Genomic DNA, 57,671 nt, shown 5'->3' with positions numbered 1-57,671 from the left:
TTACGAGTTGCAGGACGCAGGCGCCGATACCGTCGAAGCCAACGAGCGCCTGGGTTTCGGCGCAGACATGCGCGACTACGCGATCTGCCTGCCGATGCTGCAGCACCTGGGCATCACCTCGCTCAAGCTGATGACCAACAACCCACGCAAGGTCAAGGCGCTGGGCGACATGGGTATTCCCGTCGCCAACCGTGTGCCACTGCAATTGGGCCACAACCCGCACAACAGCAAGTACCTGGCCACCAAGGCCGGCAAGCTCGGGCACATGCTCGGCAAACTGCACCAGGGCGAGGTCGAGCGGCCTTGACCCGCGCCGCGGTCAAGCGCCGGTTGGCCCTGCTCTGGTGGCGGCAACTGGCACTGACCTTGGCTCCGCTGCTGGTGATCAACTTCATGTTCGGCATCAGCCGCCAACCTGGCGTGCTGGCCATGCCGCTGTTCGTCGCGGGCTTGGCCTCCTTGTTCGTTAGCCTGCCGCTTTTCGGTGGTTACAAGCGTGCGTTGTTTGCGACCGCCAAAGCGCTGAACACCGCTGACGAGCCGGCTGCCTGGCTGACCCTGGCCGAGCGCCGCCGTGCTGCATTGCTCGGCGCCGGGCTGCCGGCATGGATCGCCGCCCTAGCCGTCTTCGCCGGGTTGGAGGCGGTGCCGCTGGTATTGCTGGCGCTGGCCAGCATCGTAGTGCTTTACCTCTATCGTATTCCTCGGCAACTGGGCTGATGCAGCGCGTTCTGCTGGCGCTTGTGCTGTCGATGCTGCAGGTGGCGTCGCTTTCCGCCGCGGATCGTGTGGTCAGCCTGGCGCCATCACTGAGCGAAATTGTCGTCGAGTTGGGTGCCGTTGATCGTCTGGTCGGTGTGCTCGACGGGGGCGAGCGGCCTGTGGCGCTGGCGCATCTGCCTTCCGTCGGGCGCTATGGCCAGCTGGAAATGGAAACTCTCCTGGCGCTTCAGCCAGATCTGCTGCTGGTGTGGCCAGGTAGCGTCAGCGCCGCTCAGCGCGAACAACTCAAATCGTTCGGTATTCCTCTGCTGGTGCTCGAGCCTCGCTCGCTGGATGAGCTGGCGGGTCAGTTCGTGCAGATTGGGGAGCGCCTCGGGCGGGCAGAGCAGGGGAGGCGTCTGCACGAGCGCTTCGTTGCCGGGCTTGCCGCGCTGCGTGCTCGATACCACCGCGCGCAACCCCTGCCGGTGTTCTATCAGGTCTGGGATGCGCCGCTGTACACCATCGGCGGTCGGCAGATCATCAGTGATGCGCTGCAGATCTGTGGCGCGCGCAGTGTCTTTGCCGATGTGCAGCTTCCCGCCCCCCAGGTCAGCGTCGAGTCGGTGCTGTTGCGTGACCCTGCGGCGATCATCGCTGGCGACGCCCGCCAACTGCAGGCCTGGCGGCGTTGGCCGGAGCTTTTGGCGGTAAAGCGCGGGCAGTTGCTGGTGCTGCCGGACAACGGTCTGGAGCGGCCCAGTTTCCAGATGCTCGACGCGACGGCCAAGCTCTGCGACGTATTAGCGCCCGCACGGTGACAGCCGTCGCAACGGCACCACGGCACATGTGCGAAGGCGCTGGTAAAGCGCGCTGGCAACTGGCAGATTGGCTGCCTTACTGGTCGTTGCAGATGTTATGAAAGCCCCCGTCTCCCCTTGGTTTTCCCCCGCCAGCGCCTTGATCGTTGGCGCCGCGCTCCTGCTGGTCTTCCCACTGAAACTGCTGCCGAGTCTGTTGGCCGGGCTATTGGTGTTCGAGCTGGTCAATCGCCTGGCCCGCCCCATGCAGCGGCTGTTTGCTGGTCATCTTGGCCGTCTGTTGGCGGTCGGCCTGCTCAGCGTGCTGGTGATCGCCGTGCTTGGCCTGGTATTCGCTGGCGGCTTCTCGCTGGTGATGCATGAGCTGAACAACCCGGGCCGGTTGATGGGCAAGTTGCTCGGGGTGATCGATCGCGCGCGCGAGCAGTTACCGGAAGCGCTGGTGGCTTACTTGCCTGCCAACGTCGACGATATCCGCATCGCGCTGCACGATTGGTTACGTGGGCACATCAGCGAGCTGCAGTTACTCGGCAAAGGCGCGGTGCACATGTTCGTCACCATTCTGATCGGCATGATTCTCGGGGCGGTGATTGCCTTGCAGAGTGTGCCCGAGCCGGGCCAACTCAAGCCCCTGGCCGGCGCGTTACTGATCCGCGTGCAGCGCTTCGTCGAGGCGTTTCGTAATATCGTCTTCGCACAGATCAAGATCTCTCTGCTCAATACCACCTTTACCGGCATCTTCCTGATGGGCGTGTTGCCGCTCTTCGATGTGCACCTGCCGCTGACCAAGACGCTGATTCTGATCACCTTCGTGGCCGGCTTGCTGCCGGTGGTCGGCAACCTGATTTCCAACACGGCGATCTTCGTGGTTGGTCTGTCGATGTCGATCTGGGTGGCGCTTGGCGCGCTGGCTTACCTGATCGTCATCCATAAGGTCGAATACTTCCTCAACGCCCGCATCGTCGGCGGCCAGATCAAGGCGCGTGCCTGGGAGCTGCTGCTGGTCATGTTGGTATTCGAGGCGGCCTTCGGGATCGCCGGCCTGGTTGCTGCACCTGTGTATTACGCCTACCTGAAGAGCGAGCTCAAGGCTCAGGGTTGGGTCTGAGGGCCTGGATCCGTGCGCTCTGTGCCGACGGTGGGGCAGGATGGCGCCTGTGGGCAAAACCTGGGTATCGCTTCGCTCAACCCAGGCTACGGGCTGAGCGCCAGAGTTGGGTATAGGCGGGGTATCGCTAGCGGACCGTAGCGAGAGGGATGCCTCGGAAGCGGGGTGAATGGTTTGATGGGGCGATAAGGCGTGGCCCAGCCCAAAGAAGCCACTATGGCTCTCGCTTTTCGTAGCCTGGGTAGAGCGAAGCGAAACCCAGGAAGCGATCCCGGGTTCAATTACGATCTGCTGATTTTGCTCTCTACGCTGGCTGTCGCTGCTGCCCAAGCCGCGTGCGGATAGCGGCTTCGATCCCGGCTTCGTCCAGGCCGCATTCGGCCAGCATCTGCTCGGGACGCGCATGCTCGACATAGCTGTCGGGCAGGCCGAGGTGCAGCATCGGTTGGAGCGTGCCGCTACGGGCAAGGAATTCGCTGACGGCGCTGCCCGCGCCGCCCATCACGCTGTTTTCCTCGATGGTCACCAGCAGCTCGTGGCTGGCGGCCAGTTCGCTGACCAGTGCTTCGTCCAGCGGTTTGACGAAACGCATGTCAACCACGGTAGCGTTTAGCGTTTCGCCGACGCGCAGTGCCTCGGCCAGCTGCACGCCGAACACCAGCAGGGCAACGCCCTGACCCTGGCGACGGATCACGCCCTTGCCGATCGGCAGTGGCGTCAGCGCGCGGTCAATCGCGGCGTTCGGGCCGCTGCCACGTGGATAGCGCACCGCTGCTGGGCCTTTGAACTGGTAGCCGGTGGTGAGCATGTGGTGCAGCTCATTCTCGTCGCTCGGCGTCATGATCAGCATGCCGGGCACGCAACGCAGGTAGGAGAGGTCGAAGCTGCCCGCGTGCGTCGGGCCGTCTTCGCCGACCAGGCCGGCACGGTCGATGGCGAAGAGCACGTCAAGGTTCTGCACCGCAACGTCGTGGATCAACTGATCATAGGCGCGCTGCAGGAAGGTCGAATAGATCGCCACCACAGGCTTGGCCCCTTCGCAGGCCATACCAGCGGCGAGGGTCACTGCGTGCTGCTCGGCGATGGCCACGTCGAAATAGCGGTCCGCATACTGCTCGCTGAAGGCCACCAGGTCGGAGCCTTCCTTCATGGCCGGGGTGATGGCCATCAGGCGTTCATCGCTGGCCGCCATCTCGCACAGCCACTGACCGAATACGCTGGAGTACTTCGGCCCGGAGGGTTTCTTCACCTTGGCGGGCGCGTTGATCGGCTCCAGCTTGGTGATGGCGTGGTAGACGATCGGGTCGACTTCGGCTGGCGCGAAGCCCTTGCCCTTCTTGGTGACCACGTGAAGGAACTGCAGGCCTTCGAGGTCGCGCATATTGCGCAGCGTGGCCAGCAGGGTCGGCAGGTCATGGCCGTCGATAGGGCCGATGTAGTTCCAGCCCAGCTCTTCGAACATGGTGCCGGAGACCAGCATGCCCTTGGCGTGTTCTTCAGTCTTGCGGGCAATTTCCCAGGCGCCAGGCAGCTTGGAGAGCACCTTTTTGCTGCCTTCACGCACGTTGGCGTAGGTGCGGCTGGAGAGAATCTTCGCCAGGTAGTTGGACAGGCCGCCGACATTCTTGGAGATCGACATGTCGTTGTCGTTGAGCACCACGAGCATGTTGGCTTTGACATCTGCCGCGTGGTTCAGCGCTTCGAAGGCCATGCCGGCGGTCAGTGCGCCGTCGCCGATCACCGCCACCGATTTGCGTTTGCTGCCTTGGCGCTGGGCGGCGATGGCCATGCCCAGTGCGGCGCTGATCGAGGTGCTGGAGTGGCCGACGCCAAAGGTGTCGTATTCGCTTTCCGAGCGGCGTGGAAAGGCGGCGATGCCGTCCTTCTGGCGCAGCGTGCTCATGCGCTCGCGGCGGCCGGTGAGAATCTTGTGCGGATAGGCCTGGTGGCCCACGTCCCACACCAGTCGATCGTCCGGGGTATCGAACACGTAGTGCAGCGCAAGGGTCAGTTCGACCACCCCGAGGCCCGCGCCGAAGTGCCCGCCGGTCTGGCCGACCGTGTAGAGCAGGTACTGGCGCAATTCGTCCGCCAGGGTCTCCAGCTCGGCTTCGCCGAGGCGGCGCAGCTCATCCGGCGTGTTGGCGCGGTCGAGCAGCGGCGTCAGCGGGCGTTCGCGGGGAATCTCGTGGAAAGTCGTCGGCATCAGGCGAGTCGTTATAAGAATTCAAAGAATGGAGCAGTCTACCTGATGCAGCGATCCGTGCCCAAGATGGGGACGGCGCGGATCGCAGCAGGGGCGTGCCAGATCAGACAATCCAGGCGGTGTTTCAGTTGCGCCTTTCGACGATATAACGCGCCAGTTCGCGCAGCGGCTCGGCGGTATGGTCGAACGGGCGCAGCGCGTGCAGCGCCTGATCGCGTAATTCGAAAGCGTACTGGCGCGCCGCTTCCAGGCCTAACAGCGCCGGGTAGGTGGGCTTGTCGTTCGCCTGGTCTTTGCCCTGAGTCTTGCCCAGCGTCGCGGTGTCGCTCTCCACGTCGAGGATATCGTCCTGCACCTGAAAGGCCAGGCCGACGGCACGCGCGTAGGTACTCAACGCAGCCAGGCTGCGTTCGTCGGAACGCCCGCTGGCCAGGGCGCCGAGGCGCACGCTGGCTTCGATCAGCGCACCGGTCTTGTGGCGGTGCATGATTTCCAGCGCCGGTTGCTGCAACTGCTGACCGACCGAGCCGAGGTCGATGGCCTGGCCGCCGACCATGCCTGCCGGGCCTGCTGCGTCGGCCAGCGCACTGAACATGCTCAGGCGCACGTCTGCGTTTTGCGGGTTGCGTTGGTCACTGGCGAGTACGGCGAACGCGAGGCTTTGCAGGCCGTCGCCGGCGAGAATCGCGGTGGCTTCGTCGAACGCTTTATGAGTGGTTGGCTGACCACGGCGCAAGTCGTCATCGTCCATGGCCGGCAGGTCGTCGTGCACCAACGAGTAAGCGTGAATCAGCTCCACGGCGCAGGCCGCGCCATCGGCCTGCTGCGCCGCGCCACCAAGGGCTTCGCAGGCGGCGTAGGCGAGCAGCGGGCGAATACGCTTGCCACCGTTGAACACGCTGTAACGCATGGCCGCATACAAGCGTTCGAGCTCGGCGCGTGGTGCCGCGAACAAGGGCTCCAGAGCGGCATCCACCTGTTTCTGGCAGCGCGCCTGGTAGCTGGCGATCATAGCGGCTCGTCCGTTTCGAACGGCGCGGCTTCCAGCGCGCCATCGCGCTCTAGAAGAATCTGCACTTTCTGCTCGGCCTGGGTCAGCGAGGCCTGGCAGTCACGGGTCAGGCTGATGCCCTGCTCGAAGGCGCTCAGTGACTCCTCCAGCGACAGTTCGCCGTTCTCCAGACGCTCGACAATGGTTTGCAGCTCGGTGAGGGATTGCTCGAAATCGAGCGCGGCTTTCTTACGGGCCATGTCAGGAATTCTCAGGCTTGGTTCGCGGTCGCGGCGACACTAGCAGAGCCCTGGGTCGCGGGCAATCAACGGCGGCGTAGCTGATTTGTATGGATATACAGTATTCTGGTGGCTGCTCAGTCGACCGTGACGCTGCCTCATGCGCCTGTTTCTCTGCGAAAAGCCCTCTCAAGCCAAGGATATCGCCAGCGTGCTGGGTGCCACGCGGCGTGGCGACGGCTGCTGGCTGGGCAACGGCGTCACGGTTACCTGGTGCATTGGTCACCTGCTGGAAACCGCACCGCCGGATGCCTACGACGCGCGCTATAAACGCTGGGTGCTGGCGGACCTGCCCATCGTGCCGCAACAGTGGAAGATGCGCGTCAAGCCCAAGACCGCGGCGCAGTTCAAGGCGGTCAAGCGGCTGCTGGGCGAGGCGACGGAGCTGGTGATTGCCACTGACGCCGACCGCGAGGGCGAGATGATCGCCCGCGAATTGCTCGACCATTGCCGCTACCGTGGGGCGATCCAGCGCCTGTGGCTGTCAGCGCTGGACGATACGTCGATTCGCAAGGCGCTGGCCGCGCTCAAACCCGGTGCCAGCACCTACAACCTCTATCAATCGGCGCTCGGGCGCTCGCGGGCCGATTGGCTGATCGGCATGAACATGAGCCGTCTGTTTACCCTGCTGGGTCGCAAGTCCGGCTATCAGGGCGTGCTGCCGGTCGGCCGGGTGCAGACGCCCACCCTTCGCCTCGTGGTCGACCGTGATCGCAGCATCGCTGACTTCATACCGCTGCCGTTCTGGGCCATCGATGTGACGCTCGACGGCAACGGTACGCCGTTCACTACCCAGTGGCGTGCTCCGCAAGACGACTGTGACGAGCAAGGCCGCTGCCTGCGCCAGGAGATCGCGCAGCGCGCGGCTGACGAGATCCGAGCCGCCGAACACGCCCAGTTGCAGCAGCTGAAAACCGAGCGCATGCGCGAAGCGCCGCCACTGTTGTTCGACCTCGGCACCCTGCAGCAGGTGTGCTCGAAGAAGCTCGGTCTGGGCGCCCAGGAAACCCTAGACATCGCTCAGAAACTCTACGAAACCGACAAGCTGATTACCTACCCACGTAGTGATTGCGGCTACCTACCGCTGAGTCAGCACGGCGAAGCGCCGGCGATTCTTGCAGCGTTGGGGCAGGCCGATCCGGGCCTGCGTGATGTGCTCGGGCATACCCAGGCGCAGCGCCGCTCACGGGCCTGGAACGATGCCAAGGTCAGCGCGCACCACGGCATCATCCCGACCCTTGCTGCTGGCGGCCTGGCGCGGCTGAGCGGGCGACCGCGAGCCGTGTACGAACTGATCCGCGCACGCTATCTGGCGCAGTTTCTGCCCAACCACGAATACGACCGGACCCAGGCCGATTTCGACTGTGCCGGCCACACGCTTCGTGCGGTCGGCAAGCAGGTGGTCGAGCCCGGCTGGAAACGCGCGTTGCCGGAAGCCCTGGCGCCTGCCAAGGGCCGCGAGGCACCCGCATCGCAGGCCTTGCCGGCGTTGCAGCAAGGGCAGCGCTACCCGGTGCGCGAGGTCGTGCTCAAGGATCAATTCACCCAGCCGCCCAAACCGTTCACCGAAGGCGACCTTATCCAGGCCATGAAGAATGTGGCGCGGCTGGTTGAAGACCCGCGCCTCAAGCAGAAGCTCAAGGACACCACCGGCATCGGTACCGAAGCCACCCGCGCCGGCATCATCCAGGGGCTGCTCGACCGTGGTTACCTGACCAAGCAGGGCAAAGCGCTGGCGGCCACCTCGGCGGCTTTCGGACTAATCGATGCGGTGCCGCGTGCCATCGCCGACCCCGGTACCACGGCGATCTGGGAGCAGGCGCTGGACATGGTACAGAGCGGTGAAATGCCCCTCGAAGAGTTCGTCGCCAAGCAGTCGACCTGGATGGGCAAGCAGATCGAGCGTTGCCTCGGTTTGCAATTGAACATCAGCGGCCCGCCGCCAGCAGGGCGTCCAGCCTGGAAAGGCAAACGCAAAGCTGCCCCGCGCAAAGGTGCGCCTGCCAAGCGTGCGGGCGCGGGCGCCACAAAGGCCAGGCCGAAGTAAGCCGTTGCGACTTGCTTGACGCATACAGCGCAGGACGCTGCGCCAGGTCGTACTCGGTAGCTCGGTAGGGTGGATGACGCTCTTCTCATCCACCGTGCGGTTGTGGCTGGTGAGCGTGTGAAGCGTCGTTCATCCGACGGTTATCTGCGTCGCATGATGCAGAGGCGGTTTCCCGTCGAGCACTGCAGTGCTCGGTAGGGTGGATGACGCTCTCCTCATCCACCGTGCGGTTGTGGCTGGTGAGCGTGTGAAGCGTCGTTCATCCGACGGTTATCTGCGTCGCATGATGCAGAGGCGGTTTCCCGTCGAGCACTTGTAGTGCTCGGTAGGGTGGATGACGCTCTTTTCATCCACCGATGCGATAGCGGGTGGTAAACGGGCTGAGGCGCCATCTACACGACAGCTGTCGCCGTTCAGGCAGGGCCGCCCATGCACTGTTTGCGTTGGCAAAGTATTCCCAAATGTAAATTTTCCGTTACCATCCGGTCCGTTGTATTTAATGAACAGGTTTCATTCGCGTGCCTGGGCGCTGGGCTTACCCTTCCAATGGCCGGTTTTCCTAGAGCTTTAACCACTCTGGATAGCGGATAAAACGTATTGAAAGTAAGGGTTCAGCTCGCCTCGAGCTGGGCTGGTTGTGGAGTAAAACGAACATTCAAGCCGGTGTGCCGGGAATATTCGGTGACACCGCTGCGGTAATGGCTCAGCACATTCACACGAGTGGAGCGGGGTCGTCCTCTGAATCAACCGGATGGATTTCGGCAAGGATTGTTGCCCGAGACCGGCTCAGGCCGGATCCGGAAGCGCTCATATGGAAAGCGATCACGACAACGGCTGCTCATCGCAGGCCTGTTGCCGTGGTGTGTGGATATCCCGAGGGCGGCCTGGCTTCAACTGTTTCCAGCAAAATCAATAAGAGGTAGTCCTTCTATGGATGCGGTAACAGCCGACAAGGCAAAGCAGGAGCACGAGAGCAAGCTCAGTGCATCGTTGAAGCCAAGGCACCTCACCATGATGTCTATCGCCGGGGTGATCGGCGGCGCGTTGTTCGTCGGCTCCGGCAGCGTGATCCACAGCGCTGGCCCGGCTGCCGTCCTGGCCTACCTGGCGGGTGGCATCCTGGTGGTGCTGATCATGCGCATGCTCGGCGAGATGGCCACGTCATCACCCGACACCGGCTCCTTTTCCACCTACGCCGAGCGCGCCATCGGGCGCTGGGCCGGTTTCACCATCGGCTGGCTGTACTGGTGGTTCTGGGTGATTCTCATGGCGTGGGAGGCCTACGTCGCAGGCACTATCCTGCATGGCTGGTTCCCCGAGGTCAGCGTCAACGTCTTCGTGTTGGCCACCACGCTGCTGCTGATCAGCATCAACTTCTTCAACGTCAAACACTACGGGGAGTTCGAATTCTGGTTCGCGCTGATCAAGGTGGTGGCAATCATCTGTTTCCTGGCCGTGTGCAGTATGGCGGTGCTCAGCTTCTGGCCGATCGGTGAGGTGCGTGGCTTCAGCAATCTGACCGCTCAGGGCTTTATGCCCAACGGCATCGGGGCCGTGGTAGTGGCGATACTCGGGGTGATGTTCGCTTTCCTCGGCGCGGAAATCGTCACCATCGCCGCCTCTGAAGCGAAGGACCCGTCGACCCAGATCGTCAAGGCGACCAACTCGGTGGTCTGGCGCGTGTGCCTGTTCTACATCGGCTCGATCTTCCTGATCGTCTGCCTGGTGCCGTGGAATGACCCGTTGATGGCGCAGTCCGGCTACGGTTCCTACCGTCGTACCCTGGAGCTGCTGGGCATTCCGTATGCCGAGCTGGTGATGAACTTCGTGGTGCTGACCTCGGTGAGCAGCTGCATGATTTCGGCGCACTACACCGCGTCGCGCATGCTGTTCTCGCTGTCCACCCGTGGCGATGCGCCGAAATTCCTCAAGATCACCCGCTCGGGTACCGGCGTGCCAGTGTTCGCGATCGTTGCGTCCTGCTCGGTGGCCATCTTCGTGGCGTTGATCAACTTCAGCGAAACCCTGCGCCCCAAAGATGTGCTCGATACGCTGATGAACACCACCGGCATGATCGCATTGCTGGTCTATCTGGTGATCGCTTTCTCGCAACTGAAGATGCGTCGCAAACTGGAGGCCGAGGGCAAGGACATCCGCCTGAAAATGTGGCTGTTCCCCTGGCTGACCTACCTGGTGATCGTGTTCATCATTGGCTGCCTGGTGACCATGGCCTTCGTCGAGGATTACCAAGTGCTGGTGATTTCCACCGGGCTGGCTGCCGCGGTGGTGGTGGCCATAGGCGTTCTCGTGCACCGCCGGGCAGGCTCTGCGCGCTGATCGTTTTCGCTGACCATGAGCGAAAGGGCGGCTGAAAAGTCGCCCTTCCTGTTTGTGCACTGCCCTGGGCATGGTTGCTCGAAGATGTCGGGCTTGTCTTGCGGGCGCCGCGCATTTCACAACGGTTAACGGTACAGCGGCGTCAGGTTTGTGCTGAACTGCGCCCCTTTAATTGTTGGCACTGTGCGCGCAGGTGAATGATCTGGACGTTTGTCTATGCTTACAATTTCGCAATGGCCCATGCCGAATCGGCATGGGCGTTGTAGCAGCAGTCCGGTAAGGTGCGCGCTGCGTTCATACGAGCGGTGCTTCACCACTAATAATGAAAAGGAGCAACACATGAAACTACTTCCACTGGCCTTAGCCCTTTCTGCAGGGCTGTCCCTGAGCGCGATGGGCGGCATTGCCCAGGCTCAGGACAAATTCGTGACCATCGGCACTGGTGGCCAGACCGGTGTTTATTACGTCGCCGGCCAGTCGATCTGCCGCTTCGTCAATCGTGATTCGTCGAAAACCGGTATCAAGTGCAACGCCCCGGCAAGCGGCGGCGGCGTGGCCAACGTCAACGGCCTGCGCTCTGGCGAATACAACTTCGGCATCATGCAGTCCGACCATCAGTACAAGGCCATGAAGGGCGAAGCGCCGTTCGAAGCACAAGGTGCAATGGACGATCTGCGCGCCGTGTTCTCCCTGCAGAGCGAAGTGTTCACTGTGCTGGCCCGCAAGGACGCCAACATCAAGGGTCTCGATGACCTGAAAGGCAAGCGCGTCAATATCGGCAATCCAGGTTCCGGCCAGCGTGACACGCTGGAAGAAATCATGCGCGTCAAAGGCTGGGACAAGTCGGCGTTCAAACTGGCGTCCGAGTTGAAACCGGCCGAGCAGGCCAGCGCCCTGAGCGACAACAACATCGATGCCATGACCTACTTCGTCGGTCATCCGAATGGCGCCATCCAGGAAGCCACCACCACCGTCGACGCGGTACTGGTGCCGATCACTGGCGCGGATATCGACAAGCTGCTCAGCGAGAAGAGCTATTACACCAAGGCCGATATTCCGGGTGGCCTGTACAAAGGCAACGACAACGCCACGCAGTCGATTGGCGGCAAGGCGGTACTGTCTGTCAGCTCCAAGACTGACGCCGACGTGGTGTATCAGCTGGTCAAATCGGTGTTCGAGAACATTGATCGTTTCCGCAAGCTGCACCCGGCCTTCGCTGATCTGAAAGAAGAAGACATGATCAAGGTTGGCCTCACCGCACCGCTGCATGAAGGCGCCGCGCGTTATTACAAAGAACGTGGCTGGCTGTAAGACTTAGCGCAGCACGTGTTAACAGCAAAGTGAAAACCCGCGCACCGCAAGGGCGCGGGTTTTCTGTGATCCGCATGGCTGAATTCAGGCAAATCCATGACCACTGATAAATTATCTTCCGAAGAACTGATCGCGCAGGAGGTGGGGGCACGTAACCCCCAGGGCGCGATGGCCAAGATTATTGCTGGCCTTGCGCTAGCCTGGTCGCTGTTCCAGTTGTGGATCGCATCACCGTTGCCCTTCATGGTCGGCATCGGTGTGTTCAACGATACGCAGACGCGCGCCATTCACCTGGCATTCGCGCTGCTTCTGGCATTCCTTGCCTACCCCGCTTTCAAGCGCTCGCCCCGTGAGCGAGTGCCGCTGCTCGACGTGGCCCTTGGCCTGGTCGCTGCAGCCACTGCCGCGTACCTGTTTCTGTTCTATGAACAACTGGCCCAGCGGCCAGGTAATTTGACCACCGCTGATCTGGTCACCGCGTGCATCGGTATTCCACTGCTGCTCGAAGCCACGCGCCGCGCGCTCGGCCCGGCGCTGGCGATCATCGCGGCAATATTTCTGATCTACAGCCTGGCTGGTCCGTGGATGCCGGCGATGCTCGCGCACCGCGGGGTCAGCCTGACGGCCCTGGCGAACCACCAGTGGATCACCACCGAGGGTGTGTTCGGCATCGCCCTGGGCGTATCGACCAGCTTCGTGTTTCTCTTCGTATTGTTCGGCGCGCTGCTCGAGCGCGCTGGCGCCGGTCACTATTTCATCCAGCTTGCCTTCAGCCTGCTCGGGCATATGCGTGGCGGCCCGGCCAAGGCTGCGGTGGTCTCGTCGGGTTTGACCGGGCTGATCTCCGGCTCGTCGATCGCCAACGTGGTCACCACCGGTACATTCACCATCCCGATGATGAAACGCACCGGCTTCAGTGCCGAGAAGGCTGGCGCCGTCGAGGTGGCATCCTCCGTCAACGGGCAGATCATGCCGCCGGTCATGGGCGCAGCCGCGTTCCTGATGGTCGAATACATCGGCATGCCGTACATCGAGGTGGTCAAACACGCCTTCCTGCCGGCACTGATCTCCTACATCGCGCTGTTTTACATCGTCCATCTGGAGTCGCTTAAGCTCGGCCTCAAGGCGCTGCCGCGTAACAGTGCGCCCAAGCCATGGCTTGTTCGCCTGCTGGGCCTGGCCTTTGGCGCCGCGTTGATCAGCGGGATTTCCCTGGCGGTCTACTACGGCCTCGGCTGGATGAAACCCGCTCTGGGCGATGCTGCCAGCTGGGTCATCGGCGCTATGTTGCTGATCGTCTATGTTGGACTGCTGAAAATTGCCGCAGGCACTCCGCCACTGCCGGCCGAAGACCCCAACACACCGTTGGAAAAATTGCCGGAAACCCGCCCGGTACTGCTCTCGGGGCTGCACTTCCTGCTGCCGGTTGTGGTGCTGGTGTGGTGCCTGATGGTCGAGCGCTTGTCGCCTGGGCTATCGGCCTTCTGGGGCAGCATGATCCTGGTGTTCATCCTGCTCACTCAGCGTCCGCTGCTGAGCTGGCTGCGCCGCGACGGTACTCATGAACATGGCTCGTTCATGGACGGCATGGTCGACCTGCGCGAAGGCCTGATTGCCGGTGCGCGCAACATGATCGGCATTGGTATCGCTACGGCAGCCGCGGGCATCATCGTGGGTGCGGTCTCACAGACCGGCGTGGGCCTGGTGCTCGCCGATGTGGTCGAAGTGCTGTCGATGGGCAACCTGCTGCTGATGCTGATTCTGACGGCGTTCCTCAGCCTGATTCTGGGCATGGGCCTGCCGACCACGGCGAACTACATCGTGGTGTCCAGTCTGCTGGCGCCCGTGATCGTTTCCCTCGGTCAGCAGAACGGACTGATCGTGCCGCTGATCGCGGTGCACTTGTTCGTCTTCTACTTCGGCATCATGGCCGATGTCACGCCGCCAGTTGGCTTGGCCTCGTTCGCGGCGGCGGCGGTCTCCAAGGGCGACCCGATCCGCACCGGTATCACCGCCTTCTATTACAGCCTGCGCACCGCGGCGTTGCCGTTCCTGTTCATCTTCAATACCGATCTGCTGCTGATCGATGTGGATCTGTGGCACGGCATATTGATCTTCATCATCGCGACGGTGGCCATGTTGCTGTTCGCGGCAGGCACCCAGGGTTACTTCCTGGTGCGCAACCGCTGGTATGAAAACGCGGCGCTTCTGCTGATCGCCTTCGCTCTGTTCCGTCCTGGCTTCTGGATGGACATGCTGGTCGACCCTTACCGCGACATCCCGCCGGCCGAACTAGCCCAGGCGCTTGAGCGCGTCGAAGAAAACAGCGAGCTGCGCCTGCGTGTGCATGGCGAAGATGCCGTGGGTCAACCGCGTACCTTCACCGTGGTGCTGCCGATTCCCGAGAAGGGCACGGGCGAAGAGCGTCTCGAGGCGCTCGGCCTGACTCTCTACGAGGAAGACGACAAGGTGCTGATCGATACGGTCGGTTTCAGCAGCCCGGCGGAAGCCGCAGGTTTGGCATTCGATCAGGAAATCCTCAGCGTGCGCGCGCCAACCGAGCGGGCACCGAAGGAGCTGATATGGATTCCGGCCCTGCTGCTGATGGGCTTGCTGATCTGGCGTCAGCGCCGGCGCCTGAAGGAGCAGGCTGCCGTCTAGTGAAAAGCGGCTGACGCGTTCTCTGCGCGTCAGCCGCCCATCGCCCATCGCTGCCGATCTCTTGGCGAGCTCGGCAGTGGCAGCGTTTGGGACAACTCAGTCAGTGTCCGCGCAGTTCTGCGCGGATTCCCTCGCGGCACTTAGCGTGCTGTCCTGTTATTGAGGCGCCTTCGCCAATCTAGCCACAGCGTCTCGGCGTTACGTGAGGCTCGGACGTCGGCGACGTGCGTTGCGGAGCACCTCTATTCGACGGCAATTCCATGCCTGGCTGCAGCCAAGACTCAGCATATTCGCGACAGGCGTTCTGCTTTGGCCGTGGAAGCCGAAGAGTCGACCGTCGGGGAATTGCAGGGAAGGGCGGCCAGGGTGCGCTCAGTCGCTGTTCTCGTCGCAAGCCACCCGATTACGCCCGGCGCCTTTGGCGGCGTACAGGGCGATGTCGGCTGCCGTTATCAGGTCGGCAGGCGCTTGCATGTCATGCCCTGGTATACCGGACGCAACGCCTATGCTCAGGGTCAGCGCGCCGTAGGGCGAGCCCTGATTGGCTATCGCCAGCGCCTCGACATCCGCGCGAATCGCCTCGGCCACCGCCATCGCAGCCGCGCGTTCGGCACCGGGAAGGATCAGCGCCAACTCCTCGCCGCCATAACGTGCCGTGGTGTCGGCGCTGCGCTTGGCGTGGCGCTTGAGTACTGCGGCCACCTGCTTCAGCGCTTCATCTCCCGCCGGGTGGCCGTGCTGATCGTTGAAGCGTTTGAAGTAATCCACGTCCAGCAGTACGAACGACAGCGATTGTCCCTGAGCAGCGGTGGAACTGAATGCGGCCTGCAGCATTTCGTCGAGGCGACGTCGGTTTGCCAGGCCAGTAAGCGCGTCTTCACCCGCGATGATCTCCAGCGCGTGATTGGCACTGGTCAAGCTGCGATGCATGGCCTGCAGTCGCGCTTCCATCCTGCCTTGGCGGCCCAGTGCGCGCCACATCATCCAGGCCATCGACATGAATATAATCAGTACGCTGCCAGTCAGCGCCCAAGTCTGCAGGGCGCGGTTTCGCCAGGGCTGCATTGCCTGCTCCTCGGAAACCGCGGCTGTCACCAGAATGGGGTATTCGGCGCTGGTATCGAACCCGTAGATGCGCCTCACGTCATCTGTCATCGCCTTCAGCACGATGCTGCCGCGCATCACGCCATCTTCATTGATGATGCGCAGCAACGGGCTTCTCGACACGCTGAACGCGTAGCCTTGGTCCGCTAGCCGAGACCTGGCGAGGTTCGTGCCGTCTCGGTTGACCAGCCCGATAACGCCCTCGCTGCCCAGATCGATGGTCTGGTAGAAGTCGACGAAGCGCTGGATATACAGCGTTGCGAGCACCACGCCGGCAAATTCACCGTTGGCATCATTGAGCCGTAACGACAGCGGTATGACCCACTGCCCCGTGATGCGGCTCTGAATAGGCGCGCCGATAAGCAGGCCGTGGTTCTTGGTGACGTGATGAAACGTAAAGTAATCCCGATCGCTGGCGTTATAGGCTGCGCTGGGTTCCTGAATCGTAGTGAGCAGCGGCCGACCCTCCGCGTCCACTACGGTAAAGCCCTCCACATCACGCAACGTCACCAGTTGCGCGCGTGATACTTCCAGCACTTCATGCAGGTTCTCGGCGCCGTAGCCCGACATCTCCAGCTTGCGCTGAATGCCGATGGCCACCGTATGCGCGTCACGAATCGTCGACTCTGCCTGCCGAGTTAGCGCCGTCGAGAGGTTCTGCATGTCGTCAATGTGTTGCCTGAGCGCCTCACGCCTGTCCCAATCGACCTGCAAATAGGTCAGCAACAGAAACGCCACGCCCACGACAAGCGTCATGATCGCGACCAAGCGTCTGAGGTGACCGATTTTTGAAGTATGCATAGTCAGGTGTGCTGTTTGGGCAGGTAACGGTACTGGTTTCACAGTTCGCTGTGCTATCGGCGTACGTCGCTCGCACAGGAATTGGACGGCCACTGGTCATCAGCAGCGCCTGAATTATGAACGCTCGGGCTACCCCATGGCATCTCCCGCACGCCAGCAGAGCTGGGAATAACCCACAGCCAATGCTTGGAGCTATTGGAGAGCGTCGAGGACACGATTGATTTATTCGTCTCAGGTCTGACCTAACTGATTCAAGCGGAAAGCCAGAAAGCCCAGCCGGATCTCCACTTGATCGCGCAGTGGGACGCGATGGACCGCGAAGCCTTTGACCCGCACCACGGCCTACCGGGTGCAACCGTAGCGACCTATCAGCAGGTGCTGGAAACCTACCGGCAACGCAGTCGTGAATTGCGCCTGATGGCGGACCGCTATATGGCCGCGTAGTGTCGGTTCCTGGGCTTGAGCAGCCTATTCGCTTTGATTTCTCCGCTAGTTCGGTATACGTTACATTTAATATAAATTGTTGTGTATACAGAACATGGACTATTCCCTCATCTCGCTGCGACTTGGCGAGCAGCTTCGGCAGCGCCGCCTGAATCGCGGGCTGACTCAGGCCGCGCTCGCTTCCCTGGCCTGCATCACCAGGCAAAAGGTTATCGCCATCGAGAAGGGCGACCTCTCGGTGGGAATGATGGCCTATGCGCGAGTGCTGGCAGCCCTCGACGCTGAACTCAATGTGGTGCCGGCAGCCATGCCCACGCTGGACGAAATCCATGGAGTATTCGATTGATGACGGCCGTGCTGCAGGTTGCAACGCCAGAGGGTGACAGCGGGAAGATTCTTACCAGCGCTGGAGACTATCTGTTCCGCTACCACGAGGACGCCGAGGCGAAGGCCGCGATCAGTTTGCTAATGCCGGTGCGCCTGGACGAATACCGCCATCGGGAGCTGCACCCGATCTTCCAAATGAACCTGCCGGAAGGCTATGTCCTGGAGCAGTTGCGCAACCGCCTGGCCAAGGTGGCGAACGTTGATCCGATGTTGCTGCTGGCGCTGTCGGGTAGCAGTTCACCTATCGGCCGGGTGGCGGTCAGCTCGCCTGAGGTCGATGCGCTTTTGGCGCGGCAGCAGTTCCCCGGAGAGAAGCTGGAAGAAATCCTCTCCTGGGACGGTGCAGAGGATATTTTTGCCGGCCTGGTGGATCGCTACATCCTGCGCGCCGGTATGTCGGGCGTGCAGCCCAAGGTGCTGGTGCCTGAGCATCAGGATTCCACACCGCAACGTTTCACCTCGAAAACTTCCGACCTGATCATCAAGAGCGGTCGGGATGAGTTTCCGGGATTGGCGATCAACGAGTTCCTTTGCATGTCCGTGGCGAAGGAAGCGGGGATTGTGGTGCCGGAGTTCTATCTCTCCGCCAACGCCAAGCTGTTCGTTATGCGCCGCTTCGACCGGGATCAGCAGCTCAATCCCATCGGCTTCGAAGACATGGCGGCATTGATGGGGCTGGCCGCGGAGCAAAAGTACAGCAAGAGCTACTCAGCCATTGCCAAGGCCATCCGCCTGTTCTGCCCGTCCGAGCACGTGCAGGGCTCACTGGCGCAGCTATTCGCCATGGTGACCCTGAGCTGCATCGTCGGTAACGGCGACGCCCATCTGAAGAACTTCGGCCTGCTCTACTCCGACCCTACGCAACGTGATGCGCGGCTCGCCCCGGCCTACGACATCGTCAATACCACGGCCTACATTCCAGAGGACGTATTGGCGTTGGATCTTGTCGGCAACAAATCATTATTCGCCTCGCGCCAAGGGCTGCTGGACTTCGCTCAGGTCTGTGATGTGGCGCGGCCAGAAGAGGTGATCCGCGAGCAGTTGAGCGCGCTGGAGCGGGTACTGGCTCGCTCAACAGAGCTGCGCGAGCAGGCACCGAATGTGGTCGCAGCAATCAGACAATGCGCTGGGCAGTTTATGCAGACGTTTGGCTAGGACGTGTTCAGTTTTAAATGTGCGGCGGGGCGACAGAGGATGGCAGGCCACGGTTAATTCCTCGTAAAACGTGGTCTGTCCCCCGATTGTTAAGGCCAACTGACCCACGTGCTTCGCCAGCCACTACATGCGCAACGGCGGCGACATCCTGACCCTGCAACGCGTCCTCGGCCACGCAACCCTGGCCATGACCCAGAAATACGCCCACTTCAGCCCGGGGCATATGGCTGATGTGGTGAATTTAAATCCGCTGGCCAGGCGGACAGTGGAGAAATCAGATGTTTGAAGGTGCTGACTGGACGACTATTTTGGTCGCATTGATTAGCGCGGCTGCCGGCTCGATTGTCCCTATCTGGCTGTATCGCTCTGGCATCAAGCGTGAGCGAGATAGCGTCTCTGGGGCGATAATTGCGGAGGTGTCCTCATTGATTCAGATCGCATATGCGCGGGGCTATCTACCGGGATTACAGAAAGAATATCGAGATCTAGAGCTCCGTATATACGGAACGAACGCGTTTACTGGAAATACCATAAAGGCGGCTTACTACCGTTTGTCAGTTCCGGAGAACTACAACTTAATCTATCGAGATAACGCGTCGAAAATTGCCTGCATGGGCCCAAAGCATGCCGTTCAGGTTGTCCAGTTCTATCAGTTGATTCAGAGCGTATTGGCTGACATATCTCCGGGCGGATTCCTTTACGAAGGAACCAGAGATCTTAAGCAGGTGGGGCAGACCATCGAGCTTCTAGAAATAGCAATGCGCATTGGTAAAGATATCGCTGGGCTTGAGACATGGAAACCTGAAGAAACCGTTACATGATTGAGGCTGGGGAAGTTCGTATCTTGATTGCGCTCCCACATCCGTATACCGCTCGCCAATATCCAGCACTTCAATCATTTCAGTCCAAGACAGGTGGCTGATATGACGAACCAGAATCTGTTGGCAACCACGGAAGGCTCATCTGATGATTGAAAAAAAGCCCGGCAAGTACATGACTCCAGAGACCACCAATGCGGCGATTGAACACTTAGCGGCAGAAGTGAATGCGAGCAAGGCGGTTTTGCTTTTCCAAAGAGAAATGCGCAACTGGCTAGCTCATCACTCAGTTGATATTGAGCCGTTCTCATTTTGGGCGAATGAGGGCATGGAAGCTCTGATGTCGATGGCTGAGCCTGTTGGTGGGATCGAGAGTCTTGCCAAGATGATGGACTTAGCAGTGAATCGCAGCTGGCCTGAGGCAAACCGGGAAGACTCAGGCGCTAAACCGCTAGCCGTAGACATTCTAAGTCGATCGAAGCTGGTCACATCTGAGGCACGTCACTGGTCGCGACGGATTCATGGCAACGCTGCTTACTCGGATGTGAGCTTTCAAGCCACCCCAAGTTTCACCCCTCAGCAACAAGAGTTGTTTGAGCAGGAAATCATCAGGAATGCTAGCGGCGGTGACCACCTCAAAAGACTCTCCAGTGGCGCAATTCTTTACCTGCAGTGGCTATTAAAAATCATTGCCGCCTTGTATATCGCCATAGCTGCACAAGGCACTGTTCGAACCGAGCTCTGCTTTTATCAGCCAAAGCTCATTCCCTTTGCTACCGCTAATCAAGCGGGGAAAGCCCTTCGCACGTTCTTCTGTGACCCAGGAAAGCCTGAGGTAAATTGGGCAGATTACCGCCAAGTTAAGGGTGTAGGAGTCAAGCTGCGGTTAGCGCCAAGCATGCGCGCAGGGGAGGTGGACATCAAATTGCCGGATCGAGCGATACTTGAAATTCTCGACGCCACTAACTCCACCTGGCTTCGAGTATCTGTACTGGGAGACGAGGCCGTTGAGGGCTGGATTTCGAGGGCTTATACCAACAAGCTGCACCGCTAAAATGGGGAGGGGTGGACACTTTGTGGACACCGCAAGGAAGAGAAACCCCGAGGAGCTGAGTGCCAAATACACGAAAGCCGCGCAATGCGCGGCTTTTAAGGTGGTGGGCCCACACGGACTCGAACCGTGGACCAAAGGATTATGAGTTGCCTAGAAACGCTGCAAGCCTAGTGAAACCGTGCGTAGCTTAGCGTAGGTACAGTGAGCTGAAAGTAGCGCCGTAGAAGGGGTTAAGCGTAATTTAGCGAAATTTGCTAGAGCGGAGCACTGTGCTGTTAGTGTACCGATACAGACCGCGATGCCAATTTGCTTTGCATCGTGGCCGTACCGTTAGCACTGTTCAGTGCTAACGGTACGGCCAGGCAATTTTTTAGCACTGTGCCTCATGTTATTAGGAGAGACTAACTGCCGAATAGTGGGTATGGACTTATCCAGAAATAAACTCATCGGCAGCGTTTTTGATAATTCTAGATCGAACATCCTTGATGTAAGAAATTTGCATAAGATCTGCGCGCTTCGCTTGAACAACAGAGCCGACCGTGGGGTACTTTGGCTTAATTCTATTTCTTAGACGTTCGCTAATGGATAACTCACTAACTGGCTCTTCTAAGAGAGTGCTGACGATTGAAGTTGCTGTGATTTTAGTTCCGCACTCACTACAAAATTTTGCATTTAGAGGTAATGGCGCAGAGCAGCCTGGGCAGGTTTCACTGGGCAGCAGAAGAGAGTCGAGATATGTCTTGATTTGAGGGTCTGATGAAGAGAACTCTCGATAATCCGTCAGGCTTAGTCGTGTTATGGCATCTGCAGTTTTGGGAGTATCAAATGCTTTTTCTGTGGCCAGAATTGCCAGGTTTACTAGATAGCGGGGACCTGTTCCGCTGGCTATTTTCACGGTGCCTAATTGGGAAACCATTCCAGAGTAGCTTAAAATATCAAGCGATAATTTTAAGTTTGGTGACATGTCCCTCTGTATTGTGAAAAATGCCGATTGATATTCGCTTTTTGTTTTACGGTGATTTTTTGTCCTGATTTCTGGGACTAAATATCCTCGAAGCAGTTCCAAGCCTACCCTTATATGAGATGCGTATACAGGAAGTCGCTTAGACAGGCTTTGGTGGTATGGGATAAGAGCTTGGTCAACATAGTTCTGTACCGCTAACCCAACGGAGCGCTCTGATAATGCTCCGTTGCCTGAAAGGGCGCTGTTTAGTATATGTAGCAAGGCTCGTGGGTTGCCATTTGAAAGATCGATACATAGGTCGAGTTCCGCGCCCCGCTGAAATATTTTTTTCCTTTGAGCGCTAGTTTTTGGTAGGCGCTTATCAAGAATTTCGCGGAAATGTAGGCGGTTTTCTCTCCGGCCACTCTCGCCGGGGTCAAATCTGACAGCTGGCAATACGATTGCATCCTGGCCAACTTCGAAGTTTCTGCCGTAATTAGTGACTGTTGGATAAACTGCAGCCTTGCAGGCGACTATCCCACCATGTAGCAGCTTGAAAATCTCAAAGAATATATTTTGCTGCGTCGGTATAAATGTATGGGCGGCCTCGTCGAAGAAGAATATTATTTTGTGCAGGTCAAACTGCTCTGCTATTTCTTTAATTATGTTTACTAGAAAGCTTGTATCTTGAGCTTTGGCTAGGAAGTCACTACCGATCTGTTTTATAATGTCACTTTGGCCTGATTTGCTAAATGCGAGCTTTTGTAATAAGTGTATTTTCTCTTCGAGCATCGCTTTCGTTTCGATCACTGAAGAGATTCCGAAAACCCTCTGGTAAGGGTCGCTGGCACCTGTTTTAGCAATGAGATTCAGCGCTAGTAGTTTTTCGTGTAACGCTTCGAGTATTTTAATATTTACCCAGATCTGGAATGCGTCACGCTCGTCTGCTTTGACGCCTTCAAGTAGTGTGCTGGTTTTGAAGTTGACGTAAACTCCAAGCTTCTTGTCGATTTGGAATATATTGTCTAATTCAATTTCAGCCATGCGCAACAGCATTGATTTCCCAACGCCACGGGCTCCTTCTAGAAGGTTGGCGCCGTTACCCTTCAGCGCGTCAATGATACGTCTTTCAAAGTCTCCCAACACTGATACGTCGCGAATTTGATTGTAGAGAAGGTCTTCGCATCGAGCTGTCTGAAGAAGGTCTTCTCCGGTGTATTTGACGCTGGATGAATCCTTGTTCATTTATTAGTTTCTCTTTATTGCTGGAAAGGCATCTTCAATCTTCTCCCTCAGACCGCTAAATCGTCCAAGTAAGAGTTCAATGACGGCCCGCTGTGCAGAAGCTGTCAGAGTAAGATGGTCTATGACGCCATTCCGATTTGGAAGGAATCTCTCCGGAGATAGGGGAGGGAGTTCAGATATTTTTCCGTGAACAGTATTGCTTAGCTCTCTGTATATTTTTTGAAATTTAGATTGATCGCAGATTGTACACGCAAAGTCGCCCCCCCTGATGTGCTTGATATATTCAGAGTAACCGCAAGAGTTTAAATGAGTGACCATGGCTGAAAAGCTAAGATCTTGATCGCCACTTCTCCATCCCCAGTATTCATGTGGTAGATCCCACATGTAGACCGTGGCTAGTCCAATCTCGAAGGCCCTCCGAACAGACATTCTAGCCTGAACAATGAGACCAATACTGCAGAGGTACATTGCTAGTGAGAAGTCCGAGAACACCTCTTCTAGGAGCTCTGAGCAGATTTTAGATTGGCCCTCGGTGTCACAGTGCTCGTCAGATAGAATCGTTCTGATCTCGCTGATTATGCGAGAGTTCATATCAATTTTTTCTATTACTTCCCATGGGTCACCCTCTAGGGAGTTTATGTTTTGACCAAATTTCTCGTGAAGAGAAAGAAGAATTTCCTTTACGGTCTGTTTTTGTGCGTGTGACGAATTCATTTCGTATTTCTCGACTTTAGCCAGCCCTTAGGTGTCTTGCGTTTGTTCTGAGAAAAATACTCGATGGGTTTCTGTATGGTATTTATCCTATCATTGTCATGGCTATAAAATTCTGTATAAACGGAAGAAGACTGATTTCTTTCCTCCCCGGTCATTCTTCATCGAAGTAATCGCTATCCAGCTTCGGTAACTTGAGCAGTCGCGAGGTGACGCCAACCTCGTGATCCATCATCAGGCTAACCAGCCTACGGCCATCAACTAGCACCATGCCCTCCACTGAACGTGAGAAGTCGATTGCCTGTGCCGTAAAACCTGAGGTGGTAATAAATACGCCACGCTTGGCCTTCTGCCCTGCAAGAGCACCATAGAAAGCCTGCAGCTCTGGTCGCCCAACGGTGCCTTGCCAACGTTTTGCCTGGACGTAGACCTTTTCCAGGCCGAGCTTGTCGAGTGAGATCACGCCGTCGATACCACCATCACCGCTGCCGCCAACACGCTGCAGATCGTTGCGGCTCGCGCCGTAGCCAAGGTTGTGCAGCACATCCAACACAATGACCTCAAAACGATTTGGGCTGACTTGTAGAAGGTTATCCAGCAGGTCTGCTGACGTTGCCTCGCGTAGTTCACGCAGCGCCTGCTCCAAACGGTCGTCAGGGCTGACAGTCGCTGAGCTTGGAGCTCGAGCAGCTTGCTCTTGCCCATCGAGAGGGATCGCATCCGTGGGTGTCTTGAGTTTTACGTCCATAAAGCCGATGGCAAGTTGCTCGACCTTATCCGCCGCTAGGGGAGCAGAGTGCCGGGCAGCATAGGTGATGCCTGCTTCAGTCAGCTTCCAGTGTCCACGCTTGGCGCTGCTGGATAGTCCGGCGCGCTTGAGGCGGTCATGGGCCCAACCAGCACGGTTTTTGTAAGTAGCCTGGCCGCTGGCTATTAGCTCTTGGCGCTGACTCTCTGAAAGGTTCAGCGCATCCGCAGCGGCCTCGTGGGCGTCGCGCGTTACGGCCCCTTCAGGCTTGGCGGCCAGGTAGCGCAGGATCGGTTCGATGAACTGGTCGTAGGTTGGGACGGACATTGCTACTCCAGATGCAGGATTGGTGTTATGGCCGCGTGCTAAAGGCTCTGCATGGTTTTGCATTTGGGAAAGGTAGAGCAGCCCCAGAATTTTTGGCCGGCATTTGCCCCTGTTTTACGCGTGCGAATAACCAGGGCGCTGCCGCATTTCGGGCATTGCCGCTCGGCTGTCGGATCACTCCGGCGCTTGAGGTTTTGCACATGCTCGCGATGGGTGGCGAGGGTAGGTGCGCGGCGGCCGGTTTGCAGGGCCTTTAGCATGGCGTCGACTTCAGCCTCGCTGAATAGCGGCTGCTGGAATGACTTGATGTAGCGGATAAAGCCGATGCCCTGCGTGACGTTGGCCGGCACATCGGTTTTGAAGGTGCTGCCGCCGACAAAGGTGATCACCGAATGCAGATGCTCGGGGTTAACGCCTAGGGTGGCTTCCAGTGCTTTGAGGTGTTTGTAGTTCTGTTGCAGCGGGTTCTGGAATTTGAAGGTGCGTTTGTAGAGCTTCTGCGTCCACTGCGCCTGCTTCTCGGTGCCAAAGATCCAGCCGCTCATGTTCTTCGTTTCCAGCACGAAAATGCCGTAGACCGAGAGAAACACGTGATCGATCTGCGTGGTGCCGTCAGGCGTATTCAGGGTGACGTTATGCAAGCGGCGGTAGGTGTGCTCATCCAACTGCCGGTGAGCGAAGAAGCGCACAAGCAGCTCGCCGATATGGCCCTTGGCCCACGGCGACTTGAACAGCGCAATCAGAAATACGGCTGGGATAAACCAGGCCAGCATGCCCAAGACCTGGGCGATGACAGGGGTGAAGTCCATTTCTCGACCTTTCGGAGAATCCTGCGTTGGCTGGATAGTACCGAAATTTCGCGTAATGGCACGATAGTATTAAACGTGAGCTTTGTCAGACCGTAACGATCTGGTAGCGAGTGCTACGTCCCCCGCCAGGCAAGCGAGCGATGCAGTTCCTTTCCAGCAGATCGCTCAAATGCCTTGTTGCAGTAGCTTTGGAGACTTGGGCAACAGCCTGATACTGAGCGGCGCTGATGCCATCTTCAAAACCACGCTCGCCACCTTCGAGCAGCCGGTTAAGCACTTTGATCTGTTCTGCAAACAGAGCCTGCCCACGATGCGCCTGCCAGAAACGTGCTTTGGCCAGCACTCTGTCGATACGTGCCAAGGCTTGCTCCAGGCTCTTTAGCAGCGTACTCAAGAACCATTGCAGCCATGCAGTGATATCCAGCCCGCCTTTCTGACAGGTCTCGAGGACGCGGTAGTAGCCAGCGCGGTCGTCAAGGATGCTCGCTGACATGGCGTAGAAGCGGATGGCTTGTTGCTCGCTTTGTGCCAAGGCCATATCGGTGATCGCCCGCGTAAGTCGGCCGTTGCCATCATCGAATGGGTGCAGTGTCACGAACCAGAAATGAGCAATGCCGGCTCGCAGCAATGGATCGAGACCTGCATCGTTGCGGCTGCTTTCGAACCAGGCCAAGAAGTCCGTCATTTGCTGATCTAGCCCTTCCCGTGGCGGTGCTTCGAAATGAACGGTTGGTCGATCAAGCCGGCCAGAAACGACCTGCATCGGCTCCTTGCCACGCAGTTCACCAATGCGTAGAGGTCTAGCCGCTAGACTCTCATCGACAGGAAACAGCCAGCGATGCCAGTTAAGTAGGCGCGGCAGATCCAACGATGACTGACATTCCCGAGTTGCATCGATCAACAGCGCTGCAAGCCCTTCCGAACGGGGTGTAGTGCGACCATCCTCATTCAACCCCAAGCGCCTGGCCAATGAGGAACGCACCGAACCGATGTTTAGTTGCTCGCCCTCGATGGCAGACGACGTGATGATGTTCTGCAGCATGGCCTCCAGGCTGCTTTGCACCTCGGCATTACCTCCAACGGCGTCCAGCATGCCCAGTAGACGCCCCTGTGCATGGACGCAAGCACGTAACAGTGGCGCGAGCGGTTCAGCTTGCCAAGTGAAGTGTGGCCAATGGGGCTGTTGCCAGATCCAGAAGGGGTCGTTCATGCGCTTCGCTCGTCGGTGAGCCGATTAGCAAGCCTATTCGGCTCACGAGATGAGCTGATATTGCCGGTTAATCGGCGCATCGTCCAATTCTGAAACCTGGTCTTTCGTACGGCCAACTCCCCCAGTGGGATCAGTACTCAGGTTTAGTAACAGGGGACAGACCACGATTTATAGGTCCCTCTTGCATTTCAAAGGCTCTGCCTCGTTCGACACTTCGGAAACGTAGAGCGGCCCTAGAATGGTTAGCTGACATTGGCCCCTGTTTTACAGGTGCGGATAACCAGCGCGCTGCCGCTTTTCGGACATTGCCGTTCGGCTGTCGGATCGCTACGGCGTTTAAGGTTTTGCGCATGCTCGCGGTGGGTGGCAAGTGTCGGTGCGCGGCGGCCGGTTTTCAGGGTGTGCCGCATGGCGTCGACGTCAGCCTCGCTGAATACCGGCTGTTGGAATGACTTGATATAGCGAACAAAGCCGATGCCCTGGGTCACGTTGGCCGGCATTTCAGTTTTGAAGGTGCTGCCGCCGACAAAGGTGATGACCGAGTGCAGATGCTCGAGGCTGACGCCAAGGGTGGCTTCCAGGGCTTTGAGGTGCTTGTAGTTCTGGCGTAGCGGGTTCTGGAATTTGAAGGTGCGTTTGTAGAGCTTCTGCGTCCACTGCGCCTGCTTCTCGCTGCCGAAGATCCAGCCGCTCATGTTCTTCGTTTCCAGCACAAAAATGCCGTAGACAGAAAGGGAGACGTGGTCGATCTGCGTGGCGCCGTCAGGCGTATTCAGGGTGACGTTATGCAAGCGACGGTAGGTGTGCCCGTCCAATCTGCAATCACAATTGTTGGATAGCTCGCGAATATGCCCGTGCGGCATTGGCGCTTGGCAGACGCATCGGTATAATCCGCCGGCCTCTGAGGGCCTATAGCTCAGTTGGTTAGAGCAGAGGACTCATAATCCTTTGGTCCACGGTTCGAGTCCGTGTGGGCCCACCACTTCCAAAGCCGCGCGTTGCGCGGCTTTTTCGTATGGGTACTCTACCCGCTCGCCCCGCCTCTAAAAGCAGCTGCGCGTCTGCTCCCAATGTAACGCCGCGCATCCCGTCGAGACTGCGAACCCGGAGCTGGCATCGCTGCCGCGATGACCTTAGTCTGATGCCATGACGAATACACCCGCTTTCCCCGACCGATCCCCGACAGAACGCATCATCGTTGCCGATGACCATCCGGTTTTCCGTGAAGGGTTGAGCCGCATAGCGCAGCGGGTGTTTCCCCACGCCAGTGTTATCGAAGCGGGTGATATGGATGAGGTGCTTGCGGTGGCCGATGCCGGTGCCGTGCCCAGTCTGTTTATGCTCGACCTGCTGTTCCCGGGGCAGTCGCCGCAGGCTATTGGGGCGTTGCGCCAGCGCTTTCAGCGCAGCTCGATCGTCATTGTGTCGATGGTCGACAACCGCGAGCTGATCGATGAGGTGATGGCGGCGGGGGCGGATGGTTTTATCGGCAAAGCGACGCCGCCTGACGAAATCGCCCAGGCGCTGCTGGCAGTTCGCGCCGGGGATTTCGTGCTGACGCTGGGGCCCGCTGGCGTACCGACCTTCAGTGAAGACGGGCACCTGCTGGAGCAGCTGACGCCGCGTCAGCAGGATGTGTTGCGGCTGCTGGTGCGCGGTCTGGCGAACAAGGAGATTGCCCGCGAGCTGGATATCTCGCCCTTCACGGTGCGCATCCATGTGTCTTCGCTGTTGCGCACACTGGATGTCAGCAGCCGCGCGGCGGCGGCGGTGAAGGCGGCAAAGGCCGGGCTGCGCTGAGCGCTATGCTGCTCGTGCCCTGAGCTTGAGCGCCACGAGCAGCGAGCGAAGTTCTGCGGGCTGCACGGGTTTGGAGAGGATCGGAATGTCCTCGTCGCCCAACTGCTCCTGTACGCGGCGAACGTCGTGCCCGGTCATGATGATGGCCGGCACGTTGCGGCCACTGAGCGCGCGTACATGGTTGATGCAGTCGGCGCCGGAGGCTTCGCGGCCCAGGTCGAAGTCGGTGATTACCAGGTCGAAGTCCCGTGATACGTCAGGTAGCGAGGTGAAGGTGTCGACCTCGCAACCCCACTTGTTCAGCAGTGTCGCGGTGGCCAGCAGCACGTTCTGATCATCTTCGATCAGGCACACCCGCAGGCCATCGAGCATGCGCGGTGAGTGGTTGCTGCCCTGAGCGGTGGCGGGGCGTTCGACTGGCGCCGCGGCTTGGTGCAGGCCATCGATTGCCGCAAGCGTGCCGCGGCCCTCCACGGAACGGATGCGAATGTGCAGGCCCATCAACGTACCGAGCCGGCGCACGATGGTCAGCCCGAGACCCATGCCTTCGACGTCGCTGTCGCGCGCCTGCCGCACCCGATAGAACTCTTCGAAGATGCTATCGAGATGTCCTTCGGCGATACCGCGGCCTTTGTCGTAGATCTCTATGGAAAGGCTGGCGTCTCTGCGTCGACAGGCGATCAGCAGTGGCTGGTCAGGGGCGTATTTCAGGGCGTTGGAGAGCAGGTTCTGCAGCATGGTGGTCAGCAGGCTTTGATCGGCGCGCACGTAGACGGGCGGGCAATGCAGGCGGATATCCACACCGGCCCAGCGCGCGGCCTCGGCATTCTGCTGAACGAGTTGCTGCAGCAGGTTGTGCAGCGGCAGGGTTTCCAGCTGGGGAACCACCTTGCCGCTGTCCAGCGAGTACATGTCGAGTATCGAGCGGAACAACCGTGCGACGCTGTGCAGGGATTTGTCGATGTTTTCCACCAGGCGCTGTTGCTCGGTGCCCAGGCTGCTGTCGCGCAGGCAGGCGGTGAACAGGCTGATGGAGTGGATGGGCTGGCGCAGGTCATGGCTGGCCTGGGCGAGAAATTGCGACTTGGCCAGGGTGGCGGCTTGCTCGGCCTCGGCGGCGAGGCGCGAACGCTTGAGCAGGGCGTGCATGTACGCCGGCACCATCAGGGTGGTGAGCAGCAGGGTGATGATCAGGTAGGGTTGGGACTGCCAGTAGGCCGAGGTGCTGGCGATGAACACCAGCGAAAGCGTCGCCATGATGGTCGCCAGCAACAGGTAGCCCGAGCCGTAGCGCAAGCCATAGCCGACAGTGACCCAGATCAGAATGGCGTAGAAGGGCAGCATGGGCGCGCCTCCTGCCGCGATGGTCAGCGCGATGCAGATGTAGTCGCTGAGCATGGTGACCACGCGCCGTGCGGGTCGGTTGCCGGGGCGCCGGCGGATGTCGATCCACAGCGCCAGTGAGGCGGCGAAGAACAGCGATTCGAGCAACAGTATCTGCCAGGCCAGCCCCGGCGCGATGATTGATTGCTGATGAAGCAGCAGCGTGTACCCGATTGCGATGGGCGCGATGACGAGGCGCACGACCGCCTGGGCGCGTTCGACGTCATAGGACGGGGAGGCGGTTGCGAACATCAAGGTTTCCTGCGGGCGCTGGTCATCCGCGCACCATAGGCCCACACCACGGGGCGCGCAAGGCACTGGCGTGGCTGCGATTTGCCGTTGGCACATCTGTCTAATTTCGACGATGTCGAGAGCATGAGCGCCGGTCTCGGTGCGGGTGCTCCTCACGCTGCTGCTGCCGCACCGACCGCGACACTTCCGCCTCCTGGATTTTCCGCTGCACGGTTTTCGGCAGTTGCCTGCCGGCCGATCACGCTACAGCGCGTTTTTGCAGGCATGAAAAACCCGGCACTTGGCCGGGTTTTTGTGCAGCGCTGCCCTTTACTTGCCGTAAACCGGCAGTTTGGCGCAGATGGCTTTGACCTTTTCACGTACGGCATCGATCACCGCTTCGTTGTTCAGGTCGGCCAGGATGTCGCAGATCCAGCCGGCCAGCTCCTTGCACTCGGCTTCCTTGAAACCGCGAGTGGTGACAGCCGGGGTGCCGAAGCGCAGGCCGGAAGTCACGAACGGTGAGCGTGGGTCGTTCGGCACCGAGTTCTTGTTAACGGTGATGAAGGCTTTGCCCAGTGCGGCATCAGCGTCTTTACCGGAAATTTCCTGCTTGATCAGCGAGAGCAGGAACAGGTGGTTCTCGGTACCGCCAGAGACCACGTCGAAGCCACGCTCGATGAACACGCCGGCCATGGCCTTGGCGTTCTTCACGACTTGCTGCTGGTAGGTCTTGAACTCAGGCTGCAGCGCTTCCTTGAAGCAGATCGCCTTGGCGGCGATGACGTGCTCCAGCGGGCCGCCCTGGGCGCCCGGGAAGACGGCGGAGTTGAGCTTCTTCTCGATCTCGGCGTTGGCCTTGGCGAGGATCAGGCCGCCACGCGGGCCGCGCAGGGTCTTGTGAGTGGTGGTGGTGACCACGTCGGCGAACGGCACCGGGTTCGGGTACACGCCAGCGGCAACCAGGCCGGCCACGTGGGCCATGTCGACGAACAGGTATGCACCTACCTTGTCGGCGATGGCGCGGAAGCGTGGGAAGTCCAGTACCTGCGAGTAAGCGGAGAACCCGGCAACGATCATCTTCGGTTTGTGCTCGACCGCCAGGCGCTCGACTTCGTCGTAATCGATCAGGCCGTTGCCGTCGATGCCGTACTGCACGGCGTTGTACAGCTTGCCGGACGACGAAACGCTGGCGCCGTGGGTCAGGTGACCGCCGTGGGCCAAGCTCATGCCCAGGATGGTGTCACCGGCGCTCAGCAGGGCCAGGTAGACCGCAGCGTTAGCCTGCGAGCCGGCGTGCGGCTGGACGTTGGCATAGTCGGCGCCGAACAGTTCCTTGGCGCGGTCGATGGCCAGTTGCTCGACCACGTCGACGTACTCGCAACCACCGTAGTAGCGCTTGCCCGGGTAGCCTTCGGCGTACTTGTTGGTCAGCACGGAGCCCTGGGCTTCCATGACAGCCGGGCTGGTGTAGTTTTCCGAGGCGATCAGCTCGATGTGCTCTTCCTGGCGCAGAGCTTCTTGCTGCATGGCTTCGAAGAGCTCGGCGTCGTACTTGGCAATGGTCAAATCTCGGCTGAACATGGCAATCCCCTGAAAGTCAGCTGGGCGGATGAAATAGGGGGCGGATTCTAACGCATCCGCGCTGGCCAGGCATATGAAGCGTGATCATGGGCAGGATCAGCGGCGCTCACGTGGCAGCGGCGCACATGTCAGTCGATGATGAGCAGGTTGTCGCCAAAGAACTGCGATTCGAACTGCTGGGCTGTCATGGGCCGACCGAGCAGATAGCCCTGCACTTCGTCGCAGGCATGGTTGCGCAGGAAATCGAGCTGTTCCTGGGTTTCCACGCCCTCGGCGATCACTGTCATGTTCAGGCTGTGGGCCATGGCGATAATCGCGCGGGCAATCTGCCCGTCCTGCTCGCCTTGAGGCAGGCCGTCGACGAAGCTGCGGTCGATCTTCAGCACGTCGATGGGGAACTGCTTGAGGTAGTTGAGCGAGGAATAGCCCGTGCCGAAATCGTCGATGGCGATGCACAGGCCGAGGCTCTTCAGGTCGTTGAGGGTGTTCATGGCAGCCCCGACATCCTGCATGAGGATGCTTTCGGTCAGCTCCAGCTCCAGGCAGGCGGCGGGAATACCGCTGTAGCCGAGGATGCGCTGGATACGCTGATGCAGGTTGCCGTCGCTGAACTGGCGGGCCGAGAGGTTCACCGACACCTTTGGCACGCGAATCCGGTTCTGGTGCCAGAGGCTCAACTGACGCGTGGCCTCGGCCAGCACCCAGTCGCCGACCTGAACCACCAGGCCGAGCTCTTCGAGCACCGGGATAAAGGCGTTCGGGGCGACCAGGCCGCGCTTCGGATGCTGCCAGCGCAAGAGCGCTTCGACGCCGGTCAGGCGTTTGCCGTTGCCGGAGAACTGCGGCTGGTAATGGAGCAGGAATTCGCCCTGTTCCAGCGCGTGGCGCAGGTCGCCTTCGAGCTCCAGGCGCTCCAGGGCGCTGGCGTTCATGTCCGCCTGGTAGAACTGGAAGTTGTTCTTGCCGCGTTCCTTGGCGTGGTACATCGCCGTGTCGGCGTTCTTCATCAGCTGGCTCAGTTCGTTGCCGTCCTGCGGGCTGAGGGCAATGCCGATACTGGCGGTGACGAAGAACTCGCGGCCCTCGAGCACGAAGGCGCGGGCCAGGCTGGCAAGAATCTGTTCGGCAACGTGAATGGCACGGTGCAGGGCGTCTTCACGGGTGCTGTTGGATTGCAGCAACAGGGTGAATTCGTCGCCGCCCATGCGCGCCACGGTATCGTCTTCGCCGACGCAGGCGGCCAGACGAATGGCCACATCCTTGAGCATGCGGTCGCCGGCGGCATGGCCGAGGGAGTCGTTGATCGGCTTGAAGCGGTCGAGGTCAAGGAACATCAGCACCACCCATTCGCGGTGCCGGTCGGCATGCTGCAGGGCGGTGTGCAGGCGGTCCTGGAACAGCGTGCGATTGGGCAGCTGGGTCAGGGCGTCGTAGTAGGCCAGGCGGTGGATGCGTTGTTCGCTGGCCTTGCGCTCGCTGATGTCGCTGAAGAAGCACACGTAGCTGACCAGATCGCCTTCCTCGTCATGCACTGCGGTGATGCCTACCCACGCCGGGAAGTTCTCACCGCTGCGGCGTTTCAGCCAGATTTCACCTTCCCAGGTGCCGCGCAGATTCAGTTGCGACAATACGTACTGCAGGTGTGTGCTCTGCTGGCTGTCGGCCGTAAGCATGCCGGGCAGCTGGTCGAGCACCTGATCGGAGCTGTAGCCGCTGACCCGGCTGAAGGCGTTATTGACCTGCACGATGTAGCCTGCCGGGTCGGTGACCAGAATCGCCGCCGTGGAGTGCTCGAATACCGTCGCGGCCATGCGCAGGTCTTTCTCGGCGCGGCGCTGCTGGGCGATGTCACGGCCTACGCCAAGCAGCCCTTCGAAGCGCCCGCTGTCGTCCCACATCGGCACCAGGCGCATTTCCACCGGGACCTTGCGGCCATCGGCGCGCAGGCAGTCGAACACGAACAGCTGAGGTGTCAGGCTTTCGCGCAACTCGTGCATCTGCTGTTGCATGCCAAAGGCCGAGCGGATGCGCTCGAGCAGCGCGTAGAGGCCGCTGAGCTGCTGCGGGTTGGTGGCCAGGCCCTCGAAGCCGTGTTTCTGCACCCACTGCGGCGAGTAGCCGAGCACCGTCTGCACTGACGGGCTGATGTAATTGAGGTTCAGCTGGCTGTCGGTGGAGCAGATCACGTCGCTGATGCTTTCCGCCAACATGCGGTAGCGCTGCTCGTTGTCGCGCAGCGATTCGTTGCGGGCGATCTGTTCGGTGATGTCCTTGGCCACGCCGATCAGGCGGCTTACCCAGCCATTCGCGTCTCGCGACAACGCCTGTTCGGTGATGCTGACCCAGCGCCAGGAACCATCACCATGGCGCATGCGAAATTGCGATTCGAGCAGGACGCCGTCGCTCAGCACCTTCTGCTGGTTGCGCACGCGCGCCAGCAAGTCGCTGTCGTCGGGGTGGATGATGCGTTTCCAGAAGCCGTCGCCCTCGGCCTTGATGGTGGCGGGGTCGTAACCGAGTTTGTGGCCAATATCGTGGTTACTGAACAGCAAGGTGCGCGACGTCACGTCGCTGACGTAGAGCGTATCCGGCACCGCGCGCACGACTTCCGACCAGAAGCGCTCGCGCTCGACCAGTGATAACTCCATGCGCTTGCGGCTGGTGATGTCGCTGATGCTCAAGGTAACGGCGTGCAAATCCTGCGGGCTTTCCGGCAGGCGCATCACCAGCCACAGGTGGCGGACGATGCCGTTGGCGCCCTCGATGTGGCTTTCCAGTTCCAGGTGGCCGCCGCCGTCGAGCAGCGCGGCACTGAGCTGCGCCCGGAAACCATCCGGGTTGACGCTGCCACGATTGATCAAATGCTCCCAGGCCTCGGTAGCACTGCTCACGCCCAACAGGCGCAGGGCAACCTGGTTGGTTTCAGTGAAGCGCATGTGGGTGAGCAGCTCACCGTGGCGGTGTGGGTTGTTTTTCAACCAGGGCTGCAGTTGCGCGCCGCTACTCAAGCCTTCTTCGCGCAGGAAATGATAGAGCCCGGCCAGGTCGAGTACGCAAAGCGCGGTGCCGGTGCCGTCGAAAATGTCCTGATAGCGGCGCCGGGTTTCCTGCAGCACGCGGGTGGCCTGCTGGTCTTCCGTCACATCGCGCAGTACCCAGACAAAACCCAGGTGGCGGGCTTCATCACCGAGGTCGCTGCGGGTGATGCTGAACAGGCGCACCTCGCCGTTCTGGCGGATCTCTACCAGATCCGGGCCGAGATCGCTGTGAAAGGCGGTGGCGTGTAGCAGCAACGGGTCGAGGTGCGGCAGCAGACCCAGCAGGTGCCACTCGCGGGCATGGCGGTTGCTCAGGCCGAACAGCGCCTCGGCCTGCGGGTTGAGGTAGGTCAGGCGACCGCTGCTGTCGGTGATCAGCACCCGTTCCTCGATAACGCCGAGCACGCTGGCCGCCTGATGCAAGGCGCGTCGCGCCGTCGCGTTGAACAGATGACCATGGCTCTGCTCGCGCAGCAGGCGATACAAGGCGAACAGGGTGAGCAGGGCGCACAGACCGAACAGCAGCAGCTTGCCGATCATGTTCGGCAGCATCTGGTCGTGTGCTGCGTGTTCGTTGAGCAGGCCCCGCAGTTGCCAGTCAGAACCAGGAAGGCTGTGCACCAGGATGGTTTGCGCCTGATTGGCTGCGGTGATCAGGGGATAATTTTGCGTCTGCAGGCCTTCGCGAGAGTCGGCGATCACCCGCTGGCTACTGGCATCTTCGAGCAGCCAGGCCACCTGGTTCTGGCCTAGGCTCGGCAGCCCATTTGCCAGCGCACCTGCGCCCAGGCGCAGGGCCCAGTAGCCATCAGCGGCAACGCTGCGCAGCAGTAGATAGACGCGGCCACCGTGCTGTGGGTCGAATGCATAGTGATACGTCTGCCCAGCGCTGCGCTCAACCCACTTGGTCAGCAGGAGTTGGTCGCCGCTTTGCGGCGTGCTGTCGTGCAACAGCCGGCCAGTGCTGTCCAGGCGAGCGAGACTCTGCAGGGCCGGGAACACGGCGCGCAGGTTGTCCAGGTAGCGCTCCGGCTGGCCAGCGGTGCCCTCGGCATCGCGCGTTGCATTGAGCACCGCGCGGCCGGCGTTGGCCATCGACCTCATGCTCAGGTCGAGTTGCTCGGCCAGTTGCTCGTTTATTGCCAGGCTGAGCGCGCGCTGCTTGTCCTTTATATAGCGAAACTCGAGCTGCAACTGCCACAGCAACAACGCCAGAAGCCCCAGTGCCAGTACCATCCACACGCTTTTCAATGAGCGGCGTAGGGGCATTGTCCGTGGGGTGCGCGGGGTACGCATGGTTTCTGGTGCTGACACGTGATGACGTCCTGCAACGGCGGGGGCTGATTTAGGCAGGTAAGGCTGCTGGAAGGTTTATGAACAGGGCGCCCGCTTCTCGGCGGCGGCTAGCATGCCACAAATATGGCGAAGTGCCAGCCCGGGCGACGAGTGCCTTGCGTCTATCGCCTCTTTCTAGTCGCGGCGAGATCACAGAAAATACGGTGGTGCCGGTTCGCTGCCCCGTGCAGCGTTTCTTTCTTTATAGCTACGTCATTCGCTGCAGCCATCGCTGGCCTGCGTGCACACGTTATCGGATGCATCGGCTAGGCTTGCGGTTCCAGCAGGCGGGCCGGTGAATCAGCGGGCCGGTCTGCCCCGGCGCGGCGTTTCTTCGTTTGCGTGGCGCATCGTCTTCGCATAGGGTGCGCGCCATCGTTGCCATTTATGAGTGAGGTCTGAATTTTGGCTCAATACGTCTACACCATGCATCGGCTGAGCAAGGTCGTGCCGCCGAAGCGCGAGATCCTCAAGAACATTTCTCTGTCGTTCTTCCCTGGCGCCAAGATCGGCGTGCTGGGCCTGAACGGCGCGGGTAAGTCGACCCTGCTGCGCATCATGGCCGGGGTGGATACCGAGTTCGACGGCGAAGCCCGTCCGATGCCGGATATCAATGTCGGCTACCTGCCGCAGGAGCCGCAGCTCGACCCGAACAAGACCGTGCGTGAAGTGGTCGAGGAAGCAGTGAGCGGCATCAAGGATGCGCAAGCGCGTCTGGATGAGGTGTACGCCGCCTACGCCGAGCCGGATGCCGACTTCGACAAGCTGGCCGCCGAGCAGGCCAAGCTGGAAGCCATCCTGCAGGCCAGCGATGGCCACAACCTGGAGCGCCAGCTGGAAGTCGCCGCCGACGCCCTGCGCTTGCCAGCCTGGGACGCCAAGATCGAGCACCTGTCCGGTGGTGAGAAGCGCCGCGTGGCCCTGTGCCGCCTGCTGCTGTCGGCCCCGGACATGCTGCTGCTCGACGAACCAACCAACCACCTGGACGCCGACTCGGTGGCCTGGCTGGAGCGGTTCCTCCATGACTTCCCCGGCACTGTGGTAGCGATTACCCACGACCGTTACTTCCTCGACAACGTCGCCGGCTGGATTCTCGAACTCGACCGCGGCGCGGGCATCCCGTACGAAGGCAACTACTCCGGCTGGCTGGAGGCGAAATCGTCCCGTCTGGCGCAGGAATCCAAGCAGCAGTCGGCCCATGAAAAGGCCATGAAGGAAGAGCTGGAGTGGGTGCGCAAGGGCGCCAAGGCCCGCCAGTCGAAATCCAAGGCTCGCCTGCAGCGCTTCGAGGAAATGCAGTCCCAGGAATTCCAGAAACGCGCCGAGACCAACGAGATCTACATCCCGGCCGGTCCGCGCCTGGGCGACAAGGTCATCGAATTCAAGAACGTCACCAAGGGCTACGGCGACCGCGTACTGGTCGAAGACCTGTCGTTCAGCGTGCCCAAGGGCGCCATCGTCGGCGTGATCGGCGGTAACGGCGCCGGTAAGTCGACCCTGTTCCGCATGCTGATGGGCAAGGAAACCCCGGATTCCGGCACTATCGAAATCGGCGACACCGTGCAGCTCGCCTGTGTCGACCAGAGCCGCGATGACCTGGACGGCAGCAAGTCGGTCTGGGAAGCCGTGTCCGATGGCCTCGATCAGATCAAGATCGGCAACTACGAGGTGCCGTCGCGTGGTTACGTCGGCCGCTTCAACTTCAAGGGCGCCGACCAGCAGAAGTTCGTCAAGGATCTCTCCGGTGGTGAGCGTGGCCGCTTGCACCTTGCGCTGACCCTGAAGGAGGGCGCCAACGTCCTGCTGCTCGACGAACCGTCCAACGACCTCGACGTGGAAACCCTGCGTTCCCTGGAAGATGCGCTGCTGGACTTCCCGGGCGCGGCCGTGGTGATCTCTCACGATCGCTGGTTCCTGGACCGCGTTGCCACCCACATCCTGTCCTACGAGGACGATGGGGTGATCTTCTTCGAAGGCAACTACACCGAGTACGAAGCCGACCGCAAGAAACGCCTCGGCGATGCCGCTGCCCAGCCACACCGGGTACGGCACAAAAAACTGGCGCAGTAAGCGCTATCCATAAGAAACGGGGCCTGATGGCCCCGTTTTTTTATGCCTGCTCATTTTATGTCTGATCATTTTGGTGCGTTTTGTGGTTTTTAATGGTGCGTTATTGGCGGTAGTTAATGCGGTAAACGGTAGGGTATTTATGTCTTGGCACCAAAAACTTTCATAAAAGCGTCATTTTGCTCTTTTTTAGGGCGCTCCCTTCTTGTTAGAGTCGCGGCCACTTTATTTCGCGGCGCAGGGACGCCAGGAGCTTTTTCATGACGCTTTCCGTAGACCGTTTCCTCGACCGCCTGAAGCAACGCGACCCCGATCAGCCTGAATTTCATCAAGCGGTGGAAGAAGTGCTGCGTAGCCTGTGGCCGTTCCTCGAAGCCAATCCTCATTACCTGGAAGCCGGGATCGTCGAGCGCATCGTCGAGCCGGAGCGGGCCGTGCTGTTTCGCGTACCCTGGGTCGACGATGCGGGCAAGGTGCAGGTCAACCGCGGCTTCCGCGTGCAGATGAACAGCGCCATCGGCCCGTACAAGGGCGGCCTGCGCTTTCATCCGTCGGTGAACCTCAGCGTGCTCAAGTTCCTGGCCTTCGAGCAGACCTTGAAGAACTCGCTGACCTCGCTGCCCATGGGCGGCGGCAAGGGCGGTGCGGACTTCGATCCCAAGGGCAAGAGCGACGCCGAGGTGATGCGTTTCTGCCAGTCGTTCATGAGCGAGCTGTATCGCCACATCGGCGCGGACCTCGACGTGCCTGCCGGTGATATCGGCGTGGGTGGCCGCGAGATCGGCTATATGTTTGGCCAGTACAAGCGCCTGGCCAACGAATTCTCCTCGGTGCTCACCGGCAAAGGCCTGAGCTACGGCGGCAGTCTGATTCGTCCGGAAGCGACCGGTTATGGCTGCGTGTATTTCGCTGAAGAAATGCTCAAGACCCGTGGCCGCAGCTTCGACGGCCAGCGCGTGGCGATCTCCGGCTCCGGCAACGTCGCGCAGTACGCGGCGCGCAAGGTCATGGATCTGGGGGGCACGGTGATCTCGTTCTCCGACTCCGAGGGCACGCTGCACGCCGAGTCAGGCTTCAGCGAGCAGCAGTGGCAGGACGTCATGGCGCTGAAGAACCAGCAGCGCGGGCGCATTCGTGAGCTGGAAGGCAGCGGTCTGCGCTTCCAGGCGGGGCAGCGGCCGTGGAGCCTGGCCTGCGACATCGCGCTGCCGTGTGCGACCCAGAACGAGCTGAACCTGGAAGACGCCCGCACGCTGCTCGGCAACGGCTGTGTGTGCGTGGCCGAAGGCGCCAACATGCCGACCACGCTGGATGCCGTGGACCTGTTCATCGAGCACGGCACGCTGTTTGCGCCGGGCAAGGCCTCCAATGCCGGTGGCGTTGCGGTCAGTGGCCTGGAGATGTCGCAGAACGCCATGCGTTTGCACTGGAGTGAAGGCGAGGTGGACGAGAAGCTGCACGGCATCATGCAGTCCATCCACAACGCTTGCGTGCGGCACGGCGAGAGTGACGGGCAGGTGAACTACGTCAAAGGCGCCAACATTGCCGGCTTCGTCAAAGTTGCAGACGCGATGCTGGCTCAGGGCGTGGTTTAACGCGCCCACGCACGGCAGGGCAATCCTGTCGTGCGTTGTTGTCTGATGGCGCCGTGCCGGCGGCGCTATCCGCCCGCTGGAAAAAATTCGACCGCCTCCTACCAGACGACCATCGGGCGGACAGGTAGGCAAAAACACTCAACCATCCGCCACTGTCACGACTCGTACACACAAGAGGATGAAAATGCCTCCCCGTTGCGGCAGCAGGCTGTCGTCGCGGGTCAGAACAACATCGGATCAACGAGAGTCGTGCAATGAAATCAATCCCTGGAATGCTCGAAGGCGCAATGGCCGTCCGCTTCTACCAGAGCGTGAATGGCCCTTTCCCCATTGAAGTCGGCGCCGCCGTGCCCGGCTCGAGCATGTCCGCCATCATCAAGCCGACTGCCGGCCTGGCGATGCTCGACCCGATGAGCGAAGAAGATCTTGGCCTGTCGCTGCTCGAAGCCGAAGCCACCGGGCTGGTGCCGGAAAAGGTCTGTGACCAGCTCAATGCCTTTCTCAGTGGTCGCCGCGTCAACTGCACCAGCAGTGCGGAAGTCGAGGCGATCAGCCATTTGTTCCAGGCCTGTGCGGTCGAGCGCGAGTTCGGTCTGGTAACGCTGGACGCAGCCTCTCTGTCCCTGGCCAAAGCGCTGCCGGCTGATCAGTACCCGGAGACCATCGCCCGCGATCTGTTCATCCTCGCCAAGCCGTTCGAACCCCGCCGTATTCGTTAAGCGATCCGCGCTCGATGGCGCTGCCCTGCTCATGGCACGTGCTCTTTACAAGGGTAAAGATGCGAATAAGTGTTGCATGATAATTATTATTGAATAGACTCGCCTCGCTTATGGCCTCCGCTTCAGCCGGAAGCCTTATCAACTGACTAAGTGCCCCGTCCAGGCCTTGTGCTGGCAGGGTTTCGCGTGCCTGGGCGTCGACGGTGGTCCACGCGATGGCCACGCTCCGCGCAGATGATTTCCTCAATGGCGGCGCGTTTTCAGAGTCGATTGCGGTGTTCAAGAAAATCCTCTTCCAGCTGCACTGGTTTTTTGGCATCACTGCCGGCCTGGTGATTGCCCTGATGGGCGTGACTGGCGCGCTGTACAGCTTTCAGGAAGAGATTCTGCTGGCCGTCAATCCGCAGATGGCGGTCACGCCGCAGTCGCGGCCGGTGCTCGAACCCGGCGAGATGATCGAGCGCCTGCACGCCCGGGGCATCAGCGTGTCCGGGCTTTATGTAGACACCGAGGGTGGCCAGCCCGCGCGGATATTTCTGACTCCGCCGCCCGGCGAGCGACGCGGTGGCGTGCGCTTCGTCGATCCTTACACTGCCGAGTCCCTTGGCGAGCCGCGCGGCATGGCATTCTTCGGCCTGATGTTGCAGCTGCATCGTTTCCTCGCCATGGGCCAGACCGGCCGGCAGATCACCGGCGCCTGCACTATCGCGCTGGTGTTCTTTTGTCTGTCGGGTCTGTACCTGCGCTGGCCGCGACGGGTGTTCAGCTGGCGCGCCTGGCTGACTTTCGACTGGGCCAAGAAGGGCCGTGCCTTCAATTGGGATCTGCATGCAGTGGTTGGCACCTGGTGTCTGCCGCTGTACCTGTGTGCGGCGCTGACGGGGTTGTATTGGTCCTACGACTGGTACCGCAGCGGCCTCGAAGCTGTGCTCAGCGATACGCCACGCGCTGCTGACGAGGGGCGTGGACGACGCGGCCCGCCGGCCGAGGGCCAGCCGCTGCCCGAGGTGAATTACACGAACCTCTGGCAAGGCATTCAGCAGACTGCCGGTGACAAGCTCGGCGTCTATAGCCTGCAACTGCCCAATGCGGCGGGGCAGCCGGCCCGGGTGTTCTTCATGCTGCGCGATGCCGAGCACGGCCGTGCCTTCAACCAGATGCAGCTCGACCCGCTGACGGGCGAAGCCCGGCAGGTGGAGCGCTACGCCGACAAGTCATTCAAGGCGCAGTTGCTGGCCAGCGTCTATGCCCTGCATACCGGCGAGTATTTTGGCCTCACCGGGCGTGTGCTGATGATGGTGGCCAGCCTGCTGATGCCGCTGTTCTTCATCACCGGCTGGCTGCTGTACTTGGATCGCCGCCGCAAGCAGCGTGCAGCACTGGCAGCCCGCCAGGCGTTGGGTAGCGCCGAAGGCGGCGAACCCTGGCTGGTGGGCTTCGCCAGCCAGAGTGGCTTTGCCGAGCACTTGGCCTGGCAGACAGCGGGGCAGTTGCAGGCGGCCGGCATGGCAGTGGAGGTGCAGCCACTGGCGCGCATCGACCCTGCTAGGCTCAGCGCGACGCCGCGCGCGCTGCTGGTGCTCAGCACCTTCGGCGACGGCGAGGCGCCGGACAATGCGCGTGGCGTCGAGCGGCAATGGCTGTCGGCAACGCTGAACCTGCCACAGCTGCGCTACGCGGTGCTGGCGCTCGGTGATCGTCAGTACGCTCAGTTCTGCGGCTTCGCACGGCGTGTCGATGACTGGCTGAGCGGCAGCGGTGCGACACGCCTTGGCGAGCGTGTCGAGGTCGACGGCAACGATGAAGCGGCGCTGGCGCACTGGCAGCGGCAGCTCGCCGAGCTGACGGGCGTGCAGCCATTAACTGTGCAGCAGGCACCCTTCGATGGTTGGATCTTGCGTGAGCGCCTCTGCCTCAACCCGCGTGGTCAAGGGCAGGGCACCTGGCTGATCGGCCTGCACCCGCCAGAGGGCGCGCAGTGGGAGGCGGGCGACATTCTGGAAATTCTCCCGCGCAATGGCGCCGAGCAGGTGCAGCGGTGGCTGCACGCCCATGGCCTGCAGGCGCTACAGGCGGTCACTGTCGAGCCGCTGGGGCACACACTGGCCGAGGCTCTGACGTCACGGCAACTTCCCGCTAGCGCCAGCCATCTGGTCGGTCTGCATGCCCAGGCGCTGCTCGATGCGCTGGTGCCGTTGCCGGGCCGCGAGTACTCGATTGCCTCGTTGCCCGCCGATGGCACGCTGGAGCTGATCGTGCGGCAGCAGCGCCTGGCCAATGGGGAGCTCGGCCTGGGTTCGGGCTGGCTGACCGCGCACCTGCCGGTCGGCGCACAACTGCTGGCGCGGGTACGCCGCAACAGTGCGTTCCATGCACCGGTGGACGATTGCCCGCTGATCCTCATCGGCAATGGCACCGGCCTGGCCGGCCTGCGCAGCCTGCTCAAGGCACGCGTTGCATCAGGGCGGGCGCGTAACTGGCTGCTGTTCGGTGAGCGCAACGCCGAACACGATTTCTATTGCCGCGATGAACTGCAGGGTTGGTTGCGTGACGGTCAGTTGCAGCGTCTGGATCTGGCGTTCTCGCGGGATCAGGCGCAGCCCATCTATGTGCAGGATCGCCTGCGCGAAGCCTCTGCGGAACTGCAGCAGTGGCTGCAGCGCGGAGCTGCCATCTACGTGTGCGGCAGCCTGCAAGGCATGGCCGGGGGCGTGGACCGGGTGCTGCGCGAAGTGCTGGGCGACGCCGCCGTCGAAGCCCTTGTCGAGCAAGGGCGTTATCGACGGGATGTCTATTGAGTCAGCGGGTTGTCCGGCGACTCGGTGCGATCAGAGAAACTGTTCGGCGTGGTGGCAGGCGACCTGGCGGCCATCGAGCGGACGCAGCAAGGGAAGCTCGACCTCGCAGCGTTCGGTGGCGTAAGGGCAGCGTTTGTGGAACGGGCAGCCGGGCGGCGGATTCAGCGGGTTGGGCAATTCACCGGCGATCTTGATCTTCGGTTTGCTCGGGTCCGGGTGAATGGTTGGCGTGGCCGACAGCAGTGCCTTGGTGTACGGGTGCAGCGGGCGCTCATAGATACGCTCGCTGGGGCCCATCTCCGCCGGGCGACCGAGGTACATCACCAGCACGTCATCCGCCACGTGGCGCACCACCGAGAGGTTGTGCGAGATGAACACGTAGCCGGTCTTGAACTCTTCCTGCAGGTCCATGAACAGGTTGAGCACCTGGGCCTGGATCGACACGTCGAGCGCCGAGGTCGGCTCGTCGGCCACCAGTACCTTGGGCGTGAGCATCATCGCGCGGGCCAGGGCGATACGCTGGCGCTGGCCGCCAGAGAACATGTGCGGATAGCGCTGGTAGTGCTCGGGACGCAGGCCGACCTGGCTCATCATCGCCTGCACCTTCTCGCGGCGTTCGAGGCGCGACAGGTCGGTGTTGATCTTCAACGGCTCGGCCAGCTGATCACCGATCTTCTGCCGCGGATTGAGCGAGGCGTAGGGATTCTGGAAGACCATCTGCACGTCGCGGCGCAGTTGCTTGCGCGTTTGCGCCGTGGCGCCGTTGACTTCCTGGCCGGCGATCTGCAAAGAACCCGAGGTGGGCTCCTCGATCAGCGTCAGGGCGCGCGCCAAGGTGGATTTGCCGCAGCCGGATTCTCCCACTACGGCCAGGGTCTTGCCGGCCTGCAGTTCGAAGGACACGCCATTGAGCGCCTGCACCGTGGCGCTAGGTTTGAACAGCCCCTGGGAAACGGAGTAATGGCGCGTCAGTTCACGTGCAGTCAGGACGGTCGTCATCACGCCACCTCCGATTTCAAGTTGAGCGGGAAGTAGCAGCGCACCGCACCGCGCTCATGCGGCTCGAGAGCGGGGCGTTGTTCTCGGCAGCTTGGCTGCACGTAGGGGCAGCGTGGCGACAGCAGGCAGCCGTGCGGCCGGTCATAGCGCCCTGGCACGATGCCGGGCAGCGTCGACAGGCGCGTGGCGCCCAGGCTGTGTTCGGGAATCGCCTTGATCAGCGCTTCGGTGTACGGGTGTGTCGGCGCATCGAACAGCGCCGGCACCTGACCCAGTTCGACCGCCTGGCCGGCGTACATCACGCAGACCCGGTTGGCGGTTTCAGCGACCACGGCCAGGTCGTGGGTGATCAGTACCAGGCCCATGTTCTGCTCGCGTTGCAGGTCGAGCAGCAGCTCCATGATCTGCGCTTGAATGGTTACGTCGAGGGCCGTGGTCGGCTCGTCGGCGATCAGCAGTTTCGGCTCGGCGGCAATTGCCATGGCAATCGCCACGCGCTGGCTCATGCCCCCGGATAGCTGATGCGGATAGGCGTCGAGGCGGCTGGCGGCGCCAGGAATTTCGACCCGTTCGAGCAGTTGCAGGGCGCGCTGGCGAGCAGCCTTGCCCTTCAGGCCAAGGTGCTGACGCAGCACTTCCTCAATCTGAAAGCCGACGGTGAAGCTCGGATTGAGCGCGGTCATCGGGTCCTGAAAGATCATCGACAGGTCTTTGCCTACGATGTGACGACGCTTGCGGCCCTTGAGCGTGAGCATGTCGGTGCCGTCGAACACCAGGCGATCGGCACGGACGATGCCGGGCGCATCGATCAGGCCCATCAGCGCCATCATGGTTACCGACTTGCCGGAGCCGGACTCACCGACGATGGCCAGTACTTCGCCCTTGTCGACGCTCAGGTCGAGACCGTCGACCACCGGTACGGCATTGGCGTCGCCGAAGCGCACGCTCAGGTTACTGATTTCCAGCAGGCTCATCGGGCGGCCTCCATCGGGTAGCGTGGCGCCTTGGGCATGGTGCGTAGGGTGGAGCGGGGCGCGTAGCCGACGTCATCCGTCCACCCTGACATTGGTACAGCTGGGAGGTTGTTCATGGTCGGCCTCCTCAGATCGCGTTCTTGAGTTTCGGGTCCAGCGCATCGCGCAGGCCGTCGCCCATCAGGTTGATTGCCAGCACGCTGAGCAGAATCGCCAGCCCCGGCAAGGTCACGACCCACCAGGCGCGCTCGATATAGTCGCGCGCCGAGGCCAGCATGGTGCCCCACTCAGGCGTTGGCGGTTGTACACCAAGGCCGAGGAAGCCCAGCGCCGCCGCATCAAGGATCGCCGAGGAAAAGCTCAGCGTGGCCTGCACGATCAGCGGCGCCATGCAGTTGGGCAGCACGGTGATGAACATCAGCCGCGGCAGGCTGGCGCCGGCCAGGCGGGCGGCGGTCACGTAGTCGCGGTTCAGCTCGCCCATCACCGCGGCGCGGGTCAGGCGCACGTAGGAGGGCAGCGAGACGATGGCGATGGCGATCACGGTGTTCATCAGCCCAGGGCCGAGGATGGCGACAATGGCGACTGCCAGCAGCAGCGAGGGCAGAGCCAGCATGACGTCCATCAGGCGCATGATCGAAGGGCCCATCAGGCGCGGGAAGAAACCCGCCACCAGGCCGAGCAGCAACCCTGGGATCAGCGAGATGACCACCGAGGCGAGGCCGATCAGCAAGGACAGGCGCGCACCATGGATCAGTCGCGACAGCAGATCACGGCCGACTTCATCGGTACCAAGAACAAAGCGCCACTGGCCGCCATCCAGCCATACCGGCGGCGTGAGCAGCGCATCGCGGAACTGTTCGCTGGGCGAGTAGGGCGCGATCCATGGGGCGAACAGCGCGCAGAACACGATCAGGATCATGAAGCCAAGGCCGGCAACCGCGCCCTTGTTGTGGCTGAACGCGCTCCAGAATTCCTTCATCGGTGACGGATAAAGCAGGCTCTGGTCGAGAGGCGTTGTGGTGGTCGAGGTCATGGGCGCGCCTCATGGATATTGGATGTGGGCGTAGCCTCGGTCGAGCGAAGCGACACCCGGGAGAGGGCACCCTGGGTTTCGCTGTGCTCAGCCCGGGCTACGGAAGTAGTTTGTAGGGTGGACGACGCTTTATCCGTCCACCGCGGCGCGATGTTCATGGTGGATGAAAGAAGCGTCATCCACCCTACGGGGTGCCAGCAGGGCTGGTTCAGGGACATTGCAGGCTCCTTTATCAACGCTGGTGGCGAATGCGTGGGTTGACCAGTCCATAAAGGATGTCCACCACGAAGTTGACCAGGATGACCAGGCAGGCGATCAGCAGGATGCCGTTCTGCACCACCGGGTAGTCACGGGCGCCTATCGATTCGATCAGCCATTTGCCGATGCCCGGCCAGGAGAAGATGGTTTCGGTCAGTACGGCGCCGGCCAGCAGCGTGCCGACCTGCAGGCCGAACACGGTGAGTACCGGAATCAGCGCGTTGCGCAGACCGTGCACGAACACCACGCGGCCCGGCGACAGGCCCTTGGCGCGAGCGGTACGTACGTAGTCTTCACGCAGCACTTCGAGCATTGCCGAACGGGTCATGCGGGCGATTACCGCCAGCGGAATGGTGCCCAGCACGATGGCCGGCAGAATCAGGTGACGCAGGGCGTCGATGAACGCACCTTCTTCATCCGAGAGCAGGGTGTCGATGAGCATGAAGCCGGTCACTGGCGGGATGTCATAGAGCAGATCGATGCGCCCGGACACCGGCGTCCAGCCCAACCAAACCGAAAAGAACATGATCAGCAGCAGGCCCCACCAGAAAATCGGCATCGAGTAGCCGGTCAGGGATATGCCCATTACGCCGTGATCGAATAGCGAACCTCGCTTGAGCGCGGCGATCACCCCGGCGATCAACCCCAGCGTGCCAGCGAACAGCAAGGCGGCCAGGGTCAGCTCCAGGGTGGCGGGAAACAGGGTGGTGAATTCTTTCCAGACCGGGGTGCGGGTACGCAGCGATTCACCCAGGTCGCCTTGAGCCAGTTGCCCGATATAGTCGAGGTACTGAGCGTACAGCGGCTTGTTCAGGCCCAGGCGCTCCATGGCCTCGGCGTGCATCTGCGGGTCGACCCGGCGCTCGCCCATCATCACTTCCACGGGGTCGCCGGGGATCATGCGGATGAGCGCGAAGGTCAGCAAGGTGACGCCGAAAAAGGTGGGAATCAGCAAGCCCAGACGGCGCGCAATGAAACTCAGCATGGGGGTGGGTAACTCCTAATCAGGACGGGTCGACAGCCGGGAATTCTGGCGATTCCTTCGCTTACTTGCAGGGTAGCTGTTCGACAACGACGTGCTCCGGGCGTTATGCCCGGAGCACGTCGTTAGGGGGCGGTTGCGTGAAAGGCTATCAGTCGTTGCTCACGCCGCTGAAGCTGTTGCGACCGAAGGGGCTGATCTGGAAGCCTTTCACGCTGGCGCGCATCGGCTGGTAGACCGTGGAGTGGGCGATCGGCGTGATCGGCACTTCACGCTTGAGCACCACCTGAGCCTGCTTGTACAGCTCGGTGCGCTCTGCCTGGTCGGTCACGCGCTTGGCAGCGACTACCAGCTTGTCGTATTCGGCATCGCACCACTTGGAGAAGTTGTTGCCATCCACCGAGGCGCAGCCGTATAGGGTACCGAGCCAGTTGTCGGGGTCACCGTTGTCGCCGGTCCAGCCGATCAGCATGGCATCGTGCTCGCCAGCATGGGCACGCTTGATGTACTCGCCCCACTCGTAGCTGACGATGCGCGCCTTGACGCCGACCTTGGCCCAGTCGGCCTGCAGCATTTCAGCCATCAGACGTGCATTGGGGTTGTACGGGCGCTGCACGGGCATGGCCCACAAAGTGATTTCGGTGCCTTCCTTGACGCCGGCAGCCTTGAGCAGTTCTTTGGCTTTTTCCGGGTTGTAGGCGGCGTCCTTGATCGACTCGTCGTAGGACCACTGGGTTGGCGGCATGCCGTTGACGGCCAGCTGGCCAGCGCCCTGGTACACGGCGTCGATGATCGCCTGCTTGTTCACGGCCATGTCCAGCGCCTGGCGCACTTCGAGCTTGTCGAACGGCGCGCGGGTCACGTTGTAAGCGATGTAACCCAGGTTGTAGCCGGGCGCGGTCGGCACGTTGAGGTTCTTGTCCGCCTGCAGGGCCTTGAGGTCGGCCGGGCGCGGGTTGAGAGTGATCTGGCACTCGCCGGCACGCAGCTTCTGCGTACGCACCGAGGCGTCGGTGTTGATCGAGAAGATCAGGTTGTCGATCTTCACCTGCTCGGGCGCCCAGTATTCCTTGTTGCCCTTGTAGCGAATCGCGGCATCTTTCTGGTAACGGCTGAACACGAACGGGCCAGTGCCAATGGGCTGCTGGTTGATCTGCGCGGCCTTGCCGGCCTTGAGCAGCTGGTCGGCGTATTCGGCCGAATGCACGGCGGCGAAGTTCATTGCCAGGTTCTGCACGAAGGCAGCGTCCACGGCGTTGAGGGTGAAAACGACGGTGTGCTCGTCGGTCTTCTCGATCTTGGCGATGTTCTTGTCCAGACCCATGTCAGTGAAGTATGGGAACTCGCTGGGGTACGCCTTGCGGAACGGGTGGTTGCGATCGAGCATGCGCTGGAAGGTGAACAGCACGTCGTCGGCGTTGAATTCACGGGTCGGCTTGAAGTAGTCGGTGGTGTGGAACTTGACCCCTTCGCGCAGGTGGAAGGTGTAAGTCAGGCCGTCTTCGCTGACATCCCACGAGGTGGCCAGGCCCGGTTGGGCCTTGGTGCCGCCGCGCTCGAATTCGGCCAGGCGGTTGAAGATGGTTTCCGAGGCAGCATCGAAGTCGGTGCCGGTGGTGTACTGGCCTGGGTCGAAACCGCCTGGGCTGCCTTCGGAGCAGTACACCAGGTTACTGGCCTGAGCGAGCGAAGCACTGGTGAGCAATCCTGCCGTGAGCAGAGCCTTGCAGAGGGGAGACATGCGCATGCGAACCTCTTTTTCTTTTTGTTCGCGCCTCGGTTAGCGCGAGCTCGGAATGCGGTGAAAGCGGGTAGCCCACCGGGTAGGGCTCGAAATTAAGTCATGCTGAAATTTCGGTCAACAAAAATTAAGCAGCACTAACATTGCGCATATTTGCCCTCAATTGGGGCAAAACTCACTCGCTGGCAGGGCGATCATCGAAGAGTGCCATGGTGGTCATGGTCAATACTTCGGCAGGCGCGTCGGTGGCATTTGCCAGGCAATGCAGCTTGCCTGCATCGAAGTGCACCGAGTCGCCAGGGCCGAGCGGATAGTCGCGGCCCTCGATGGTGTAGACGATTTCACCGCTCAGTACATAGGAAAACTCAACCCCTTCATGGGCGATGAGTTCCGATTGGTAGCCCACCGGAATGTTCATTTTCACCGCGTTGATCGAATTGCCGGGAAACGAGCTGGAGAGCCGCTCATAGGCCAGCAACTGGCCGCCTACGGTGTAGCGAACACGCTGGTCTACGTGGGAATCGGGCTGGGCCTGGGCGGGCTGATCGAATAGCGCGTTGAGCGGTATCTGCAGCGATTTGGCAATGCTCGCCAGTGACGACAGCGACACGCCCGTCAGATTGCGTTCCGCCTGAGACAGAAAGCTGGCCGTCAGGCCGGCATCCGCTGCTACCTGGTTGAGGGTCTTGCCGGCGGCCCGCCGGTAGCGGCGCAGGCGTTCGCCTATGCGATCTGCAGTCATGGGAGGGGCTCGCTGTATGGATCGCGGCAGTATACCGATCGGCTATGGCAAGTTCAGCTGCAAGGTGAAGCGCTTTTTTAAGTGCGACTGAAAAATGCTTTGACCGGAATTTAAGTTGCACTTAAATTCCGGTGCATCGAATTGCCTGCTGACGATGCGCGTTGCGGGCGCCAGAAGAGGATGCGCAGATGACACTGGGAGTGGGCGGCAGTACGCCAGAACAGGCTTTGGCACGCTTGCAGGACATGACCGCCGGTACGGCGCCGATCAGCGAAGCCGAGTACCGCGCTCGTATCACGCGGGCTCAAACGTTGATGCAGGCGCAAGGTATTGCCGCGCTGTTCGTCTCTGCGGGCAGCAATCTGCAGTACTTCACTGGTGTGAAGTGGAACCCCAGTGAAAGGATGGTCGGTGCCATTCTTCCCGCTCACGGTGCGCTTGAGTATCTGGCCCCGACCTTCGAAGAAGGCACCGTTCTCGACTTTCAGGTCGTGCCTGGTGTGATCAATACCTGGGAAGAGCATGAGAGCCCCTACGCGTTGCTGATCCGTTGCCTGCGACGCATGGGCGTTGCGCCCAATGATGGTGCGCTGCCGCGGGTAGGTCTTTGTTCTTCCTTGCCTTTTTTCATGTATGAAGGCCTTCGCCAGCTGACCGACGGTTACCGTTTCGTCGATGCCGGTCCGATTACCACGATTTGTCGGCAGCAGAAGTCCGCCGCGGAAATCGCCCTGATGCAACGTGCCAAGGACATGACTCTGGAAGTGCACAAGGCAGCGGCGAGCATTCTTCGCGAAGGCATCACCACTACCGAAGTGGCTGAGTTCATCCGCGAGGCCCACCGCAAGGTTGGCGCGCCCGGCTCGATCTTCTGCATCGTGCTGTTCGGCCCGGCGAGCGCCTTTCCTCACGGGGTCAAGCATGCGCAGACGCTCAAGGATGGCGAAATGGTGCTGATCGACACGGGTTGCCAAGTGCACAGCTACCTGTCCGACATTACCCGCAGCTACGTATTCGGTACGCCCAGCGAACGCCAGCGCGAATTCTGGGACAAAGAGAAAGCGGCTCAGCAGGCCGCATTCGAAGCGGCGGTACTCGGCGCGCCCTGTTCCTCGGTGGACGCTGCAGCGCGGCGCAGCCTGGAAGCCGCCGGGCTTGGCCCAGGCTACAAACTTCCCGGTTTGTCGCACCGCACGGGTCACGGCATCGGTCTGGATATTCACGAGGGGCCTTATCTGGTGGGCGGCGATGACACCCCGCTGGCCGAAGGCATGTGTTTCAGCAATGAGCCGATGATCTGTGTACCGGGTGAGTTCGGCATCCGTCTGGAAGATCACTTCTACATGACTGCCGACGGCCCATGCTGGTTTACCCAGCCCAGCCATTCGGTGGACGACCCGTTCGGGTTGAACGCCTGAGCCGTCCTCGGCGCCTGCCCACGATTTTTCAGGCGACATTAAAGAGACTGCAAGGCAAGAGCTGCCATCAATGCAGTACCCGTTCCCACGGGATAAGAGAAAGGGCGCCCTTGCCACTTATTTACGTAGGGTGGATCGGGGCGCGTAGCCGACGCTCTTTTCATCCACCATTGCGATTGCAGAGCGGTGGACGGGTTGGGCCGCGTAGGTGAAGCGTCGCCCACCCTACAAATGTCCGCTCCCGCCACTTTGCAGGCAACATGCTGAAGTCGATCCGCAAGATCATGAGCAGGTTCCTGGAAACGAAAACGCCCGGCCAATTGGCCGGGCGCTTTCATTCGGAGAACTAAGTTACTCGATGCTCACGCCGTAAAAGGAGTTGATCCCGAACGGGCTGATCTTGAAGTCTTTCACCCGCTTGCTCATCGGCTGATACACGGTGGAGTGGGCGATCGGCGTGTTCTGCACGTCAGCTTTGAGCAACTGCTGCGCCTGCTTGTAGAGCACGGTGCGCTCTTCCTGATCGTTGATCGCCTTGGCCTTTTTCAACAGCCCGTCGAACTCACGGTTGCACAGGCGGCTGTAGTTGTTGCCGCCGATGGCATCGCAGCCATACAGCACACTCAGCCAGTTGTCGGGGTCGCCATTGTCGCCGGTCCAGCCGATCAGCAAGGCGTCGTGCTCGCCGGCCTTGGCGCGCTTGTTGTACTCGCCCCATTCGTAGCTGACGATGCGCGCCTTGATACCGATCTTCGCCCAGTCAGCCTGCAGCATTTCGGCCATCAGCTTGGCGTTGGGGTTGTACGGACGCTGCACGGGCATGGCCCACAGGGTGATCTCCGTGCCTTCTTTCACGCCCGCAGCCTTGAGCAACTCCTTGGCCTTCTCCGGATCGTAGGGTGTGCCCTTGATGGTGTCGTCATAGGACCACTGGGTCGGCGGCATGCCGTTTACGGCGATCTGCCCGGCGCCCTGGTACACGGCATTGATGATGGCTTCTTTGTTGACCGCCATGTCCATCGCCTGGCGCACTTCCAGTTTGTCGAATGGCTTGTGTTCGGTGTTGTAGGCCAGGTAGCCGACGTTGAAACCGGCCTGCTCGGGCATCTGCAGTTTCGGGTCTTTCTTCAGGGCCTCGAGGTCTGCCGGGCGAGGGAACACGCTGACGTGGCACTCGCCGGCACGCAGCTTCTGCATGCGCACGGAAGGGTCGGTGTTGATGGCGAAGATCAGGTTGTCGATCTTCACATCTTCCGGGTGCCAGTATTCGGTGTTGCCCTTGAAGCGGATCTGCGCGTCTTTCTGGTAACGGCTGAACACGAACGGGCCGGTGCCGATCGGCTTCTGATTGATATCTGAAGCCCGGCCAGCTTTGAGCAGCTGGGCAGCGTATTCGGCAGAGTGGATCGAAGCGAAGCTCATGGCCATGTTCTGGATGAAGGCGGCGTCGACGGTATTGAGGGTGAAGCGCACCGTGTGCTCGTTGACCTTCTCGATCTTGGCGATGTTGTTGTCCATCCCCATGTCGGTGAAGTACGGGAACTCGGTGGGGTAGGCCTTGCGGAACGGATCATCCTTGCTGAGCATGCGGTTGAAGGTGAACAGCACGTCGTCGGCGTTGAATTCGCGGCTCGGCTTGAAGTAATCGGTGGTGTGGAATTTCACCCCTTCGCGCAGGTGGAAGGTGTAGGTGAGGCCGTCTTCACTGATGTCCCATTTCTCTGCCAGACCTGGGGTCACCTTGGTGCCGCCGCGCTCGAATTGAGAAAGACGGTTGAAGACGGTTTCAGCGGCGGCATCGAAATCGGTGCCAGTGGTATACAGCCCTGGGTCGAAGCCGGCTGGGCTGCCTTCAGAGCAATACACCAGGTTGCTGGCGGCCATGGCGAATGGAGCGCTGGCGATCAGGCCAGCGGCTACGAAGGCCTGAAGTAGAGCGTTTTTGTGCATGGTTACCTCATGTCTATTGTGGTTTTTAGTGAGGGGTCTGTTGCGCTGGCAGATGCGTTCGAACGGTGAAGCATCCGTTAACCCTAGACCTTGTTTTAATCTATGCACGGGATGTGCCGAATTCGGCGAAAGGATAATTATCGGGTTTGCCGGCTATCGCAATCGGCAGGTCGCTGTCTTAATTCATCGGCGTTGCCCTGCCCAGGCCGTTAGCCAGGCAGGGTGATACACGCTTAGGGCATCTGCACTTCAATAACGCCATCGGCATTCATGGTCACTTGGCTGGTGCCCGCTTCAACGTCTGGTGTCACGCTGTCGCTGGCGAACGACGCGGCCTTCATGGCTTCCATGCGCATCGGCGGGCGCACGAAGCCGCCACTGTTGAGGTTCAGGCTGACCAATTTGTAGGTGCTGCCGCCCAGGGCTTCGGTGGTCAGCTGCGCGCGTTCCTTGAAGGCTGCTACGGCATCCTTGATCAGCGCGTCCTCTTCTTTCTTACGCGTGGCGTCAGCGATGCTGAAGCTCATGCCGCCCATCTTCAGCGTCTTGAGCATGTCACCGGTCAGCTTCGACAGCGCGGCGAAATCGGCGCTTTCCAGGCGGATTTCGGCGCGCTCGCGCCAGGCACTGATTTGCTCGCCTTTCTCGCTGTAGACCGGGTAGCTGTTGCGGCTGCCCTGGGACACCGTCACGCCCTGCACACCGCGAGCCTGGGCCAGGCCGGCGTTGAGGGTGCGGGTGATTTCCGCAGCCAGGGCGGCGGGGTCCTGGTTCTGAGCCTCGGTGTACAGGGTCACCTGCATCAGGTCATGGGCCACTTCATGGCTGACCTGGGTGCTCAGGGAAATCTGGTTGTAGCGCGGCTCTTCAGCATGGGCGGTGACGCTAAGCAGGCCGGCGGTGGTAAACGCCAGGGCGGTGGCAAGGCGGGACAATGGCTGCATGGTGATTCCTTATCGATGACAGATACGGCTATCGGCCGCGTTCATGAGAGTAGACGAGCCGCTTTGCCGACTCGGGTTAACGCTCGTTGAAAAAACTTCAGCTATCTGACCGCGGGCCAGCCACGGCGATCCCACCGCTGCGGCGCGTTGCCGCAGCGGCGCATCGGTGGGCTTGGTTATACTCGTCAGGCTCGCTGACGAGCAGAGGAATGTTGATGCTGGCCCCCGTTCAGTTGTTGTCCGCCAGTCGCCAGAATCTCTGGCGTTTGACCCTGATTCGCTTCCTGGTGCTGGCCGCTCAGGCCGGTTCGGTCGGCCTTGCATACAAGTCCGCGCTGCTGCCGTTGCCCTGGCTGCAGCTGAGCATCACCCTCGGCGCCTCGCTGGTGCTGTGCCTGCTCACCGCACTGCGTCTGCGCGGGCCCTGGCCGGTGACCGAGGTCGAATACGCGATTCATCTCGGCCTCGACCTGATCATCCACAGCGTGCTGCTTTATTACTCGGGCGGCTCGGCCAACCCGTTCGTGTCCTATTACCTGGTGCCACTGACGATCGCGGCGGCGACCCTGCCGTGGCTGTTCAGCGTGATCCTCGGCGGCATGGCGCTGGCATCCTACACCTTGCTGCTGATGTGGTCGCATCCGCTGGAACTGCCCGTCGGCCCGCGTGAGAGCCTGCTGGTGTACGGCATGTGGCTGAGTTTCGCGTTGGCAGCCGCGCTGATTATCTTCTTTGTCGCCAAGATGGCCGAAGAGTTACGCCAGCAGGAAAAACTGCGCGCCGAACGACGCGAGGAGGGCATGCGCGATCAGCAGCTATTGGCAGTCGCCACCCAGGCCGCCGGCGCTGCACACGAACTCGGTACGCCGCTGGCGACCATGAGCGTGTTGATCAAGGAGCTGCGCCGCGAGCACCAGAACCCGCTGTTGCAGGAAGACCTCGGGCTGCTGCAGGAACAGGTCAAGCTGTGCAAGGAAACCCTTCAGCAACTGGTGCGTGCCGCTGAAGCGGAACGCCGTCAGGCGGTCGTCGAGATGTCGTCGGTGGACTGGCTGGAAACCACCCTCAATCGCTGGCACCTGATGCGGCCCGAGGCGAGCTATCGTTACGAGTGCCTGGGCGTTGGCAAACCGCCACAGCTGATGCCACCAGCCGACCTGACCCAGGCGCTGCTCAACCTGCTCAATAATGCCGCCGATGCTTGCCCGGAGAATCTGGAAATCGGTCTCGGCTGGGACCACCAGTGGGTGCGGCTGACCATCCGCGACTATGGCGCAGGGGTGCCCCTGGCCATTGCCGAACAGCTGGGGCGGCCGTTCTTCACCACCAAGAGCAAGGGCAAGGGATTCGGCCTCGGGCTGTTTCTCAGCCAGGCCAGCGTGAGTCGTGCCGGCGGCACAGTGAAGTTGTATAACCATGAAGAAGGCGGCACGCTCACCGAGCTCAAATTGCCGCGAGCCTATGCCCGGGTCTGAGCCTGCTGGCAGCGCAGCCTTGCTGAGAAGCGCAGGCCGCGAACCTGTTTTAAGGAGTGACGTATGAGTGACGAAGCGCTGTTGGAAAGCGAAGAACAACCTCATCTGCTGCTGGTCGATGATGATCCCACGTTTACCCGGGTGATGGCGCGAGCCATGAGCAGCCGCGGCCTGCGGGTATCGACTGCCGCTTCTGCCGAAGAAGGCCTGGCTGTCGCCACTCAGGACCTGCCGGATTACGCCGTGCTCGACTTGAAGATGGAAGGCGACTCCGGCCTGGTGCTGCTGCCCAAGTTGCTGGAGCTGGATGCCGAGATGCGTGTGGTGATCCTCACTGGCTATTCGAGCATCGCCACCGCGGTGGAGGCCATCAAGCGCGGTGCCTGCAACTACCTGTGCAAGCCGGCAGACGCCGATGATGTGCTCGCGGCGCTGCTGACCCAACACGCCGACCTCGACACCCTGGTGCCCGAGAACCCGATGTCGGTGGATCGCCTGCAGTGGGAACACATTCAGCGCGTACTAGCCGAGCATGAAGGCAATATCTCGGCCACTGCCCGCGCCCTTGGTATGCACCGGCGTACCCTGCAGCGCAAATTGCAGAAGCGCCCCGTTCGCCGCTGAGTGGCGCTAGCGCGGAAGGTTGCGGCGGCTGAAGCTTTGCTATCATTAGCAGCCTATCGACGAGCCTGAACGCAGGCTCGTGTTCGGTCGCCACCTTTCTGCATCCGGGACTTCCATGCTCGCCGTGCTTCAGCAAACACTCGGCATCACTGCCCCGGTCTTCTCCATGCTGTTTCTCGGCGTGCTGCTCAAGCGGCTGCGCTGGATCAACGACGGCTTCATCGAAACCGCCTCGTCGCTGGTGTTTCGCGGCACCATGCCGACGCTGCTGTTTCTCAGCATCGTCAAGGCCGATCTCGGCGCTGCGCTCAAACCCGCGTTAATCGGCTATTTCGTGCTGGCCACGCTGATCAGCTTCGCCATCGCCTGGGGCTGGGCGATCTGGCGCTGCCCGATGGCCGATCGTGGCATCTACACCCAGGGCGCTTTTCGCGGTAATAACGGGATTGTCGGCCTGGCGCTGGCCGCCAGCATGTATGGCGACTATGGCCTGTCGGTCGGGGCGGTGCTCGGCGGGGTGGTGATCGTTTGCTACAACGTGCTTTCGGCGGTGGTACTGACGGTTTATGCGCCCGGCGTGAAGTCCGACTGGCGCGCGCTGTGCAAGGGCATTGTTACCAACCCGCCGATCATTGGCGTGCTGTTGGCCATTCCGTTCGCCTATTGGCAGATTCCGCTACCGCAGTGGGCAATGGTGTCTGGCGAGTACTTCGCGCAAATGACCCTGCCGCTGGCGCTGATCTGCATCGGCGGCACGCTATCGCTGACCTCGCTGCGCGAAAGCAGTGGCGTGGCAGTCGGCTCCAGCCTGATGAAGATGGTCTGGTTGCCGCTGTTCTCGACATTGGGTGCCTGGGCACTGGGCTTTCGCGGCGCGGACCTGGCCATCCTCTTTCTCTACTTCGCCAGCCCCACCGCCGCCGCCAGCTTCGTCATGGCCCGCGCGATGAATGGCAACTACCAACTGGCGGCTGCGATCATCGTCATCACCACGCTGGCGGCGGTGGTGACCACCAACGTCGGGTTGCTGTTGCTGCAATGGGCAGAGTGGATCTGATCAGCCAGACGGCTGGCAGACGAGAGCGGGCGTGTCGAAAGCCGAAAGCCACCCTGCAAGAATCGCTGCTTCGGCCTTCCGTCGTGCCTCACCATTGTGATCAGGTACCGATTTGCAAATGCCACGATTGTGAGTTGCCAGGCAACTCGCTAGCATTCGCGGCTTGCGTGTAACTTCATGTGACACTGCCACTCAGGTCGCCGTCGACCTGCTGTCCATGAACGCGCCTTGTCGCTTGCGATGAGCCCAGGATGTGAAGTGCAGGAGCCAGGTTCTTCAAGCCTGAGCGAGGCACAAGGAGTGCAGTGCAGTGGTTCATCCGTTTTCGCGACACGGAGCGCATCGACGTGCTCAGGCCAGTGCCTGGCTGTCGATTCGCGTGCTGCTCCTGTGCACTTTGCTCTCGCCGACCATTTCCGGGGCTGATCCCGCCGTTTCCCTGCAAGGCCCGAGCGGTGGCTGGCGCTACCACGGCCTCAACGAGGGCGACAATGAAGCGCGTGTCGCCTACCCGACGCCGCCCATTGATCGCGGCGCCCAGCGGGGCCGCAGCCTGATCGAGGGCACCCTGCAGGACATCGGCCCGTTGCGCCCGCCCCATCGGCTGGTGGTCAACGGTAATCCACTGCCGTTGTACACCGACGAGCAGGGCCGCTTCGCCCGGCCCTATGCCTTTGGCGCC

Annotated in this window: 43 protein-coding genes, 1 tRNA gene and 2 pseudogenes (2 of these 46 only partly in view); 25 read left to right on the top strand and 21 right to left on the bottom strand. The window is 60.8% G+C overall.

What is annotated here, in order from left to right:
- The 4 genes from ribA to BLS60_RS07645 all read left to right on the top strand — a co-directional run.
- On the top strand, nt 1–307 hold the 3' end of the coding sequence (gene ribA, locus BLS60_RS07660; protein WP_070880653.1) for a GTP cyclohydrolase II. Its footprint begins 311 nt before the window's first position; 307 of the gene's 618 nt are visible here — the last part of the coding sequence; its start codon lies beyond the left edge, outside the window; the stop codon is at nt 305–307.
- Entirely contained in the window at nt 304–720 is a 417-nt protein-coding gene (locus tag BLS60_RS07655) for an MFS transporter (protein ID WP_092366482.1), read from the top strand. The genes ribA and BLS60_RS07655 overlap by 4 nt, the downstream gene beginning before the upstream one ends.
- Nucleotides 720–1,523, top strand: a complete 804-nt coding sequence (locus BLS60_RS07650; protein ID WP_092366479.1) for a helical backbone metal receptor — start codon at nt 720–722, stop codon at nt 1,521–1,523. The genes BLS60_RS07655 and BLS60_RS07650 overlap by 1 nt, the downstream gene beginning before the upstream one ends.
- Nucleotides 1,524–1,620: 97 nt before the next feature.
- Complete coding sequence (locus BLS60_RS07645; RefSeq protein WP_070880656.1) at nt 1,621–2,631, top strand: AI-2E family transporter; 1,011 nt, start codon at nt 1,621–1,623, stop codon at nt 2,629–2,631.
- Nucleotides 2,632–2,935: 304 nt separating this feature from the next.
- Here BLS60_RS07645 and dxs read toward each other — a convergent pair whose 3' ends face one another.
- The 3 genes from dxs to BLS60_RS07630 all read right to left on the bottom strand — a co-directional run bounded on the left by dxs (nt 2,936) and on the right by BLS60_RS07630 (nt 6,088).
- The gene (gene dxs, locus BLS60_RS07640; protein ID WP_092366476.1) at nt 2,936–4,837 is read right to left on the bottom strand and encodes a 1-deoxy-D-xylulose-5-phosphate synthase; all 1,902 of its coding nucleotides are present in this window, start codon (nt 4,835–4,837) and stop codon (nt 2,936–2,938) included.
- 124 nt (nt 4,838–4,961) lie between these two features.
- Nucleotides 4,962–5,849 (bottom strand): (2E,6E)-farnesyl diphosphate synthase, encoded by an 888-nt coding sequence (gene ispA / locus BLS60_RS07635; RefSeq protein WP_092366473.1) that lies wholly within the window; start codon nt 5,847–5,849, stop codon nt 4,962–4,964.
- Nucleotides 5,846–6,088 (bottom strand): exodeoxyribonuclease VII small subunit, encoded by a 243-nt coding sequence (locus BLS60_RS07630; protein ID WP_070880659.1) that lies wholly within the window; start codon nt 6,086–6,088, stop codon nt 5,846–5,848. Before BLS60_RS07630 ends, ispA begins: the two co-directional genes overlap by 4 nt.
- Nucleotides 6,089–6,227: 139 nt before the next feature.
- On the opposite strand from BLS60_RS07630, the gene BLS60_RS07625 reads away from it, so the two are divergent.
- The 4 genes from BLS60_RS07625 to BLS60_RS07610 all read left to right on the top strand — a co-directional run bounded on the left by BLS60_RS07625 (nt 6,228) and on the right by BLS60_RS07610 (nt 14,483).
- Entirely contained in the window at nt 6,228–8,174 is a 1,947-nt protein-coding gene (locus BLS60_RS07625) for a DNA topoisomerase III (protein ID WP_092366470.1), read from the top strand.
- Nucleotides 8,175–9,104: 930 nt separating this feature from the next.
- Entirely contained in the window at nt 9,105–10,511 is a 1,407-nt protein-coding gene (locus BLS60_RS07620) for an amino acid permease (protein WP_092366467.1), read from the top strand.
- A gap of 339 nt (nt 10,512–10,850) precedes the next feature.
- Nucleotides 10,851–11,822: a TAXI family TRAP transporter solute-binding subunit gene (locus BLS60_RS07615; protein ID WP_070880662.1), complete on the top strand. Its 972-nt coding sequence runs from the start codon at nt 10,851–10,853 to the stop codon at nt 11,820–11,822.
- A 96-nt stretch (nt 11,823–11,918) separates the two neighbouring features.
- Nucleotides 11,919–14,483, top strand: a complete 2,565-nt coding sequence (locus BLS60_RS07610; RefSeq protein WP_092366464.1) for a TRAP transporter permease — start codon at nt 11,919–11,921, stop codon at nt 14,481–14,483.
- A gap of 372 nt (nt 14,484–14,855) precedes the next feature.
- On the opposite strand, the gene BLS60_RS07605 is transcribed toward BLS60_RS07610, so the two are convergent.
- Nucleotides 14,856–16,343 carry a sensor domain-containing diguanylate cyclase gene (locus BLS60_RS07605; RefSeq protein ID WP_167357654.1) on the bottom strand — a complete coding sequence of 496 codons (1,488 nt, stop codon included), beginning with the start codon at nt 16,341–16,343 and terminating at the stop codon, nt 14,856–14,858.
- A 333-nt stretch (nt 16,344–16,676) separates the two neighbouring features.
- Between BLS60_RS07605 and BLS60_RS21460 the strand changes: the two genes are divergently transcribed.
- From BLS60_RS21460 to BLS60_RS07580, 6 genes and pseudogenes are all read left to right on the top strand, one after another.
- Nucleotides 16,677–16,832: a hypothetical protein gene (locus tag BLS60_RS21460; protein WP_167357653.1), complete on the top strand. Its 156-nt coding sequence runs from the start codon at nt 16,677–16,679 to the stop codon at nt 16,830–16,832.
- Between the two features lie 94 nt (nt 16,833–16,926).
- Nucleotides 16,927–17,178 (top strand): helix-turn-helix transcriptional regulator, encoded by a 252-nt coding sequence (locus tag BLS60_RS07600; protein WP_070880665.1) that lies wholly within the window; start codon nt 16,927–16,929, stop codon nt 17,176–17,178.
- On the top strand, nt 17,178–18,374 hold the full coding sequence (locus BLS60_RS07595; protein ID WP_092366459.1) for a type II toxin-antitoxin system HipA family toxin: 1,197 nt from the start codon (nt 17,178–17,180) through the stop codon (nt 18,372–18,374). Before BLS60_RS07600 ends, BLS60_RS07595 begins: the two co-directional genes overlap by 1 nt.
- A gap of 112 nt (nt 18,375–18,486) precedes the next feature.
- Nucleotides 18,487–18,660: pseudogene (locus BLS60_RS07590) on the top strand (tyrosine-type recombinase/integrase); the annotation flags it as partial.
- Nucleotides 18,653–19,195 (top strand): hypothetical protein, encoded by a 543-nt coding sequence (locus BLS60_RS07585; protein ID WP_092366456.1) that lies wholly within the window; start codon nt 18,653–18,655, stop codon nt 19,193–19,195. The pseudogene BLS60_RS07590 and the gene BLS60_RS07585, both read left to right, overlap by 8 nt.
- Nucleotides 19,196–19,340: 145 nt before the next feature.
- Nucleotides 19,341–20,246, top strand: coding sequence for an SH3 domain-containing protein (locus tag BLS60_RS07580; protein WP_092366453.1), 906 nt, complete (start codon nt 19,341–19,343; stop codon nt 20,244–20,246).
- Between the two features lie 427 nt (nt 20,247–20,673).
- Here the strand turns inward: BLS60_RS07580 and BLS60_RS07575 are convergent, their stop codons facing one another.
- From BLS60_RS07575 to BLS60_RS07550, 6 genes and pseudogenes are all read right to left on the bottom strand, one after another.
- On the bottom strand, nt 20,674–22,434 hold the full coding sequence (locus BLS60_RS07575) for a zinc ribbon domain-containing protein (RefSeq protein WP_092366450.1): 1,761 nt from the start codon (nt 22,432–22,434) through the stop codon (nt 20,674–20,676).
- Nucleotides 22,435–22,437: 3 nt separating this feature from the next.
- Nucleotides 22,438–23,148, bottom strand: coding sequence for a hypothetical protein (locus tag BLS60_RS07570; protein WP_092366447.1), 711 nt, complete (start codon nt 23,146–23,148; stop codon nt 22,438–22,440).
- A gap of 151 nt (nt 23,149–23,299) precedes the next feature.
- Nucleotides 23,300–24,220 (bottom strand): restriction endonuclease, encoded by a 921-nt coding sequence (locus BLS60_RS07565; protein WP_092366444.1) that lies wholly within the window; start codon nt 24,218–24,220, stop codon nt 23,300–23,302.
- Between the two features lie 38 nt (nt 24,221–24,258).
- Nucleotides 24,259–25,029 carry a nuclease-related domain-containing protein gene (locus tag BLS60_RS07560; protein WP_092366440.1) on the bottom strand — a complete coding sequence of 257 codons (771 nt, stop codon included), beginning with the start codon at nt 25,027–25,029 and terminating at the stop codon, nt 24,259–24,261.
- Between the two features lie 85 nt (nt 25,030–25,114).
- Entirely contained in the window at nt 25,115–26,239 is a 1,125-nt protein-coding gene (locus tag BLS60_RS07555; RefSeq protein WP_092366437.1) for a Fic family protein, read from the bottom strand.
- Between the two features lie 188 nt (nt 26,240–26,427).
- Nucleotides 26,428–27,099, bottom strand: a pseudogene (locus tag BLS60_RS07550) (NERD domain-containing protein); the annotation flags it as partial.
- A gap of 45 nt (nt 27,100–27,144) precedes the next feature.
- Between BLS60_RS07550 and BLS60_RS07545 the strand changes: the two are divergent.
- Together BLS60_RS07545 and BLS60_RS07540 are read left to right on the top strand one after the other, a co-directional pair.
- A tRNA-Ile gene (locus BLS60_RS07545) sits at nt 27,145–27,221 on the top strand.
- Between the two features lie 164 nt (nt 27,222–27,385).
- The gene (locus tag BLS60_RS07540) at nt 27,386–28,039 is read left to right on the top strand and encodes a LuxR C-terminal-related transcriptional regulator (protein WP_092366431.1); all 654 of its coding nucleotides are present in this window, start codon (nt 27,386–27,388) and stop codon (nt 28,037–28,039) included.
- Between the two features lie 3 nt (nt 28,040–28,042).
- Here the strand turns inward: BLS60_RS07540 and BLS60_RS07535 are convergent, their stop codons facing one another.
- The 3 genes from BLS60_RS07535 to BLS60_RS07525 all read right to left on the bottom strand — a co-directional run bounded on the left by BLS60_RS07535 (nt 28,043) and on the right by BLS60_RS07525 (nt 35,571).
- Complete coding sequence (locus BLS60_RS07535) at nt 28,043–29,674, bottom strand: hybrid sensor histidine kinase/response regulator (RefSeq protein ID WP_092366428.1); 1,632 nt, start codon at nt 29,672–29,674, stop codon at nt 28,043–28,045.
- A 309-nt stretch (nt 29,675–29,983) separates the two neighbouring features.
- On the bottom strand, nt 29,984–31,237 hold the full coding sequence (glyA, locus tag BLS60_RS07530; RefSeq protein ID WP_092366425.1) for a serine hydroxymethyltransferase: 1,254 nt from the start codon (nt 31,235–31,237) through the stop codon (nt 29,984–29,986).
- 128 nt (nt 31,238–31,365) lie between these two features.
- Nucleotides 31,366–35,571 carry an EAL domain-containing protein gene (locus BLS60_RS07525; protein WP_244153383.1) on the bottom strand — a complete coding sequence of 1,402 codons (4,206 nt, stop codon included), beginning with the start codon at nt 35,569–35,571 and terminating at the stop codon, nt 31,366–31,368.
- Nucleotides 35,572–36,015: 444 nt separating this feature from the next.
- On the opposite strand from BLS60_RS07525, the gene ettA reads away from it, so the two are divergent.
- The 4 genes from ettA (at nt 36,016) to BLS60_RS07505 (ending at nt 42,789) form a co-directional block, all read left to right on the top strand.
- Entirely contained in the window at nt 36,016–37,680 is a 1,665-nt protein-coding gene (ettA, locus tag BLS60_RS07520) for an energy-dependent translational throttle protein EttA (protein ID WP_070880673.1), read from the top strand.
- Nucleotides 37,681–37,937: 257 nt separating this feature from the next.
- On the top strand, nt 37,938–39,272 hold the full coding sequence (gdhA, locus tag BLS60_RS07515) for an NADP-specific glutamate dehydrogenase (RefSeq protein WP_070880674.1): 1,335 nt from the start codon (nt 37,938–37,940) through the stop codon (nt 39,270–39,272).
- Between the two features lie 254 nt (nt 39,273–39,526).
- Nucleotides 39,527–39,991, top strand: coding sequence for a hypothetical protein (locus BLS60_RS07510; RefSeq protein ID WP_143024587.1), 465 nt, complete (start codon nt 39,527–39,529; stop codon nt 39,989–39,991).
- A gap of 275 nt (nt 39,992–40,266) precedes the next feature.
- Nucleotides 40,267–42,789, top strand: a complete 2,523-nt coding sequence (locus BLS60_RS07505) for a sulfite reductase flavoprotein subunit alpha (protein ID WP_092366575.1) — start codon at nt 40,267–40,269, stop codon at nt 42,787–42,789.
- Nucleotides 42,790–42,819: 30 nt separating this feature from the next.
- Here the strand turns inward: BLS60_RS07505 and BLS60_RS07500 are convergent, their stop codons facing one another.
- The 6 genes from BLS60_RS07500 to BLS60_RS07470 all read right to left on the bottom strand — a co-directional run bounded on the left by BLS60_RS07500 (nt 42,820) and on the right by BLS60_RS07470 (nt 49,521).
- A complete protein-coding gene (locus BLS60_RS07500) occupies nt 42,820–43,788 on the bottom strand; it encodes a peptide ABC transporter ATP-binding protein (protein ID WP_070880676.1) in 969 nt (322 codons plus the stop codon).
- The gene (locus tag BLS60_RS07495; protein ID WP_070880677.1) at nt 43,788–44,762 is read right to left on the bottom strand and encodes an ABC transporter ATP-binding protein; all 975 of its coding nucleotides are present in this window, start codon (nt 44,760–44,762) and stop codon (nt 43,788–43,790) included. Before BLS60_RS07495 ends, BLS60_RS07500 begins: the two co-directional genes overlap by 1 nt.
- 127 nt (nt 44,763–44,889) lie before the next feature.
- On the bottom strand, nt 44,890–45,798 hold the full coding sequence (locus tag BLS60_RS07490; RefSeq protein WP_070880678.1) for an ABC transporter permease subunit: 909 nt from the start codon (nt 45,796–45,798) through the stop codon (nt 44,890–44,892).
- 232 nt (nt 45,799–46,030) lie between these two features.
- Nucleotides 46,031–47,041 carry an ABC transporter permease subunit gene (locus tag BLS60_RS07480; RefSeq protein ID WP_070880680.1) on the bottom strand — a complete coding sequence of 337 codons (1,011 nt, stop codon included), beginning with the start codon at nt 47,039–47,041 and terminating at the stop codon, nt 46,031–46,033.
- Nucleotides 47,042–47,189: 148 nt separating this feature from the next.
- Nucleotides 47,190–48,785, bottom strand: a complete 1,596-nt coding sequence (locus tag BLS60_RS07475; RefSeq protein ID WP_092366413.1) for an ABC transporter substrate-binding protein — start codon at nt 48,783–48,785, stop codon at nt 47,190–47,192.
- A 169-nt stretch (nt 48,786–48,954) separates the two neighbouring features.
- Complete coding sequence (locus BLS60_RS07470; protein WP_070880682.1) at nt 48,955–49,521, bottom strand: cupin domain-containing protein; 567 nt, start codon at nt 49,519–49,521, stop codon at nt 48,955–48,957.
- 188 nt (nt 49,522–49,709) lie between these two features.
- On the opposite strand from BLS60_RS07470, the gene BLS60_RS07465 reads away from it, so the two are divergent.
- The gene (locus tag BLS60_RS07465) at nt 49,710–50,939 is read left to right on the top strand and encodes a M24 family metallopeptidase (protein WP_092366410.1); all 1,230 of its coding nucleotides are present in this window, start codon (nt 49,710–49,712) and stop codon (nt 50,937–50,939) included.
- Nucleotides 50,940–51,290: 351 nt separating this feature from the next.
- On the opposite strand, the gene BLS60_RS07460 is transcribed toward BLS60_RS07465, so the two are convergent.
- Nucleotides 51,291–52,889, bottom strand: a complete 1,599-nt coding sequence (locus BLS60_RS07460; RefSeq protein ID WP_092366407.1) for an ABC transporter substrate-binding protein — start codon at nt 52,887–52,889, stop codon at nt 51,291–51,293.
- Between the two features lie 233 nt (nt 52,890–53,122).
- The gene (locus BLS60_RS07455; protein WP_092366404.1) at nt 53,123–53,833 is read right to left on the bottom strand and encodes an SIMPL domain-containing protein; all 711 of its coding nucleotides are present in this window, start codon (nt 53,831–53,833) and stop codon (nt 53,123–53,125) included.
- A gap of 215 nt (nt 53,834–54,048) precedes the next feature.
- Here BLS60_RS07455 and BLS60_RS07450 point away from each other — a divergent pair, with 215 nt between their 5' ends.
- The 4 genes from BLS60_RS07450 to BLS60_RS07435 all read left to right on the top strand — a co-directional run.
- A complete protein-coding gene (locus BLS60_RS07450) occupies nt 54,049–55,308 on the top strand; it encodes an ATP-binding protein (protein WP_070880801.1) in 1,260 nt (419 codons plus the stop codon).
- A gap of 63 nt (nt 55,309–55,371) precedes the next feature.
- Nucleotides 55,372–55,932, top strand: a complete 561-nt coding sequence (locus tag BLS60_RS07445; RefSeq protein ID WP_070880686.1) for a response regulator transcription factor — start codon at nt 55,372–55,374, stop codon at nt 55,930–55,932.
- A gap of 115 nt (nt 55,933–56,047) precedes the next feature.
- Nucleotides 56,048–56,989, top strand: a complete 942-nt coding sequence (locus tag BLS60_RS07440) for an AEC family transporter (protein ID WP_070880687.1) — start codon at nt 56,048–56,050, stop codon at nt 56,987–56,989.
- A 388-nt stretch (nt 56,990–57,377) separates the two neighbouring features.
- On the top strand, nt 57,378–57,671 hold the start of the coding sequence (locus BLS60_RS07435; RefSeq protein WP_244153382.1) for a YfaP family protein. Its footprint extends 486 nt past the window's final position; only the first 294 of its 780 coding nucleotides appear in the window; it begins with the start codon at nt 57,378–57,380; its stop codon lies off the right edge, out of view.

Origin of the sequence: Phytopseudomonas seleniipraecipitans (assembly GCF_900102335.1) — a bacterium.
Lineage (GTDB): Bacteria > Pseudomonadota > Gammaproteobacteria > Pseudomonadales > Pseudomonadaceae > Aquipseudomonas > Aquipseudomonas seleniipraecipitans.
This window is presented reverse-complemented; position numbering and strand designations above follow the sequence as displayed.

Excerpts from the sequence above, each read along its gene's own strand:
- BLS60_RS07525 (WP_244153383.1), bottom strand. The coding sequence starts at position 35,571 with ATGCGTACCCCGCGCACCCCACGGACAATGCCCCTACGCCGCTCATTG.
- BLS60_RS07570 (WP_092366447.1), bottom strand. The coding sequence starts at position 23,148 with ATGAATTCGTCACACGCACAAAAACAGACCGTAAAGGAAATTCTTCTT.
- BLS60_RS07600 (WP_070880665.1), top strand. The coding sequence starts at position 16,927 with ATGGACTATTCCCTCATCTCGCTGCGACTTGGCGAGCAGCTTCGGCAG.
- BLS60_RS07620 (WP_092366467.1), top strand. The coding sequence starts at position 9,105 with ATGGATGCGGTAACAGCCGACAAGGCAAAGCAGGAGCACGAGAGCAAG.
- BLS60_RS07650 (WP_092366479.1), top strand. The coding sequence starts at position 720 with ATGCAGCGCGTTCTGCTGGCGCTTGTGCTGTCGATGCTGCAGGTGGCG.
- BLS60_RS07450 (WP_070880801.1), top strand. The coding sequence starts at position 54,049 with ATGCTGGCCCCCGTTCAGTTGTTGTCCGCCAGTCGCCAGAATCTCTGG.
- BLS60_RS07455 (WP_092366404.1), bottom strand. The coding sequence starts at position 53,833 with ATGCAGCCATTGTCCCGCCTTGCCACCGCCCTGGCGTTTACCACCGCC.
- BLS60_RS07490 (WP_070880678.1), bottom strand. The coding sequence starts at position 45,798 with ATGACCTCGACCACCACAACGCCTCTCGACCAGAGCCTGCTTTATCCG.
- BLS60_RS07610 (WP_092366464.1), top strand. The coding sequence starts at position 11,919 with ATGACCACTGATAAATTATCTTCCGAAGAACTGATCGCGCAGGAGGTG.
- BLS60_RS07595 (WP_092366459.1), top strand. The coding sequence starts at position 17,178 with ATGACGGCCGTGCTGCAGGTTGCAACGCCAGAGGGTGACAGCGGGAAG.
- BLS60_RS07625 (WP_092366470.1), top strand. The coding sequence starts at position 6,228 with ATGCGCCTGTTTCTCTGCGAAAAGCCCTCTCAAGCCAAGGATATCGCC.
- BLS60_RS07585 (WP_092366456.1), top strand. The coding sequence starts at position 18,653 with ATGTTTGAAGGTGCTGACTGGACGACTATTTTGGTCGCATTGATTAGC.
- BLS60_RS07480 (WP_070880680.1), bottom strand. The coding sequence starts at position 47,041 with ATGCTGAGTTTCATTGCGCGCCGTCTGGGCTTGCTGATTCCCACCTTT.
- BLS60_RS07440 (WP_070880687.1), top strand. The coding sequence starts at position 56,048 with ATGCTCGCCGTGCTTCAGCAAACACTCGGCATCACTGCCCCGGTCTTC.
- ispA (WP_092366473.1), bottom strand. The coding sequence starts at position 5,849 with ATGATCGCCAGCTACCAGGCGCGCTGCCAGAAACAGGTGGATGCCGCT.
- BLS60_RS07500 (WP_070880676.1), bottom strand. The coding sequence starts at position 43,788 with ATGACGACCGTCCTGACTGCACGTGAACTGACGCGCCATTACTCCGTT.
- BLS60_RS07460 (WP_092366407.1), bottom strand. The coding sequence starts at position 52,889 with ATGCACAAAAACGCTCTACTTCAGGCCTTCGTAGCCGCTGGCCTGATC.
- BLS60_RS07535 (WP_092366428.1), bottom strand. The coding sequence starts at position 29,674 with ATGTTCGCAACCGCCTCCCCGTCCTATGACGTCGAACGCGCCCAGGCG.
- BLS60_RS07560 (WP_092366440.1), bottom strand. The coding sequence starts at position 25,029 with ATGGACTTCACCCCTGTCATCGCCCAGGTCTTGGGCATGCTGGCCTGG.
- BLS60_RS07465 (WP_092366410.1), top strand. The coding sequence starts at position 49,710 with ATGACACTGGGAGTGGGCGGCAGTACGCCAGAACAGGCTTTGGCACGC.
- BLS60_RS07510 (WP_143024587.1), top strand. The coding sequence starts at position 39,527 with ATGAAATCAATCCCTGGAATGCTCGAAGGCGCAATGGCCGTCCGCTTC.
- BLS60_RS07630 (WP_070880659.1), bottom strand. The coding sequence starts at position 6,088 with ATGGCCCGTAAGAAAGCCGCGCTCGATTTCGAGCAATCCCTCACCGAG.
- BLS60_RS07645 (WP_070880656.1), top strand. The coding sequence starts at position 1,621 with ATGAAAGCCCCCGTCTCCCCTTGGTTTTCCCCCGCCAGCGCCTTGATC.
- BLS60_RS07495 (WP_070880677.1), bottom strand. The coding sequence starts at position 44,762 with ATGAGCCTGCTGGAAATCAGTAACCTGAGCGTGCGCTTCGGCGACGCC.
- gdhA (WP_070880674.1), top strand. The coding sequence starts at position 37,938 with ATGACGCTTTCCGTAGACCGTTTCCTCGACCGCCTGAAGCAACGCGAC.
- BLS60_RS07445 (WP_070880686.1), top strand. The coding sequence starts at position 55,372 with ATGAGTGACGAAGCGCTGTTGGAAAGCGAAGAACAACCTCATCTGCTG.
- glyA (WP_092366425.1), bottom strand. The coding sequence starts at position 31,237 with ATGTTCAGCCGAGATTTGACCATTGCCAAGTACGACGCCGAGCTCTTC.
- BLS60_RS07580 (WP_092366453.1), top strand. The coding sequence starts at position 19,341 with ATGATTGAAAAAAAGCCCGGCAAGTACATGACTCCAGAGACCACCAAT.
- BLS60_RS07475 (WP_092366413.1), bottom strand. The coding sequence starts at position 48,785 with ATGCGCATGTCTCCCCTCTGCAAGGCTCTGCTCACGGCAGGATTGCTC.
- dxs (WP_092366476.1), bottom strand. The coding sequence starts at position 4,837 with ATGCCGACGACTTTCCACGAGATTCCCCGCGAACGCCCGCTGACGCCG.
- BLS60_RS07470 (WP_070880682.1), bottom strand. The coding sequence starts at position 49,521 with ATGACTGCAGATCGCATAGGCGAACGCCTGCGCCGCTACCGGCGGGCC.
- BLS60_RS07555 (WP_092366437.1), bottom strand. The coding sequence starts at position 26,239 with ATGAACGACCCCTTCTGGATCTGGCAACAGCCCCATTGGCCACACTTC.
- BLS60_RS07540 (WP_092366431.1), top strand. The coding sequence starts at position 27,386 with ATGACGAATACACCCGCTTTCCCCGACCGATCCCCGACAGAACGCATC.
- BLS60_RS07575 (WP_092366450.1), bottom strand. The coding sequence starts at position 22,434 with ATGAACAAGGATTCATCCAGCGTCAAATACACCGGAGAAGACCTTCTT.
- BLS60_RS07605 (WP_167357654.1), bottom strand. The coding sequence starts at position 16,343 with ATGACGCTTGTCGTGGGCGTGGCGTTTCTGTTGCTGACCTATTTGCAG.
- BLS60_RS07565 (WP_092366444.1), bottom strand. The coding sequence starts at position 24,220 with ATGTCCGTCCCAACCTACGACCAGTTCATCGAACCGATCCTGCGCTAC.
- BLS60_RS07615 (WP_070880662.1), top strand. The coding sequence starts at position 10,851 with ATGAAACTACTTCCACTGGCCTTAGCCCTTTCTGCAGGGCTGTCCCTG.